At 69.0% G+C, this 57193-nt stretch carries 51 protein-coding genes and 2 pseudogenes (1 of these 53 cut by a window edge); 28 read left to right on the top strand and 25 right to left on the bottom strand.

Annotation, left to right across the window (positions count from 1 at the left end; genetic code table 11):
- The 3 genes in view from QMO76_RS30035 to QMO76_RS30025 are tightly spaced (at most 20 nt apart) and all read right to left on the bottom strand, a layout consistent with a single transcriptional unit that may run on beyond the window.
- Nucleotides 1-54, bottom strand: the 5' portion of a protein-coding gene (locus tag QMO76_RS30035) for a response regulator transcription factor (RefSeq protein WP_306364717.1). 615 nt of this gene lie to the left of the window's left edge; 54 of the gene's 669 nt are visible here — the first part of the coding sequence; its start codon is at nucleotides 52-54; its stop codon lies off the left edge, out of view.
- A gap of 20 nt (nucleotides 55-74) precedes the next feature.
- Entirely contained in the window at nucleotides 75-1250 is a 1176-nt protein-coding gene (gene macS / locus QMO76_RS30030) for a MacS family sensor histidine kinase (protein WP_306364716.1), read from the bottom strand.
- Nucleotides 1234-2490: an AI-2E family transporter gene (locus QMO76_RS30025; protein WP_372342118.1), complete on the bottom strand. Its 1257-nt coding sequence runs from the start codon at nucleotides 2488-2490 to the stop codon at nucleotides 1234-1236. Before QMO76_RS30025 ends, macS begins: the two co-directional genes overlap by 17 nt.
- Before the next feature lie 303 nt (nucleotides 2491-2793).
- Between QMO76_RS30025 and QMO76_RS30020 the strand changes: the two genes are divergently transcribed.
- Genes QMO76_RS30020 through QMO76_RS30010 form a run of 3 tightly spaced genes read left to right on the top strand, consistent with a single transcriptional unit; the run spans nucleotide 2794 to nucleotide 5857 of the window.
- Nucleotides 2794-4311, top strand: coding sequence for an adenylate/guanylate cyclase domain-containing protein (locus QMO76_RS30020; RefSeq protein ID WP_306364767.1), 1518 nt, complete (start codon nucleotides 2794-2796; stop codon nucleotides 4309-4311).
- A gap of 4 nt (nucleotides 4312-4315) precedes the next feature.
- A complete protein-coding gene (locus tag QMO76_RS30015) occupies nucleotides 4316-5413 on the top strand; it encodes a YbhN family protein (RefSeq protein WP_306364715.1) in 1098 nt (365 codons plus the stop codon).
- A gap of 51 nt (nucleotides 5414-5464) precedes the next feature.
- The gene (locus QMO76_RS30010) at nucleotides 5465-5857 is read left to right on the top strand and encodes a DUF3054 domain-containing protein (RefSeq protein ID WP_306364714.1); all 393 of its coding nucleotides are present in this window, start codon (nucleotides 5465-5467) and stop codon (nucleotides 5855-5857) included.
- Nucleotides 5858-5931: 74 nt separating this feature from the next.
- Here the strand turns inward: QMO76_RS30010 and QMO76_RS30005 are convergent, their stop codons facing one another.
- Entirely contained in the window at nucleotides 5932-7611 is a 1680-nt protein-coding gene (locus tag QMO76_RS30005; RefSeq protein WP_306364713.1) for an NTF2-like N-terminal transpeptidase domain-containing protein, read from the bottom strand.
- 349 nt (nucleotides 7612-7960) lie between these two features.
- Between QMO76_RS30005 and QMO76_RS30000 the strand changes: the two are divergent.
- A pseudogene (locus QMO76_RS30000) lies at nucleotides 7961-8140 on the top strand (hypothetical protein); the annotation flags it as partial.
- 327 nt (nucleotides 8141-8467) lie between these two features.
- Nucleotides 8468-8809: pseudogene (locus QMO76_RS29995) on the top strand (hypothetical protein); the annotation flags it as partial.
- A 369-nt stretch (nucleotides 8810-9178) separates the two neighbouring features.
- Here the strand turns inward: QMO76_RS29995 and QMO76_RS29990 are convergent.
- A complete protein-coding gene (locus QMO76_RS29990; protein ID WP_306364712.1) occupies nucleotides 9179-11425 on the bottom strand; it encodes an excinuclease ABC subunit UvrA in 2247 nt (748 codons plus the stop codon).
- 61 nt (nucleotides 11426-11486) lie between these two features.
- On the opposite strand from QMO76_RS29990, the gene QMO76_RS29985 reads away from it, so the two are divergent.
- The 5 genes from QMO76_RS29985 to QMO76_RS29965 all read left to right on the top strand — a co-directional run bounded on the left by QMO76_RS29985 (nucleotide 11487) and on the right by QMO76_RS29965 (nucleotide 15475).
- Nucleotides 11487-12722 (top strand): YafY family protein, encoded by a 1236-nt coding sequence (locus QMO76_RS29985; protein ID WP_306364711.1) that lies wholly within the window; start codon nucleotides 11487-11489, stop codon nucleotides 12720-12722.
- 155 nt (nucleotides 12723-12877) lie between these two features.
- Nucleotides 12878-13318 carry a type II 3-dehydroquinate dehydratase gene (gene aroQ, locus QMO76_RS29980; RefSeq protein WP_306364710.1) on the top strand — a complete coding sequence of 147 codons (441 nt, stop codon included), beginning with the start codon at nucleotides 12878-12880 and terminating at the stop codon, nucleotides 13316-13318.
- Nucleotides 13319-13462: 144 nt separating this feature from the next.
- On the top strand, nucleotides 13463-14392 hold the full coding sequence (locus tag QMO76_RS29975) for an ABC transporter ATP-binding protein (RefSeq protein ID WP_306364709.1): 930 nt from the start codon (nucleotides 13463-13465) through the stop codon (nucleotides 14390-14392).
- On the top strand, nucleotides 14389-15249 hold the full coding sequence (locus QMO76_RS29970; protein ID WP_306364708.1) for an ABC transporter permease: 861 nt from the start codon (nucleotides 14389-14391) through the stop codon (nucleotides 15247-15249). The genes QMO76_RS29975 and QMO76_RS29970 overlap by 4 nt, the downstream gene beginning before the upstream one ends.
- Entirely contained in the window at nucleotides 15239-15475 is a 237-nt protein-coding gene (locus QMO76_RS29965; RefSeq protein WP_306364707.1) for a helix-turn-helix transcriptional regulator, read from the top strand. The genes QMO76_RS29970 and QMO76_RS29965 overlap by 11 nt, the downstream gene beginning before the upstream one ends.
- An 80-nt stretch (nucleotides 15476-15555) precedes the next feature.
- Here QMO76_RS29965 and QMO76_RS29960 read toward each other — a convergent pair whose 3' ends face one another.
- Nucleotides 15556-16431 (bottom strand): NAD(P)-dependent oxidoreductase, encoded by an 876-nt coding sequence (locus QMO76_RS29960; RefSeq protein ID WP_306364706.1) that lies wholly within the window; start codon nucleotides 16429-16431, stop codon nucleotides 15556-15558.
- A gap of 139 nt (nucleotides 16432-16570) precedes the next feature.
- On the opposite strand from QMO76_RS29960, the gene QMO76_RS29955 reads away from it, so the two are divergent.
- Nucleotides 16571-16927, top strand: a complete 357-nt coding sequence (locus QMO76_RS29955; protein ID WP_143983521.1) for a helix-turn-helix domain-containing protein — start codon at nucleotides 16571-16573, stop codon at nucleotides 16925-16927.
- A 10-nt stretch (nucleotides 16928-16937) separates the two neighbouring features.
- Here QMO76_RS29955 and QMO76_RS29950 read toward each other — a convergent pair whose 3' ends face one another.
- Entirely contained in the window at nucleotides 16938-18110 is a 1173-nt protein-coding gene (locus tag QMO76_RS29950; protein ID WP_306364705.1) for a glycerate kinase, read from the bottom strand.
- A gap of 148 nt (nucleotides 18111-18258) precedes the next feature.
- Here QMO76_RS29950 and QMO76_RS29945 point away from each other — a divergent pair, with 148 nt between their 5' ends.
- Complete coding sequence (locus tag QMO76_RS29945) at nucleotides 18259-18591, top strand: GNAT family N-acetyltransferase (RefSeq protein ID WP_306364704.1); 333 nt, start codon at nucleotides 18259-18261, stop codon at nucleotides 18589-18591.
- Between the two features lie 14 nt (nucleotides 18592-18605).
- Here QMO76_RS29945 and QMO76_RS29940 read toward each other — a convergent pair whose 3' ends face one another.
- Nucleotides 18606-19367 (bottom strand): 1-acyl-sn-glycerol-3-phosphate acyltransferase, encoded by a 762-nt coding sequence (locus QMO76_RS29940; protein WP_306364703.1) that lies wholly within the window; start codon nucleotides 19365-19367, stop codon nucleotides 18606-18608.
- 106 nt (nucleotides 19368-19473) lie between these two features.
- Here QMO76_RS29940 and QMO76_RS29935 point away from each other — a divergent pair, with 106 nt between their 5' ends.
- From QMO76_RS29935 to QMO76_RS29915, 5 genes are all read left to right on the top strand, one after another.
- On the top strand, nucleotides 19474-20088 hold the full coding sequence (locus tag QMO76_RS29935; RefSeq protein WP_306364702.1) for a YqgE/AlgH family protein: 615 nt from the start codon (nucleotides 19474-19476) through the stop codon (nucleotides 20086-20088).
- Between the two features lie 85 nt (nucleotides 20089-20173).
- Nucleotides 20174-20494: a helix-turn-helix domain-containing protein gene (locus tag QMO76_RS29930; protein ID WP_306364701.1), complete on the top strand. Its 321-nt coding sequence runs from the start codon at nucleotides 20174-20176 to the stop codon at nucleotides 20492-20494.
- Complete coding sequence (locus QMO76_RS29925; RefSeq protein ID WP_306364700.1) at nucleotides 20442-21491, top strand: RNA-guided endonuclease TnpB family protein; 1050 nt, start codon at nucleotides 20442-20444, stop codon at nucleotides 21489-21491. The genes QMO76_RS29930 and QMO76_RS29925 overlap by 53 nt, the downstream gene beginning before the upstream one ends.
- Before the next feature lie 15 nt (nucleotides 21492-21506).
- A complete protein-coding gene (locus QMO76_RS29920) occupies nucleotides 21507-22013 on the top strand; it encodes a sigma-70 family RNA polymerase sigma factor (RefSeq protein WP_306364699.1) in 507 nt (168 codons plus the stop codon).
- Entirely contained in the window at nucleotides 22010-22738 is a 729-nt protein-coding gene (locus tag QMO76_RS29915) for a zf-HC2 domain-containing protein (RefSeq protein ID WP_306364698.1), read from the top strand. Before QMO76_RS29920 ends, QMO76_RS29915 begins: the two co-directional genes overlap by 4 nt.
- Before the next feature lie 138 nt (nucleotides 22739-22876).
- Here the strand turns inward: QMO76_RS29915 and QMO76_RS29910 are convergent, their stop codons facing one another.
- Nucleotides 22877-23386: an EXLDI protein gene (locus QMO76_RS29910; protein ID WP_306364697.1), complete on the bottom strand. Its 510-nt coding sequence runs from the start codon at nucleotides 23384-23386 to the stop codon at nucleotides 22877-22879.
- Between the two features lie 164 nt (nucleotides 23387-23550).
- Between QMO76_RS29910 and QMO76_RS29905 the strand changes: the two genes are divergently transcribed.
- The 4 genes from QMO76_RS29905 to QMO76_RS29890 are packed head-to-tail and all read left to right on the top strand — an operon-like array spanning nucleotide 23551 to nucleotide 28117.
- A complete protein-coding gene (locus QMO76_RS29905) occupies nucleotides 23551-25281 on the top strand; it encodes a thiamine pyrophosphate-binding protein (RefSeq protein ID WP_306364696.1) in 1731 nt (576 codons plus the stop codon).
- On the top strand, nucleotides 25278-25934 hold the full coding sequence (locus tag QMO76_RS29900) for an SRPBCC family protein (RefSeq protein ID WP_306364695.1): 657 nt from the start codon (nucleotides 25278-25280) through the stop codon (nucleotides 25932-25934). The genes QMO76_RS29905 and QMO76_RS29900 overlap by 4 nt, the downstream gene beginning before the upstream one ends.
- 36 nt (nucleotides 25935-25970) lie before the next feature.
- On the top strand, nucleotides 25971-26984 hold the full coding sequence (locus QMO76_RS29895) for a 3-oxoacyl-ACP synthase III family protein (protein WP_306364766.1): 1014 nt from the start codon (nucleotides 25971-25973) through the stop codon (nucleotides 26982-26984).
- Nucleotides 26981-28117 carry an aminotransferase class I/II-fold pyridoxal phosphate-dependent enzyme gene (locus QMO76_RS29890; RefSeq protein WP_306364694.1) on the top strand — a complete coding sequence of 379 codons (1137 nt, stop codon included), beginning with the start codon at nucleotides 26981-26983 and terminating at the stop codon, nucleotides 28115-28117. Before QMO76_RS29895 ends, QMO76_RS29890 begins: the two co-directional genes overlap by 4 nt.
- Here QMO76_RS29890 and QMO76_RS29885 read toward each other — a convergent pair.
- Nucleotides 28071-29039 (bottom strand): bile acid:sodium symporter family protein, encoded by a 969-nt coding sequence (locus QMO76_RS29885; RefSeq protein ID WP_306364693.1) that lies wholly within the window; start codon nucleotides 29037-29039, stop codon nucleotides 28071-28073. The genes QMO76_RS29890 and QMO76_RS29885 overlap by 47 nt on opposite strands.
- Before the next feature lie 119 nt (nucleotides 29040-29158).
- Between QMO76_RS29885 and QMO76_RS29880 the strand changes: the two genes are divergently transcribed.
- On the top strand, nucleotides 29159-29455 hold the full coding sequence (locus tag QMO76_RS29880) for a hypothetical protein (RefSeq protein WP_306364692.1): 297 nt from the start codon (nucleotides 29159-29161) through the stop codon (nucleotides 29453-29455).
- The gene (locus QMO76_RS29875) at nucleotides 29433-29819 is read left to right on the top strand and encodes a cupin domain-containing protein (RefSeq protein ID WP_306364691.1); all 387 of its coding nucleotides are present in this window, start codon (nucleotides 29433-29435) and stop codon (nucleotides 29817-29819) included. Before QMO76_RS29880 ends, QMO76_RS29875 begins: the two co-directional genes overlap by 23 nt.
- 12 nt (nucleotides 29820-29831) lie before the next feature.
- Here QMO76_RS29875 and QMO76_RS29870 read toward each other — a convergent pair whose 3' ends face one another.
- Nucleotides 29832-30242 carry an SdpI family protein gene (locus QMO76_RS29870; protein ID WP_306364690.1) on the bottom strand — a complete coding sequence of 137 codons (411 nt, stop codon included), beginning with the start codon at nucleotides 30240-30242 and terminating at the stop codon, nucleotides 29832-29834.
- Between the two features lie 277 nt (nucleotides 30243-30519).
- On the opposite strand from QMO76_RS29870, the gene leuS reads away from it, so the two are divergent.
- Complete coding sequence (leuS, locus tag QMO76_RS29865; RefSeq protein WP_306364689.1) at nucleotides 30520-33417, top strand: leucine--tRNA ligase; 2898 nt, start codon at nucleotides 30520-30522, stop codon at nucleotides 33415-33417.
- A gap of 104 nt (nucleotides 33418-33521) precedes the next feature.
- Here leuS and QMO76_RS29860 read toward each other — a convergent pair whose 3' ends face one another.
- From QMO76_RS29860 to QMO76_RS29840, 5 genes are all read right to left on the bottom strand, one after another.
- Nucleotides 33522-34667, bottom strand: a complete 1146-nt coding sequence (locus tag QMO76_RS29860; RefSeq protein ID WP_306364688.1) for an acyl-CoA dehydrogenase family protein — start codon at nucleotides 34665-34667, stop codon at nucleotides 33522-33524.
- 48 nt (nucleotides 34668-34715) lie between these two features.
- The gene (locus QMO76_RS29855; RefSeq protein WP_306364687.1) at nucleotides 34716-35675 is read right to left on the bottom strand and encodes a diiron oxygenase; all 960 of its coding nucleotides are present in this window, start codon (nucleotides 35673-35675) and stop codon (nucleotides 34716-34718) included.
- A 119-nt stretch (nucleotides 35676-35794) separates the two neighbouring features.
- The gene (locus QMO76_RS29850) at nucleotides 35795-36502 is read right to left on the bottom strand and encodes a TetR/AcrR family transcriptional regulator (RefSeq protein ID WP_306364686.1); all 708 of its coding nucleotides are present in this window, start codon (nucleotides 36500-36502) and stop codon (nucleotides 35795-35797) included.
- 34 nt (nucleotides 36503-36536) lie between these two features.
- Nucleotides 36537-37337, bottom strand: a complete 801-nt coding sequence (locus QMO76_RS29845; RefSeq protein ID WP_306364685.1) for a polysaccharide deacetylase family protein — start codon at nucleotides 37335-37337, stop codon at nucleotides 36537-36539.
- Between the two features lie 475 nt (nucleotides 37338-37812).
- The gene (locus tag QMO76_RS29840) at nucleotides 37813-38520 is read right to left on the bottom strand and encodes an SDR family oxidoreductase (RefSeq protein ID WP_306364684.1); all 708 of its coding nucleotides are present in this window, start codon (nucleotides 38518-38520) and stop codon (nucleotides 37813-37815) included.
- Nucleotides 38521-38768: 248 nt separating this feature from the next.
- On the opposite strand from QMO76_RS29840, the gene QMO76_RS29835 reads away from it, so the two are divergent.
- Nucleotides 38769-40106: a glycogen debranching protein gene (locus QMO76_RS29835; protein ID WP_306364683.1), complete on the top strand. Its 1338-nt coding sequence runs from the start codon at nucleotides 38769-38771 to the stop codon at nucleotides 40104-40106.
- An 86-nt stretch (nucleotides 40107-40192) separates the two neighbouring features.
- Nucleotides 40193-40936: a glycoside hydrolase family 25 protein gene (locus QMO76_RS29830; RefSeq protein ID WP_306364682.1), complete on the top strand. Its 744-nt coding sequence runs from the start codon at nucleotides 40193-40195 to the stop codon at nucleotides 40934-40936.
- Nucleotides 40937-40960: 24 nt separating this feature from the next.
- On the opposite strand, the gene QMO76_RS29825 is transcribed toward QMO76_RS29830, so the two are convergent.
- The 4 genes from QMO76_RS29825 to QMO76_RS29810 all read right to left on the bottom strand — a co-directional run bounded on the left by QMO76_RS29825 (nucleotide 40961) and on the right by QMO76_RS29810 (nucleotide 46720).
- Complete coding sequence (locus QMO76_RS29825) at nucleotides 40961-43012, bottom strand: PhoX family phosphatase (RefSeq protein WP_306364765.1); 2052 nt, start codon at nucleotides 43010-43012, stop codon at nucleotides 40961-40963.
- A gap of 138 nt (nucleotides 43013-43150) precedes the next feature.
- Nucleotides 43151-43876, bottom strand: coding sequence for an amino acid ABC transporter ATP-binding protein (locus QMO76_RS29820; RefSeq protein WP_306364681.1), 726 nt, complete (start codon nucleotides 43874-43876; stop codon nucleotides 43151-43153).
- Nucleotides 43877-44027: 151 nt separating this feature from the next.
- The gene (locus QMO76_RS29815; protein ID WP_372342117.1) at nucleotides 44028-45809 is read right to left on the bottom strand and encodes an ABC transporter substrate-binding protein/permease; all 1782 of its coding nucleotides are present in this window, start codon (nucleotides 45807-45809) and stop codon (nucleotides 44028-44030) included.
- 116 nt (nucleotides 45810-45925) lie between these two features.
- On the bottom strand, nucleotides 45926-46720 hold the full coding sequence (locus tag QMO76_RS29810) for an LLM class F420-dependent oxidoreductase (RefSeq protein ID WP_306364680.1): 795 nt from the start codon (nucleotides 46718-46720) through the stop codon (nucleotides 45926-45928).
- Between the two features lie 211 nt (nucleotides 46721-46931).
- On the opposite strand from QMO76_RS29810, the gene QMO76_RS29805 reads away from it, so the two are divergent.
- Nucleotides 46932-48029 (top strand): ABC transporter ATP-binding protein, encoded by a 1098-nt coding sequence (locus QMO76_RS29805; RefSeq protein ID WP_306364679.1) that lies wholly within the window; start codon nucleotides 46932-46934, stop codon nucleotides 48027-48029.
- A 166-nt stretch (nucleotides 48030-48195) separates the two neighbouring features.
- On the opposite strand, the gene QMO76_RS29800 is transcribed toward QMO76_RS29805, so the two are convergent.
- Nucleotides 48196-48717 (bottom strand): helix-turn-helix domain-containing protein, encoded by a 522-nt coding sequence (locus tag QMO76_RS29800; protein WP_306364763.1) that lies wholly within the window; start codon nucleotides 48715-48717, stop codon nucleotides 48196-48198.
- Nucleotides 48718-48826: 109 nt separating this feature from the next.
- On the opposite strand from QMO76_RS29800, the gene QMO76_RS29795 reads away from it, so the two are divergent.
- Complete coding sequence (locus QMO76_RS29795; protein ID WP_306364678.1) at nucleotides 48827-49996, top strand: thiolase family protein; 1170 nt, start codon at nucleotides 48827-48829, stop codon at nucleotides 49994-49996.
- Between the two features lie 150 nt (nucleotides 49997-50146).
- On the opposite strand, the gene atzF is transcribed toward QMO76_RS29795, so the two are convergent.
- The 4 genes from atzF to QMO76_RS29775 form a co-directional block, all read right to left on the bottom strand.
- Complete coding sequence (gene atzF, locus QMO76_RS29790; RefSeq protein ID WP_306364677.1) at nucleotides 50147-51874, bottom strand: allophanate hydrolase; 1728 nt, start codon at nucleotides 51872-51874, stop codon at nucleotides 50147-50149.
- Nucleotides 51875-55492: an urea carboxylase gene (uca, locus tag QMO76_RS29785; RefSeq protein WP_306364676.1), complete on the bottom strand. Its 3618-nt coding sequence runs from the start codon at nucleotides 55490-55492 to the stop codon at nucleotides 51875-51877.
- Between the two features lie 3 nt (nucleotides 55493-55495).
- Nucleotides 55496-56152: a GntR family transcriptional regulator gene (locus QMO76_RS29780; RefSeq protein ID WP_306364762.1), complete on the bottom strand. Its 657-nt coding sequence runs from the start codon at nucleotides 56150-56152 to the stop codon at nucleotides 55496-55498.
- 223 nt (nucleotides 56153-56375) lie between these two features.
- Nucleotides 56376-57161, bottom strand: a complete 786-nt coding sequence (locus tag QMO76_RS29775; protein ID WP_306364675.1) for a hypothetical protein — start codon at nucleotides 57159-57161, stop codon at nucleotides 56376-56378.
- Nucleotides 57162-57193 lie beyond the last annotated feature (32 nt).

Genomic DNA, 57193 nt, shown 5'->3' with positions numbered 1-57193 from the left:
GTGGTCGTCCACCACCATGACCGAAATACGGTTCTCTCCGGCGTTTTCCGCCATGTCGCCTCCCGTGTCGCCTCTCATTGTCGGGCCTCGTGGTCGCGCGGCACCCGGAATTCCCATTCGGTTCCGGTCTCGGCGTCGGTGAACAGCTCCGCCGTACCCCCCAGCGCCGCGATCCGGCCGATGATCGAGCGCGAAACCCCGAGCCGCCCTTCGGCTTCGGCGGCGACCAGGCGGCCCTCGGGGATGCCGGGACCGTCGTCGCGCACGCTCACGATCACTTCGCCGCCGGTGTCCTCCAGCAGCACATAGGCTTTCGCGCCCGGTCCGGCGTGCGCGGCGACATTCGACAGCGCCGCCGCGACGGCGGCCGCCACCTCCCGCGCCATCCGCCGCCCGAGCGGGACGGGATCGCCCGGTGTGGAGACGAAGACCAGCGGAGTCGCCTGCGCGGTGAGCAGCGGCCGCAGATCCTCCTGCCCGCCACCGGTGTCGGCGCGCACCACCTGCTCGGAGATGAGCACTCGCAGCGCCACCTCCTGTTCCCCGGCACGTCGCGCCAGTTCCGCGGTGGGGCCGCCGATTTCGCCGCCGCGCCGCTTGATGTAGCTGAGCACCTGGAGCACTCCGTCGTGCACCTCGCGCGCCAGCCGTTCCCGCTCCTGGGTGGCGGCGTTGAGCCGGACCGCCTCCTGCAACTGCTGCTGCGCCCGGCGCGCGGTATTGGCGGCCAGGCCGATCGCCAGACCGACCGAGACGAGCACCGGGGTGGTGGCGTCCTTCCACACGTCCACATCCCACTGCGCCCGCACGGTGGTGCTGACCAGGGAGATCAGCGCCCCGGAGCCGATACCGCCGAGCGGGCCCCAGCGGATGGCGGCCGACATGACCGCATTGGCGGCCCACAGCGTCGTGGGCAGGGTCTGGTGGCCGTGGTACCAGTCGTAGTCCGCGACCAGCCGGGTGGCGGCCATGAGCGCGATCACCACCACCTGATCGCCGACGACCACCGCCGTCCGCATCCCGGCGGTGCCCCGCACCAGCCATTGCGACAGCAGCACCGAGGAGCCGACCGACCACACCACCATCAGGCCGATGAGCGCCCAGCTCAGGCCCGGCCGCTCGTAGTAGCGCACCGAGGCGACCTGCTGTCCGATCGCGTAGATCAGGGTGACCAGCCGGAACACCTGCGCCGCCCGCCACAGCGGCGCGGCGGCGGCGTAGCCGGGGTCGAGGTCAGTCCGCGGGGTCACCGGTATCGCTCCGCACGGAGTCGGGCCCGGATGGCTTCGGTGCGGGTGGGGACAGTTCGAGCGGACTGGGATCGGTATCGGGTTCGGCGCTGAACATCGGTTTGCGCGGGTTCCCGGTGTGCAGATCCTGGTAGAGCTCCTCGGGGGAATCCGCCAGCAGCGATCGGATGGCGGTGTTCAGCACCGCCACGAACGGCACCGCGAGCAGACCGCCCGCGATACCGGCCAGCACCACTCCGGCCGCGATCGCCAGCACCACCGCCAGCGGGTGGATGCGCACGGCCCGGCCGAGCAGCAGCGGTTGCAGCACATGGCCTTCCAGCTGCATGACCGCGATGGTGATGCCGAGCACGATGAGCGCGGTGACGAGGCCCTTGGTCATGAGCGCGATGAACACCGCCACCGACCCGGCGATGAAGGATCCGATGATGGGGATGAACGCGCCGATGAAGACCAGGGAGGCCAGGGGCAGCGCCAGCGGCACGCTCAGAATGGCCAGGCCCGCCCCGATGCCCACGGCGTCGACGGCCGCCACCAGCACGGTGGCCCGCACGAATCCGGTCAGGGTGCCGAAACCGAGCCGTCCGGCGGTGCGGACGCGTTCGCGCTGCGCGGTCGGGATGACCCGGGTGGCGAACTCCCAGATCTGTTCGCCGCCGTACAGGAAGAAGATGAGGATGAACAGGGTCAGGAAGATTCCGGTGAAGAACTCCCCGATGGCCGTGGCCGTGGTGAGCGCCCCGCTGGTCAGCGTGTCCTGGTTGTTCTCGATGGTTTTGACGAGGGTGTCACCGGCATTGCGGATCTGCTCGGTGCTCAGATGGAACGGCCCGTTGATGAGCCAGTCCTGAATCTCGGTGACGCTGTTCTTGAACTCGTCGGTCAGCTGCGGCACGCCGATGACGAACTGTTCGATCACGAAGGTCATCACCCCGGCGAGCAGTCCGAGCGATCCCGCGAGGGCCACGAACACCCCGATGGACCGCGGCACCCCGAACCGCTGCATCCAGTCCACCAGCGGCGACAGCAGCGCCGCCCCGAGCAGCGCGATGGCAAGCGGAATGGTGATCGCCGAGAGCCGGTGCGCCACCCACGCCACCGCCAGCACCGCCGCGAAGATGATCAGCAGCCGCCACGCCCACTCCGACGCCTGCCGCACGAGCGGGTGCACAGCCTCGGCATCCCGCCGCCGCACCCCGTCCCGGGTCCGGGCGTCCGCCACCTGCTGCCCCTCGCTCACGGCTGCGAGCCTACTGTCCGTTTCGCGCTTCGCGCCGTACCCGCACTGTTCGACGCGCTCGCCACGCCACACCCCTGAGCAGCCGACGTGACAACTGATCTCGAAAGACGCGCGGGTAACTCATCGGGTACGCCCGGAATCGGGTCGGCACTCGACCGACGGCACGCCCGCATCACCGTGAACGGCTCTCGGCCGGGCGCCGAAGTCGCGGGGAGGCGGCCCAGCAGGCACGGGGAGGCGGACCAGCGGGCTGGCGCTAGATTGGTGAGCGTGTCAGCGCCCTTGGAAGCGGTCAAACAGACCATGCGAACCCGCTGGCCGCTGTACCTCGCATCCATGCTGGCGGCCAATGCGTTCGGTGCCGTCCTGGTGTGGGCTTTCATCCAGTACGGGCTGCCGGTGCCGGAGGGCGGGACGGCGGCGACCCGGGAGACGGGGCTGCTGATTCCCGGCGCGGTCTTCGTGGTCGGCGGCATTCTGAGCCTGGCCGCGTCGGCGCTCATGCTGCGGCCGGTCATGCGCTGGCAGATGCGCGGCGGCCCGCCGAGTCGTCAGGAGCAGATGGCGGCGCTGCACGCGCCGCTGCGGCAGTCGATCGTGCATCTGGCGCTGTGGCTGCTCGGCGGCGGCGTGCTGGCCTCGCTGATCATCGTGCGCGCGCCGGAGCTGGCGGCCGCGGTGATCGTGACCGAATGCATGGCCGCCACCATCGTGTTCGGTTTCACCTACATGCTGGGGGAACGGATTCTGCGTCCGGTGGCGGCCGAGGCGCTGTCCACCGGCACCTTCGACCACACGCTCACCGCCGGTGTCGGCACCCGGATGGCCATGACCTGGGGAATGGGCACCTTCGCGCCGGTCATCGCCATTGTGCTGCTGTGCGTCACCCAGATCTCCTCGCGGGTGCAGTTCTCCGCGCAATCGCTGGCGGTGTCGATTCTGCTGCTGTGCGGTGTGGTGATCATGCAGGCGCTGGCGCTGTCCATGCTCACGGCGTCGAGTATTTCCGATCCGATTCGCCAGCTCAGTCAGGCCATCGACCGCGTGCAGGAGGGGGCGCGAGATGTGCAGGTGGAGGTTTTCGACGGTTCGGAAATCGGGCTGCTGCAGGTCGGCTTCAACCGCATGATGGACGAAGCCGCCAAACGCCGCGAACTTCAGGAATTGTTCGGTCAGCACGTCGGTGAGGACGTGGCCCGGCGTGCCCTGGAGTACGGCACCGAACTCGGTGGTGAAACCCGATTCGTGGCGGTGTTGTTCGTGGATATGGTCGGTTCCACCGCGACCGCCGCGGAACGTCCGCCCACCGAGGTCGTCAGCCTGCTCAATGAGTTCTTCCGCATCGTGGTGGACGTCATCGACCGGCACCACGGCCTCATCAACAAATTCGTCGGCGATGCGGCGCTGGCCATCTTCGGCGCGCCGCTGGATCGTCCCGACGCGCCGACCGCCGCCCTGGCCGCGGCCCGTGAGCTGCGCGAAGCCCTGCGGGAAGTGCCGGGTCTGGATATCGGCATCGGAGTTTCGGCGGGTTTGGCGGTGGCCGGGAATATCGGCGCGGCAAATCGTTTCGAGTACACGGTCATCGGTGATCCGGTGAACGAGGCGGCCCGGTTGACGGAACTGGCGAAAGAGCGCCCCGAACGCGTGCTCACCTCCTCGAGCGCCCTGTATTTCGCCGACGATCCCGAACAGCGGCACTGGGAAACGGGCGAGGAGGTGCAGTTGCGCGGCCGTCGCAGAAAAACGCGCCTGGCCTGGCCCAAGCAGAGCAGCGACGACATGAGTGCAGACGCCGCGGCCATCGGTTCGTTAGGCTGACGGCGTGACGGCCCCGAGTAGCACACGCCGCCGGTTCTGGTGGGTGAAATGGGTACTTGGTGCCGCACTTGTCGCTTTGTTGATCGCCGAGGGCATATATCTGTATCCGCGCCTGTCGGAATCGTGGCAGAAGCTCACCGAAATCCATTGGGGCTGGGTCGCCGTCTGCATCTGGTTGCAGGCGGTTTCCATGAGCGGCTACGGACGTGTGCAGAAACAACTGCTGCACGCGGGCGGCGTGCGGGTGAGTCAGCGCAAATCGGTGTCGGTGGTGTACGGCTCCACCGGTATGGCTTTGACGCTGCCCGCCGGGCAGGTGTTCTCGACGGCGTTCACGTATCGGCAGACCCGGCGCTGGGGCGCGAGCCCCATCGTGGCCTCCTGGCAGCTGGTCATGTCCGGAGTGGTGGCGGCGTCCGGGTTGGCGCTGCTGGGCGTGCTGGGCGCGCTGCTGGTGGGCGCCCGGGTCGGGCCGCTGAAGCTGATCGTGTCGCTGGGCGCGGTGGTGCTGCTGGTGTGGGCCGGGAATTACGTGGCCAAGCATCCCGGCACCATCGAGGCGGTGGTGCGGCGCGTGCTGCACGTGATCAATCGGATTCGGCATCGCGCCGGTGACCGCGGCGAGGACAAGCTCGCCGAGATCGTGAGCCAGCTGGAGTCGGTGGACCTGGGCCGCCGGGACGGCGTGTGGGTGGCGTTCTGGGCGGTGCTGCACCGGGCCGCGGATGTGGCCTGTCTGGGCGCGGCCTGCTACGCGGTGGGGGCCGATCCGCGCTTGGCGGGTCTGGTGCTGGCCTTCGCCGCCGGGAAGGCGGTGGGCTCGATTCCGTTCGCGCCGGGCGGCATCGTCTACGTGGACGCCACGCTCATCTACGGTCTCACCGCGTTCGCGGGTCTGCCCGCCGCGCAGGCGGTGGCCGCCGCCTTCGCCTATCGCATGGTCAGCTTCATCCTGGTGGCCGTTGTCGGCTGGATCGTCTTCGCCTTCCTGTTCCGCACCCCGCACGCCGACGACGCCGACTACGAGAAGGAGTTCGAGCAGCGCCGCACGCCGCTGGTGAGCGAGCGCCACCATCCGGACCCCGAGGTCGGCACCGCCTGACCCGGGTGTCCCTGCGCGGGGGCCCGCGCCGGGCGCACTACCCTGTGGCGCGTGAAGAAACCGCTGCCGTTCGTCGTCGATGCCGTTCTGGTGGTCCTGTTCTGCGCGATCGGGCGCAGCAGCCACGACGAGTCGATTCTGACGGGATTGGCGCACACCGCCTGGCCGTTCGAGGCCGGGCTCATTCTGGGCTGGGCCATCGCCTTCGCGGTGTGCGCGTGGCAGTCCGAGCGCGATTTCGATACGGCGGTACGGCGTTTCGACGGGTGGTCGCTGTGGCCGACGGGTGTGATCATCTGGGCGACCACGCTGGTCGGCGGCATGCTGCTGCGCGTGGTCAGCGGCCAGGGCACGGCCTTCAGTTTCATCCTGGTGGCGGCCACCGCCCTCGCGCTGTTCCTGCTCGGCCCGCGCGCCGCCCGGAAGGCGCTGCGCGCCAACTGATCCGCACGCTCTCCGAAACCCGCCGCGGCCCGGAACCATTCGGTTCCGGGCCGCTCGACCGTGCGGCCGATCCGCTAGGCGGTGTCCGGGCTGGCCAGCGACTGGAGCATGCGGGCCGCCATGCGGGCGGTGGCGTCGCCGCTGTCGATATTGTCGATGTGCACGGCGAAGGCCAGATCGCCCATGGTGGCGATGAGCCAGCCGCTGGTGCCCGCGGTGGCGGCGAAGGCGTTCACGTTCTGGTAGCGGTGCAGACTGGCGAGTTCCGGTGCGCCGGTGGCATCGCGGAGCATGCCGCGCAGCCGGTCGGCGACCTCGCCCGAGAACGGGGTCAGCTCGGCCTCGACGGTGGCGGGGGTGCCGATCTCGATCATGGGCTTTGGCGTCTGTCCCTGGGCGATGGCGGCCGCGGCGATGGCCATCCCCCACGGGCTGGCCAGCAGCGCGTCCCCGGCGCCACCCTGTTTGACCTGCTCACCGCGCCCGGCCGCGGGCAGGCGACCGCTCACCTCGTCCAGTCCGGGCACCTGGAAGTCGATGCCGACGCCGAGCAGGCTCGCCGCCTCGGAAACGTCACCGAGCGAAACGTCCTGCGGCGCTTTCTTCTTCACGACGGCGGCCAGATTCTTGAACAGCTCCACCATGCCGCCGACCGGATACAGGCCGGTGAACGCCACCGCACCCTGCGCACTGGCCTGGCTGTTCTGCGCGACCGCGACCACCGCGCCGGTGGACGGCTGGATGGCCACGATGGACGCGGCGCCCCAGTAGCTCACCACGGCGTCCTCGGCGGCCCGCTGCAAACGCTGATCCATGGTGGCGGCGATATCGGGTCCGGGCGGACCCTGTTCCCCGGCGAGCTGGGTGATGAACTCACCGTCGGGGCCGAAGAGCTGCACACCCCATCCGGCCCGCTCGTCGTTGTTGTCCTGCCACACCTTGCGCAGCGAGTCCAGCATGGGCGACCAGACGCGACGGTCGGCCGCGATGAGGCGGGGCTGCTTCTCCATGACGACACCGGGAATGACGGCCATGCGCGGTTCCAGGATGTTGAAATCGCCTTCGCGGAGATTGACCGCCACGATCGGCTTGCCCTGCGAGGACGAGAGGTCCTGCAGCAGCGATTCTCCCGTGATGAGCGGTGCGACGGGTTCGATGGCGGCGGCGAGCGCGTGCGCCGAGCCCGCCGGGTCGCCGGTCTTGGCGGGGTCGAGTTTGATCACGTTGATGACCTGCTCGGTCATCAACGGCGCGCCCGCGATGTCGACGACCTTGGGCGACGGGGTGGCGTAGGTGCGCACCAGCCGGACGGTGCGCTTGCTGTCGAGCTGCGGCATGACGACGGTGGGATCCCATGAGATGCGCCAGCCCAGGCTGAGCTTGCGGATGGTGCCCTGTAGGTCGTACTTCCAGACCTGGTTCTCGCCGAAGGTCCAGGTCGCCGTGAGGCTGAACAGCCCGGTGGTGCCGTCGAGGGTGATGAACTGGGTCTTCTCGTAGTCGGGTGTGCCGGGCTCCAAGCCGCTGAATACTTGCTTCAGGGTTGCCGAAGCTCCGTTCGGATACGAGGTCAGCCGACCGGCGGCCTCGTAGTCCTTCGCGTCGAGCAGTTCGGTGAACTTCTCGACCACGGCCTCGGGGCCGTTGGACCGCTCGCGGACCGCGCACGAGCCCATCCCGATCGCAATGGCGGCCACCGCCGCGAGCGCGATCGCGGCCCGTACCCGGAAGCGGCGGGATCCCCACACATCCATATCGCCCACTCTTCACTCTTGCCACTTCAGCAACAAGACCACGGTACCGCGAACCGATTGCCCGCGGTGCCACCTTCACGTCTGGCGTGCCATGCCGAGCACCACCACCATAGTGCCGATTTCGGCCATGCGGCATCGATTGTCGGATGGGCGGGCCGTCAACGGCTTCCACCTCCGAACGCGTATGACCGACCGATTGGTTCTTGTGCCGAGGTACCCATTCGGCAAGATCACCAACCCTCCGGCCCCAGTTCTATCACGTTCTCCGAGAGCAGAATCCACGACACCACAACCGTTGTAACGTTGTAATCAGCATTACAGCTCCAGGCAGTAAGTGAGTGTGACCGCCATGAAGTACGGACAGCGCGGACGTGGATTCGGACGTCCCGGAGGGTGGCAGCAGGCCGATCTCCCGGACGCCGCGGACGCCCCCGATTGGTTCGCTGGAAGATTGCCCTCCGAGTGGTTCACCGGACCGGCAACCCTCGAGATCGACCGCGACGAGATCGTCGTGATCGGAGAACTACCGCTCCCCCGCGGCGACGCCGCCGACGCGCCGCCGACGGCCCGCGCGGGCGAGGCCACCGCCGCCGACGCCGGCGGTACCGAGTCCAACGCCGCAACCGGCAGCGCCGCCGACCCCGGGAACAAGGACACCCGAGGCAAGGACACCCGGAGCATGGACGCCGGAGGCAAGGACACCGGAAGCAAGGACACCGGAAGCAAGGACACCGGAAGCAAGGACACCGGGGCGCGCGCCACCGATAGCGAGGTCGCAGACAGGGGCTCGACCGCCCCCGGGGCCGACGCGGCGGCCACGTCCGGTGTCGCCGAGGTGCCCCGGGCGACCCGCGAGGGACTCGTCGCCCGCTTCCGGGAGACAACCCGCCCGGCCCGCATGCAGATCGCCGCCGAGGCGCAGCACCGCTACGGGCGCACCGTCTCCTGGGGCGTCCGGGTCGGCGACGAGCGCATTATGTTCACCCACGTGGCGGCCCCGGTCATGACGCGGTTGCGCCAGCCCGAACGCAAGGTGCTCGACACCCTCGTCGACGCCGGTGTGGCGCGCTCCCGGTCGGACGCCCTGGCGTGGACGGTCAAACTCGCGGGCCGGCACGCGGAGACGTGGCTGGCCGAATTGCGCGATGCCATGCGCAAGGTGGACGAACTGCGCGCGGAAGGCCCGCGTGACCTGTAGCGCGGAAGGCCCGCGTGACCTGTAGGCCGTGGCGGACCACCCCGCGCTCCGGCAGTGACCGCTGCCGCGTGACCACGAACGAGAACTCTTGGCCGCAAGCAGGGCAGGTGGTCACGAGACGACACGTGGTCGCCCGAAGAAGACGGCCTCCGCGAGCCACATACCGCGCGATCGGAGACCGGTGGTTACGGCGGTCGTTGGTGGCATTCTGGTGCCGTGGCGGCGGCGCACTGGTGCCGTGGCGGCGGCGCACCATCGCGGCGGCAGCATTCGAGCGGCGCGAGTGCACCCCTCGCGGCGGGAGCGCACGATCCCGGTGGGAGCGCACCCCCGCAGCGGCGGTGCACCGTCGCGCCCGAGCGTATGTGATCAATCGCGCAGGGCGAGACCGGTTTTCGAGTCGGGGTGTCGGCTCAGGTCTTCGGGCGTGCCTTCGAAGACGACGTGTCCGCCGTGGCGGCCGGGGCCGGGGCCCAGGTCGATGACGTGGTCGGCGCGGCGGATGACGTCGAGGTTGTGTTCGATGACGACCACCGTGTTCCCCTGGTCGACGAGGGTGCCGAGGACGGCGAGCAGGGTGTCGATATCGGACAGGTGCAGGCCGGTGGTGGGTTCGTCGAGGACGTAGAGGGTGTGGGCGTCGCGGGTCGCCAATTCCTTGGCGATCTTCAATCGCTGGCATTCGCCGCCCGAGAGGGTGGTGAGGGATTGGCCGAGGCGCAGGTACCCGAGGCCGACCGCCGCCATGTGGCGCAGCGGGCGGGTGATGGCCGCCGTGGGCAGCCGGGCCGCGGCCTCGTCGATGGTGAGGTCGTCGATATCGGCGATGGTGAGGCCGTCGACCGTGTAGGCGAGCACCTCGGGGGTGAAGCGGCGGCCGCCGCAGGTTTCGCACGCGGTCTCCTGGCCGTCCATGAAGGCGAGGTCGGTGTAGACGACGCCGAGTCCCCTGCAGGTCGGGCAGGCTCCTGCCGAGTTGGCGCTGAACAGGGTGGGCCGCACGCCGTTGCGCGCGGCGAACAGTTTGCGCACGGCCGGGGCGATGCCGGTGTAGGTGACCGGGGTGGAGCGGCGGTTGGTGGTGACCGGGCGCTGATCGACCACGGTGGCGGGATGCTGGCGTACCAGTTCGGCGACCAGGCTGGACTTTCCCGACCCGGCCACGCCGGTGAGCACGGTCAGCACGCCGGTCGGAATGTCCACGGACACATCGCGCAGATTGTTGCGGGTGGCGTTCTCGACGCGCAGCTTGCCGGTGGGTACGCGGTGCCCGCGTGGCGCGCGGCGGGTGCGCAGTCCGCGTCCGGTCGGGGTGTCGGCGGCGCGCAGGTCCGCGAACGAGCCCTCGAACACCACCTCTCCCCCGGCGGTGCCCGCCCCCGGCCCGATCTCCACGATGCGATCGGCGATCCGCATGACATCGGGATCGTGTTCCACCACGAGCACGGTATTTCCCTTGTCCCGCAACTGTTTCAGCAGACCGGTCAGCGATTCCACATCGTAGGGGTGCAGTCCGGTGGTGGGTTCGTCGAAGACGTACAGCATTTCGGTGAGACTGCTGCCGAGGTGCCGGACCGTCTTGATGCGCTGCGACTCGCCGCCGGACAGCGTGGTGGTCGGACGGGCCAGGCTGAGGTAGCCGAGGCCGATGGCGGTGAGGGCGCGCAGCCGTTCGGCCAGGGCGGAGACCACCGGCGCGACACTCGGTGCGGTGACGCCCGGAATCAGTTCCGCCAGCTCGGCTATCTCCATGCGGCTCATCTCGACAATGGTGCGGTCGAGCACGCGTGCGGTGCGCGCGGCCGCGCGTAGCCGTTCGCCGTGGCAGTCCGGGCACGGCCGGGTGTCGGTGAACCGTTGCAGCACAGCTTGTTTGCGTTCGGAGAGATTGTCCGCGGTGTGCAGGTAGACGCGTTCGAAGCGCTCGATCACGCCTTCGTAGTCCTGCGGCGGGCGGGTGCCGAGGCGGGCGGCGGCGGCTCCGCCGTACAGCAGCGCGCGGCGCTGGTCGTCGGTCCACTCCCGCAGCGGGGTGGTCGGGTCGAACGAGCCGATGTCCGAGTACTGCCGGTACCAGTACTGCCCGTTTCCGAAGCCCGGCAACAGGATCGCGCCCTGTTCCAGTGACTTGTCCAGGTCGAGCACCCGCTCCACGGCGGTCTGCACGGTATCGCCGAGCCCGGAGCAGGTGGGGCACATTCCGGCCGGATCGTTGAACGAGAAGTGGTTGGACTCACCGACATACGGCTCGCTCACGCGCGAGAACAGCAGTCGCAGATAGCTGTAGGCGTCGGTGATGGTGCCGACGGTGGAGCGGGCGTTGCCGCCGAGCCGCCGCTGGTCGATGACCACCACGGGCGACAGCCCCTCGATGTGGTCGACCTCCGGCCGGGTCCAGCGCGGCAGGCGGTTGCGCACGAACGGCGGATAGGTCTCGTTGACCTGGTATCCGGCCTCGGCGGCGATGGTGTCGAAGACCAGCGAGGACTTGCCCGAACCCGACACCCCGGCGAATACGACCAGGTTGTTGCGCGGCACCTCGAGGTCGACGCTGCGCAGGTTGTTGGTGCGGGCGGCGCGGATGCTGATCACGCGGTGCTGCTCGAATGCGGTCATGACCCCACGCTCGAAGTCATTGCGGCCGGATTCTGACCGCGATCGGGTCCAGAATGGCGGCATGGCCGATGTCACCCGCCGCATGCTCGAATTGCTCGCCCAGCTCCAGACCGGTCGGCGCTTCAGCGGCCACGACCTGGCCGCCCGCCTGGAGATCAGCCCGCGCACGCTGCGCCGCGATGTGGAGCGGCTGCGCGAGTACGGCTATCCGGTGTCCACCCAGCCCGGCCCCAGCGGCTTCTACCGGCTGGCGGCGGGCCGCACCCTGCCGCCGCTGGTCCTCGACGACGACGAGGCGGTGGCGACCCTGGTCGGCCTGGCACTGCTCGGCGCGACGGAACCGCTGGAGCCGTCGGCACCGTTGCGTGAGAAGGGGACCGGACCGACCCGGCGTGGTGCCGGACACACCGGCGTCGCCGACCCCGCCGGAGGTCATAACAGCGCGACCACCGACCACACCGGCTCCGCCGACCACACCGCGACAACCGACCACACCGGTGCCACCGACCGCGGCTCGACCACCGACCACACCGGCGCTACCGACCACAGCGCGGCCACCGATCCACGGGAAGCCACCGATCGGCGCGCGGCCACCGATCCCGGCACGACCACCGATCGCGGCGCGACCATCGGCGCGGCGGCGGATCGCGCGTTCGGCAAGATCGACCAGTTTCTGCCGAAGCGGTTGCGGCCCAGGGTTTCCGCGCTGCGCGCCACCGTGGAGACGGCACCGCAGTCCGCGCCCGCGGTCGATCCGGAGGTACTGGCGACCGTGGGCGCCGCGGCGGCCGGGCACGAGTACCTGACCTTCGGCTACACCGGCCGCGACGGCACCGCGTCGCATCGCCGCGTCGAGCCGTACCGGGTGGTGCACCTGCGATTGCGCTGGTACCTGGTGGCGTGGGATGTCGAGCGTGGCGACTGGCGTGCCTTCCGCATCGACCGCATGGCCGAGGTGACCGGCACCGCACGGCAGTTCGCGCCGCGCCCGCTGCCCGCCCGCTCGGCCACCGAGTACGTGCGCGCGGGGATGAGCACGCCCCGGCATCGGGCGGTGGTCACGGTGGCCGCGCCCGCCGCCCAGCTCGCCGACGCACTCAAATATCTGGACTGGGATATCGAGGCACTGGGCCCGGACCGCTGCCGCGTCACCACTCGGGTGGACTCCTTCGAATGGCTGATCCTGCGGGTCGGCCTGCTCGGCGCGGAGTTCACCATCGAGGAACCGGCCGAATTCCGCGACCGTGCGCTCGTACTCGCCGATCGGCTGCGCCGCGCCGCAGCACCCGCCCGCTGAGCGCACCGACTCGACCGACCCCCGACGATCGCCCGCGCGCCGCAGCGGTCACCGTGTTCCGTCCGCAGGCTCGCCGACCTGCCCGCCGATTCGAATGCCACGCGTCTGCGCGGCTGATGGACGGGCTCGGCGAAGACTCCAATACAGTGTCGAACATGGCTGAATCCCGCGGCCCGATACTCGTGCTCAACGGCCCGAACCTCAATATGCTCGGCACCCGCCAGCCCGAGGTGTACGGCGCCGACACCCTGGACGACGTGGTGGCGCTCTGTCGCGCGACGGCGGCCCGCTTCGACCGCGAGGTCGTGGCCTTCCAGTCCAATCACGAGGGTGCGCTGATCGACCGCGTGCACGCCGCCCGCGGGGTCGAGTCGGGCATCGTCGTCAATCCCGGCGGTCTCACCCACACCTCGGTGGCGCTGCGCGATGCCCTGGTCATCCCGGAGGTCCCGATCGTCGAGGTGCACATCAGCAATGTGCACGCCCGCGAGGAGTTCCGGCACCACTCCTACGTCTCCCCCATCGCCACCGCCGTCATCGCGGGCATGGGCATTCGCGGCTACGCCGCCGCGATCGAATACCTCTGTACCCGCTGAACCGCCAAACATCGAACGCGGCCCCGTGACCGGACGGTCACGGGGCCGCTGCCGTTCCCACGGATCGAAAAGCGGTAGCTTTCGCACGGCGGGATGTAGTAGATATGCTACATACTATCCGGCTTCTACTACTGAGAAGGTCTTATGGTTGTCGCCGACGGCGTCGCGATCGACGTCGAGAACTTGCGCATGCGCTACGGCACCCGGGATGTGCTCCAAGACGTCACATTCCAGGCACGACGAGGGGAGGTGCTGGTACTGCTCGGACCGAACGGGGCGGGCAAGACCACCACCATCGAGATATTGGAAGGCTTTCGCATGCGGTCGGCGGGCCGTGCCGAGGTACTCGGCACCGACCCCGCGCACGGCGACGAAGCCTGGCGGGCACGGCTCGGGGTGGTGCTGCAATCCTGGCGCGACCACGGCAAGTGGCGGGTGCGGGAACTACTCGACCACCTGGGCATGTTCTATGCCCCCTACGCCACCCCCGACATCCGAAAACCCTGGGACACCGACGAACTCATCGCCGCGGTGGGCCTCACCGCACACGCCGACGCCAAGATCATGGCCTTGTCCGGCGGCCAGCGGCGCCGCCTGGACGTTGCCATCGGCATTGTCGGCCGCCCGGAACTGCTGTTCCTGGACGAGCCGACGGCGGGCTTCGACCCGCAGGCCCGGCGCGAATTCCACGACCTGGTGCACCGTCTCGCCGATGACGACCGCACCACCATCCTGCTCACCACCCACGATCTGGACGAGGCGGAGAAGCTGGCCGACCGCATCCTGATCCTGGCGGGCGGGCGCATCATCGCCGACGGCTCGGCCGACCAGCTCTCCCGCCGCATCGCCGGCGAGGCCGAAATCCGTTGGACCCGTGACGGTCAGCGCTTCGTCCACACCACCACCGAGTCGACGAAGTTCGTCTACGAGCTGTTCCAGCAGTACGGCGAGGCCATCGGGGAACTCGAGGTGCGCCGCGCCTCCCTCGAAGACACCTATATGACCCTGGTGCGACGCGTCGAATCCGGGCGGGGCGAAGCGGACGTGCACAGCTTGGAGGAGGTCACCCGATGAACCGGACCGAACCCGTCAACGCGGCGGTGCGCGCGGGCGTCCAGCGCGGCTGGATCGAACTGCGCCAGTCCCTCACCAACGGCATGGACCTGTTCTCCACGTTCTTCTGGCCGGTGCTGACCCTGGCGGCGCTGTACTTCATGCGCGACGGCAGCTACGAGGCGACCGGCCTGGGCCTGGGCTCGCTGGCCCTGCCCGGCGTCCTCGGCATGCTGCTGGCGTTCACCGGCCTGTTCGGGATCGCGCAGTATCTGGCGCTGGAGCGCGAGGACGGAACGCTGTTGCGCGCCAAGGCCACTCCCAACGGCATGGTCGGCTACCTGATCGGCAAGATCCTCACCACCTCCGGCCAGGTGGTCGTCCAGGTGGCGGTGATCCTGGTGTTCGGCGCCATCCTGGTGGGCGGGGTGGAACTCAACTCCGCGGGGCGCTGGCTCACCCTGCTCTGGGTGATGGCCCTCGGCCTGCTGGCCACGCTGCCGCTGGGCGCCATCATCGGTTCGGCGTTCGAGAGCCCGCGTTCGATGGGTTTCCTCTCACTGCCCATCATGGGTCTCGTGGCGATCTCCGGTGTCTTCTATCCGATCACCGCCCTGCCCGGCTGGGTACAGGGGGCGGCGCAGGTGTTCCCCATCTACTGGCTGGGTCTGGGCATGCGTTCGGCCATGCTGCCGGACGATGCGGTGGCCGTCGAGATCGCGGGCTCGTGGCGGCACTGGGAGACCGCCGCCGTCCTGGGCGCGTGGACCGTGGCCGGGCTGCTCATCGCCCCGATCGTGCTGCGCCGCATGGCCCGCCGGGAATCGGGCGCGAATCTGGCCGCTCGCCGGGAGAAAGCGCTGCAGCGTGCCTACTGAGGTCATCTACAACCGGATCGCCATGCTGCGCGCCGAGCGCGGCATCTCCCGCCGGGAACTGGCCGAGGCGCTGGGCGTGCACTACCAGACGGTCGGCTACCTGGAGCGTGGCGAGTACAGCCCGAGCCTGCACCTGGCGCTGCGGCTCGCGCGGTACTTCGAGGTGCCGGTGGAGGTCATCTTCTCCACCGCCCCATTCCCCCGCCTCGGCTCCGAGACCGCCTGAGCGACGACCGGCCCGCCGTCCGAATCCGCGCCCGGACGGCGGGCATCCCACTGTGACCGGCCGTGGCCCGCCGACCGCGGTCAGTCGTTCTCGCCCTTCATGATGCGGAACACCGGTACGGCGTGCCCGGCTCGCTCCGACACCTCGATGGCCTTGCGCCACATGCCCTGCGAGACGTGCGAGAGGGTGGCGTCGACGCCGACCTCCTCGCTGGCGTCGATGATGTGCTGGGCTCCGGCGTCCATCATGCGGTAGGCGGCGAGGTCGCCCACACCACCCTGCTGGGCAGCGTGCGTGAATTCCTCCATGAAGAACGGGTAGGCACCGGCGGCGCGCACCGCGTAGGGCAGGAACTGGGCGATGTCGTGGCCGGAGCGGTCGATCATGGCCAGCGCCTGGTCGTAGGCCAGCATCCAGGGGTGGAACACGGTGAGCAGGGCCTGGTAGTAGATCTGCGACAGGCCGTCGTCCTCGCCCAGGTACTCCGGCGGGCTCAGCGGCGTGAGCAGTTCGACGTGCGCCTCGAACACGTCGCGGGGACCGCTGTAGAAGATGTAGGACGAGGGGTGCTCGATATTGTCGCCCGCCGACATGACACCGCCCGCGATGAACTGCGCACCGTGTGAGCGCACCCACTTGCCGCCCGCGCGGGCCTGCTCCGGGGAATCGGAGGACAGGTTGGCGATGACCTTGCCCGGCAGGTGGTCGGTGGCCTGGCCGAGCACGTCGTACATGGCGGCGTAGTGGGTGAGGCTGAGGACGGCGACCTCATTGGCGGCCAGCGCCTCGGCGACGGTGGCCGCCCGCTTGGCCCCGAGCTCCACCATGGCGTCGACCTTGGCGGTATTGCGGTTCCACACCGTCACCTCGAACCCGGCCTTCAGGAAGGCCCGGACCATGGCCTGGCCCATCGGGCCCAGCCCGAGGACGGAGACGGAATGCTGCTGCTGAGACATGTTTTGTCCCCTTCGGAATCGTGACGTGGTTGCTGTCGGCGCCGACTCCGATACTGGTCGCGACGGATAGGCTGGGGAAGACCGCACATTCGAGTGGGGTTGCTTACCTCGAGGTTCGAAATCTGGTCAGGAGGACATGATGTCGCAGGCGAGTGACGCGGATCACGATGTGTGCGGTATGTCCGTGGCCATCGATGTGGTCGGTGGCAAGTGGAAGCTGCACCTGATGTGGGTGCTGGGCGAGGGTCCGCAGCGTTTCGGTGAGATCCGCCGCCTGTTGGACGGAGTCAGCGAGAAGGTGCTCGCGGAGAATCTCCGGCACCTGGAGGCCAGCGGTGTGGTGCACCGCGAGATCTATCCCGAGATCCCGCCTCGGGTGGAGTACTCCCTGACGCCGCTGGGGCAGGAGCTCAACGAGGCGCTGGGGCCCCTGGAACGCTGGGGCGAGCGCAATCGCGACCGGGTGCTCGGCCGCCCGCTCACCGCCGCGAGCTAGCCGCTCCGCGTCAGCGGCCGGAGGTGCGGTGCGCGGTGCGGGTGGTCCGCCCGTCACCGGACGTCGGCGGCTTGGTGCCGATGTGCTGGCCGATGCGCTCCAGGATGGCGGCGGCGTCGGCCATGCAGCGCTCCGGACTCGGCTCCAGATCCGACAGGGCGAGGTGGGCGGCGAATCCGGCCGCGCGGAGCTGATCTGCGCTGAGCTGGATGCGCCCCGCGACCGCCATGACCGGCACACCGGCCGCGCGGGCGGCGTCGCGGACGCCCATGGGCGCTTTGCCGTGCAGGCTCTGGGTGTCCAGCGACCCTTCCCCGGTGACGACCAGGTCGGCCCCGGCGAGGTGACTGCGGAAGTCGAGGAGATCGAGGACCAGTTCGATACCCGGGCGCATGGTCGCGCCGAGGAGGGCGAGCGCGCCGAAACCGGTACCGCCCGCCGCACCCGCCCCGGGCGCATCGGCCAGATCCGGTGCCACGATCCGGGCCCAATTCGCCAGTGCGGCTTCGAGCAGCGCCTGATCCTTCGGCTTCGCCCCCTTCTGCCGGGCGTAGACCGCCACCGCACCGTTGGGTCCGAGCAACGGGTTGTCCACATCGCTGGCGAGGATGACGCGGGCGTCGGTCAGCGCGGGGTGCATACCGCTGCGATCGATCCGGTCGGCGGACCGGAGAGCCGCGCCGCCGGACGGCAATTCGCTGCCGTCGGCGGCGAGCACGCGCAGTCCGAGGGCCTGCAGCAGGCCCGCGCCGCCGTCGGTGGAGGCGCTGCCGCCGAGCCCGAGCACGATCTCCCGCGCGCCGTGTTCGAGGGCGTGCGCGACGACGACCCCGAGCCCGTAGGTGCTGGCCCCCAGCGGATCCTGCTGCCCGCCCGGCAGTTTCGACAGTCCCACCACGGCTGCGAGTTCGATGGCGGCGGTCCGGCCGCGACGCGCGTAGGAGCAGGGTGCAGGATCACCGGTGGGTCCGGGCGCGTGCAGGTGCACCCGCGTCCAGCCCGCGGCGAGGAAGGCGTCCACGGTGCCGTCGCCGCCGTCGGCCACGGGCAACCGCAACACGTCCGTGCCGGGTGCGGTGCGCCGAATACCCCGGGCGAGTGCGTCCGCGACCTCGACCGCCGTGAGCGAACCCTTGAACTTGTCGGGTGCCAGCACCACCCGACGCGGCCCCTTCTGCGTCATCACCACAGTCTGCACGCTGCGGCGGACGACCGCTGCCCCCGCCCGCGCCACGCCCGGCCGCCACGCGAGCGGATCTCCGACACGCCCGGAGCGCGAGTAATGGCAATCGGCGCAAATCGACCACGGGCCACCCGATAGCGTCGTGCCCATGTCGAGTGAGTCGAATGAGTCGATCGAAGTGCGCCGCAACCCCGCCTTGGATCGCTTCGAACTGCTGGTCGACGGCCTGGTGGCGGGGGTGACCGCCTATCAGGACACCGCGAACGAGCGGGCCTTCGTGCACACCGAGGTCTACCCGCGGTACGAGGGCCGGGGCTACGGCCGCAAACTCGTCCAGAGCGCACTGGACGCCACCCGCGACGAAGGTCTGGGCATCCTGCCGCTCTGCCCGATGGTGCACCACTTCGTGGAGTCGCGGCCGGAGTACCTGACGCTGGTCCCGCACTGGTCCAGGGAGCGGCTGGGGCTGCCCCGGAACTGAAACCGGCCCGGCGCTCAGTACGCCGCGACGGCTCCGTCGAGCGCCGTCTGCAGTTCGCTCCGCACCAGCCGCGCGATCTCCGCGGGTCGGGTGGGCAGGTCGAGGACCGGCACACCGAAGTAGAAGCTGGCCGATTCGACCTGCTCTTTGGTCGGTTCGACGGTCGGATCGGGCCGGGGGCCGTAGCTCAGGCCGATGCTCACCAGGGCGGGCCGCGCGCCCAGCTTCATCGACTTGAAGGCGATGTGGCCGATTCCGCTGCCCACCGACTGGACCCGGGTGGGGTCCACGTCGTTGCAGGTGCCCTCGGGGAACACCGCTATGCCGTCACCGCGGAACAGCCGCTCGGCGCAGATCTCGATCATCCGCTGGCCCGCGGCGTTCACCGCGCGAATCCCGTGGTCCTTCCCGCGGAAGACCGGGATCCCGCCCATCATGTCGATCCGGCGGCGCTGCTTGGCCTCGGCGAACAGCTCGTCCTTGGCCAGCACCCGGGTCCGGCCGATCACCGGCCGCAGCCCGCTGCGCCAGGCCGCCGCGGCAACGGTGTAGGGATCGAGCTGGGACAGGTGGTTGATCGAGATGAGCAGCGGTCGACGCTCGGAAATCAACTCCCGCAGGCGCTCTCGCGCCCCTGGCGCATATGCGACCCGTGGGCGGTAGCGACGCCCGAGCAACGCGTAGGCGCCCCACGCCTGCAACCGATTCTGCTGATGCTCCCGGTAGAAGTCGTAGACCGCATCACTGTTCTCGAGGACGACCTCGGGACGTTCCATGGGGAAACCCTAACTCGGTTCGTTTGCCCCCGCCGCACTCCCCGATATGGGCCCTTGACCAAAACAAACCGAGCCAATCGGGGTATCGCGGTGCGATGATGTCGAGGTGGCACGCGCAGAGGAACACGGCGATCGTTCTCGACGCGAATCCCGGCACGAGGATCAGGTGGTTCGGCCGGGCACACTTCTGGTGTCCGCGACCGACCTGGTGGAACCGTCGTTCCGGCGCACCGTCGTGTACATCATCGAGCACAACGACGCGGGCAGTCTGGGCGTGGTGCTCAACCGGCCCAGCGACACCGCGGTGCACGACGTGCTGCCGAACTGGGCCGAATTGGCGGCGTCACCGCGCGCGCTGTACATCGGCGGCCCGGTGAAACGCGATGCCGCCCTGTGCCTGGCCCTGGTGAAGGTCGGCACCCCGGTCACCGAGGTGCCGGGGCTGCGCAGGGTGGACGGGCGCGTGGCCCTGGTGGATCTGGATTCCGATCCCGAGGTGATCGCGCCGCTGGTGGAGGGCCTGAGAGTGTTCGCCGGCTATGCGGGCTGGACCTTCGGCCAGCTGGAGGGCGAATTGGACCGCGGGGACTGGATCGTGCTGTCGGCGCTGCCGAGCGATCCCATCGCGGGCCGCGGCGATCTGTGGGCGCAGGTGCTGCGCCGCCAGCCGCTGCCGCTCTCCCTGTTGGCGACCCATCCGATCGAGGTGGAGCGCAATTGATCTGAACCCGCGGCCGGGCTGCGCCGTGGGAGGGTTCGCGATAGTTGCGGCGGGTATGTGAATCCAGGCGTTCATCAGTGTTTGTGTGGACCCGAACACGACGGCCACCGCCGCCCTGTTCGGGCACTGCGGCGCGGCACGATTCGCCTACAACCACATGCTCGCGAGAGTGAAAGCCGTCCTCGACCAACGCACCGCCGAAACCAGCTACGGCCTGACCGGCGACGAATTGACGCCCGCGCTGAACTGGTCGGCCTACGGACTGCGCAAGGACTGGAACCAACGCAAGAACACCGTCGCGGTCGATCGCGACACCGGGATGCCGTGGTGGAGCGAGTATTCGAAGGAAGCGTATGCGTCGGCGGGCGGGGAAGCCGATGGGTTTCACGCGGTTCAAGCGCCGTAGGGGGGATGCGGTGGGGTCGGTGCGGTTCACCACCGGCACCATCCGGCTCGAGGGCCGCACGCGGGTGGTGCTGCCGGTGATCGGCCCGGTCGAAACCCACGAATCCACCCGCAAGCTGGCACGGCGAATCGAGGCCGGGACCGCGCGGATCTTGGCCGCGACCATCAAGCGGGAACGCCGCCGCTGGTGGGTGGTGTTCACCTGCGAGGTCGACCGCCACGACCCGCCACCCCGCCTGTCCAGCGCGGCGGTCGGGGTCGCTCTGGGTGTCACGACCCTCGCCGTCACCAGTGACGGTGTCGCGCACCCGAACCCGAAACACCTCAACAGGCACCTGGCCCGGCTTCGGCGCGAGTCGCGGCGGGTGTCGCGGCGGCGCGGTCCGGACCGGTGTAGCGGGTTCACCGGGTCGGCGCGCTGGCATCGCGCCAACCGCACCCGTAACCGGGTCCAGTATCGGGTGGCCGACGCCCGCCGCGACAGTCTCCACAAGCTCACCAGCCACCTCACCGGTGCTTATGGTGCGATCGGGGTGGAGGACCCGCACGTTGCCGGGATGCTGCGCAACCGGCGGCTCTCCCGCGCGATCGCCGATGCCGGGTTCGCGACCCTGCGCCATCAACTCGGCTACAAGACCGCCTGGCGGGGCAGCGTGTTCGCCGTCGCGCAGCGTTGGTATCCGTCGAGCAAGACCTGTTCCGGTTGCAAGGCAGTGAAAACCAAACTGCCTCTGCAAGTGCGGGTGTTCGAATGCGAGTCCTGTGGGCTGGTCCTGGATCGGGATGTCAATGCCGCCCGCAATCTCGCTGATCAGGTGTATACCCTCTTCCCGGAGTGGCCGGGTGAGATGAAACGTGGACGTGGAGGCGGTGTCAGACCCACCCGGTGGGCAGTCGCCAGTGAAGCGTCTACCCGACGACCGCCCCTGGCGGTACAGGGACCTCCGGGCGGAAACGCCCGGATCACTGAGCATCACCGATACTCGAGTGAACGGTAGCGGGAGGTGCATCCGATGCCCGAGGAACAGGCCGAACTGCTGCGGGTGCTCTATGACGAGCACGCCACGGCGCTGTGGCGCTACACCTACGGACTCGTCGGCGATCCGGGCCGCGCCGAGGACATCGTGCAGGAAACCCTGCTGCGCGCTTGGCAGCGGCCCGCGGTGCTGGATCAGTCCACGCATTCGGCCCGCGCGTGGCTGTTCACGGTCGCCCGGCATCTGGCGGTGGACGAGTACCGCAGTGCCCGCAATCGACGGGAGTTCCGGATGGACCATCCGCCGGAGCAATCGGTGGCGGATCAGGCGGACCGCACGCTGGACGGCTGGCTGGTGGCCGACGCCCTGGCGCGGTTGAGTCCGGACCACCGGGCGGTGATCGTGCGCGCCTACTACCGCGGGCTGTCGACGCATCAGATCGCCGCCGAACTGGATATCCCGGAGGGAACGGTGAAGTCCCGCATGCACTACGGGATGCGGGCGCTACGACTGGCGCTACAGGAGATGGGGGTGACCAAGTGACGGAAACAGTGGCGGGACGGGAGCCCTGCGCTGCCTACGAAACCTGGGACGGTCCGTATGTCCTGGGCGCGCTCACCCGTGACGAACGCCGCGACTACGAGGAACACCTGGCCGGATGCGACCACTGCCGCGCGGCGGTGACCGAACTGGCGGGGCTGCCCGGCCTGCTCGCCCTGGTGACCGACGAGACCGCCGAGGCCATCGCCACCGCGGACACACCCGCGGACGCCGTGCCGCCGCCACCGGATCGGCTGCTGCCCGGCCTGGCCGCGCGGGCGCGCGGGGAGCAGCGCCGCGCGCGGCTGCGGTCCATCGGCGGCGCGCTCGTGGCCGCCGCCGCGGCGGTGCTGATCGCGGTGCCGGTGACGGCCGCGGTCACCGACCGCGCGGCCGCGCCCGTCCAGCAGGTGGTGGCGCAGGGGCCGCTGGAGTCACCGGACCCGATCCCGATCACCGCGACCTTCGAACTGCTCGCGGTGAACGGGGAATCGCGCGTGGACATGTGGTGCGCCTACGCGGCCAGCGATTACGCCTATCGGTGGCAGCTGTCGCTGTGGGTGGTGCGCACGGACGGCACCGAGTCCAAGCTGGCGGAGTGGACCGCCGCGCCGGGCCGGGAATTCACCCCGGACGGAACGACTTCCGTCCCCCCGGACCGGTTACGGACCATCGAGGTGCGCGACGACGCGGGCCGGGTACTGCTGTCGGCGACGCTGGGACGGTAGCCACACAGCACGGAACCCCCGTGCCGACAGGGGGTTCCGCGTTGTCGGTCAGTTCGCTCGCCTGCGATACAGCGAGTCGGACCAGAAGTATGGGCTGTTCAGTTGGGGCGGAGGTGTTGGGGCGGAGGAGTTCTCGACTCAGATGTCGAGGTCTTCCACCGGCGGCCGATCTGCGATGTCGGCGACGCGCCGATAGAGCTGCGCCGGGAGCAGTTCCTTCAGCTCCCCGACGGTGTCCACGATGGTCAGGGTGTAATCGCCCCAGTCCGGGTCGCCGACGCCGAACATGCGCCGCCAGCTCTTCATGTCCTTCAGCGATCCGGTGACCATGTCGTCCCAGTTGGCGACGTGGTCGTGGGCGACGAATTTGCCTTTGCGGCTGCGGTATACCCGCACGTGCCGCTGCGCGGTGTCGTCCATATCGCGCCATTCACCCAGCAGTGCACCGGAGAAGCGGACCTGGCGCACACCGTTGTGCCCCACGGGGAGCACGGTCTCCTCGAAGCCCTCGAGCCGCCCCTCCTCCAGTTCGATGTAGCGACGCAGTGCCGTCACGATCGCACCGGACAGATTGCCGCCGACCAGTTCCTGAGCGCGGCTGAACAGCGTCAGGTCGCCATCGGATACGTAGATCGTCTTGTTCGGCATGGCTTCACTATACGTAGACGTATATGTACACACAAGACCTGGCGTATTCGCCCCGGTCGAAGCGCTCATAGTGCAGTGTTGAACCACCCGGTGATCGGCTTCGTATCTCCGTACACGCGGCGGGCACCGGCTCTCGACAGCCCGCCGGCATCGAGAGGACGTGTATGGACAGCGGGGCCCGGGTCGCCGACTACCTGGTTCGAGCCGTTTCGCGACTGGGGATCCGGCATCTGTTCGGTGTGGACGGCGCGAATATCGAAGACCTCTACGATGCCGTGTTCGACCACAACGCCGCCCTGGACCACGATGCCGCAGACCGCCGCGCACCGCTCACCGCCGTGGTCGCCAAACACGAATTCTCCGCCGCCACCATGGCCGACGGCTATGCCCGCTCCACCGCCGGACTCGGCGTGGTCGTCGCGACCTCCGGGGGCGGCGCGGTGAATCTGGTTGCCGGGCTGGCCGAATCCTTCGCCTCCCGGGTCCCCGTCCTCGCACTCGTCGGGCAGCCCCCGACGGTCCTGGAAGGCAAGGGCGCCTTCCAGGACTCCAGCGGTCGCGCGGGGGCATTCGACGCCGTGCGGTTGTTCTCACCCCTCACCCGCTACTGCGCGCGCGTCGAATCCCCCGCCGACCTCCCGGCGCAGCTGCACGACGCGGTGGCGGCGGCCCGGTCCGGCGGGCCCGCGGTGCTGTTGCTGCCCAAGGACATTCAGCAGGCCCGGCTGTCGACGCCACCCGAGTTCCAGCCGCCCGCACGGACGCACCGCCGCGATCGCGACGCACTGGAGCGGGTGCGACGGGCACTGCGCACCGCCCGCGCCACCGGCAAGGTGGTGATCGTCGCCGGTGACCAGGTCGCCCGCGACGACGCACGAGACGAATTGGCCCGGCTCGCACGCCTGCTCGACGCCTCGGTCGGCGTCGCGCCCGACGCCAAGGACGTCTACGACCACCACGAGCCCGGCTACTGCGGGGTGGCGGGCAGCATGGGGCATCCCGAACTGCTCGACGCCGTCCACCGGGCGGAACTGTGCCTGCTCGTCGGCACCCGGATGCCGATCACGGCACGGGCCGGAATGGAGGACGCGCTGGGCGCGCTCACCGTGGCCAGCATCGGCGCGGAGGCCCCGTTCCTGACCAGCCTGCACGCACACAGCACGGAACTGGCGTCCACGCTCGCGGACCTGTGTGACGACTTCGCCCACCCCACGGGCGATCTCGGCTCCGGTGGCGCGCAGCCGCGGGTGAACGCGCTCACCGCGCTCGACGTACCCCCTTCCGACGGACCGGGCCTGCGGTATCGCGCCATCGTCGAGACCCTCAACGACGCGCTGCCGGACGGCACCGACGTCTTCGCCGACGCCGGCAATACCGGCGCGTCGGTGGTCCACCATCTGCGCATGCCGCGCGGCGGCCGCTTCACCGTCGCGCTGGGTATGGGCGGTATGGGCTACGCGTTCGGAGCCGGAATCGGTTCCGCCTTCGCCCGGTGCCGCCGCGCCGACGGCGGGGTGCGGCACACCGTCGTCATCGCCGGCGACGGCGCGTTCTTCATGCACGGCATGGAGATTCACACCGCCGTCGAACACCGGCTGCCCATCACCTTCGTGGTGCTCAACAACAACGCGCACGCCATGTGCATCACTCGCGAACAGCTCTTCTACGGAGACCGCTACAGCTACAACCGCTTTCAGCCCGCCGATATCGGGGCGGGGGTGGCCGCCATGTTCCCCGGGCTGCGCACCCACCGACCCACCACCCTCGACGACCTGGGCGCGACGCTGCGCCGGTGCGTCGACACGCCGGGGCCCTCGTTCGTGGCCGTGGACTGCGATCCGGACGAGATTCCCCCGTTCACCCCCTTCCTGACCGATTCGAGGAGGCTCCCGTGACCACCGCCCTGCCCGCTCTCAGCGACATTCCGGAGGAGGTGGTGCCCGGAGTGCTGCGGATCGAGAACTCCGACCGGGAGGCCACCACGCCGATCATCATGGACATGCTGCGGTCGGTGTATCCGCACGATCAGATCTTCGGGCAGTACTGTCCGGTACAGGACTACATCGCCGCGCCGCCCCGCGAGGTCTACGAATACCTCGCTGACACCAGGAGTCTGGAGGAGTGGACCTACAGCCTGCGCGGCTTCACCGAGACCGATGAGCCGGGGCTGTGGCTGGCCGCCGACCGGTTGGGACCGAATACCAGGATCTACACCCGCACCGTCGCCAACCCGGACGCCATGACGGTGGACTACCACTGCGCCTGGGATCAGGGCGAACACCTGTGGATGATCTATCTGATGCGGGTGGTCGACGCCCAGGTGGTGTTGAACAAGCCGGGATCGGTGGTGCTGTGGACGAACTGCCGCCACCCGTTCTACGACGAGAACCCCTATCCGGAGGCCGCGCCCGCGGGACGCACGGTCTGGGTGGGCGACTTCTGGGAGATGTTCTCCGCCGGGCACAAGCTCGAACTCGACAACCTCAAGGCGATCTGCGAATACCGTGCCGCGCACGGCCTGCCGATCAAGCCCGACTGGATGATGTGAGGCACCACGATGGATTTCACCGATCCCGCACTCGCCATGCCGCCGGTCAGCCTGGTGGACGTGTCCAGCTATCTGCCCGGCGACCCGGTCGGCACCGAGTACTTCACCCGGTTCTCCCGTTCGGAGCGGATGGCGAAGAACGTCATGTTCCGCGCGCCGCGCGCCCGCCATCACGTCGACCGTGACGAGACGGCGGTGGACATGGTGGAGCGGGCCGTGTCGCCGCTCATCGAACGCCATGGGCGCGAATACATCTCGTCCGTCGACATCCTGCTCACCCACACCCAGCTGCCGGACAATCCCGTACTGGGGGCCGGTCCCGAGGTCGCGCGGCGGCTGGGCATGCGGCCCAAGCATGTGATCGACGTGCACAACGGCGGCTGCGCGGCCTTCGTGCACATGATGTCGCTGGCGCGAGACCTCATGCGCGCCACCGACTCCCGCACCGCGCTCATCGCCGCCACCCAGAACTGTGCGGGGCCGGTGTTCACCCAGACCGAGATTCGTGGCAAGGCGCAGGCCCCGGTGCCCGGGGACGGCTGCGGCGTGGGCCTGCTGGTGCAGGACAACAGCGCGCCGATTCTGGACATCGAGTGCCGCACCTATCCCGAATTCGCCGGGGACATGGACTTCTCCACCGGTTCGGAGCGCAAGTACTGGGAGCCGGGCGAGGGGCAGGGCTGTGTGGCCTTCAGCGAATCCAAGATCACCAAGGTGTTCGCGCGCGGCAACCGGCTGGTGCCCGAGGTGGCGCTGGCCGTCTGCGACCGCATCGGGGTGAAGGGCCGCGATATCGACACCTTCGTCACCAATCAGCCCAACCGGCTGTTCCTGCGCAACTGGCACGACGCGTTGGAACTGCCCGCCGAGCGCCATCCCGACACCTTCGACGAATGCGGAAACCTGTTCGCCGCGGCCATTCCCGTCACCCTCGACGTGGAGCAGCGGGCGGGGCGGCTGCGGCCCGGATCGGTGGTGCTCATGTCGGCCTTCGCCCATGCCGGTGACTTCGCGGGCGCGGCCGCCGTGCGCTGGGGCGCGGTCGGATGACCGCCCTGCCGGTGTCCGGCACCCCGGAACGCCCGGGTGGCGCACCGGTCCGCTACGACCTGAGTCTGAGCGAGAATCCCTTTCCCCCACTGCCTTCGGTACTGCGGGCGCTGAGCGAGGAGCTGCCGCGGACGAATCTGTACCCGGAGTTCGAGCCGCGGCGGCTGCCGCGGCTCGTCGCCGAGCACGTGGGGGTGACGCCGGAACAGGTGGTGGTCGGTACCGGAGCCACCGGGGTGACCATGCAGATCATGCAGACCCTGGCCGCTCCCGGGCGTCGCATCGTGTTCGCGACGCCCACCTTCGACGGCTACCCGATCATGGCCGCCATGACCGGGCTGGAATCGGTGGGCATACCGCTGGATTCGTCCGGTCGGCAGCGCCTGTGGGAGCTGGTCGCGGCGATCGACGACCGGACCGCGCTGGTGGCGGTGTGCCGTCCGCACAATCCGACCGGCACCGTGGTCTCCGCCAGTGAGCTGAAGGCGTTCCTGCACGCGGTGCCCGCCCGGATACCGGTGATCCTGGACGAGGCGTACGTCGAATTCCTCGGGGCGGCCGAAGTTCTCGACGTGGTCGAGCTGGTCCGGCGACATCCGAACCTGCTCGTGCTGCGCACCTTCTCCAAGGCGTACGGACTGGCCGGGCTGCGCATCGGCTACGCCTTCGGGTCCGAGGAACTCGTGCGCCGGGTGCGGCGGCTGCAATTGCCGTTCGGGATGCCGAGCAGTGCGGTGGCGGCGGTGGCGGCCTCCTATGCCGCGGCCGACGAACTCGCCGTGCGCGTCCTGCGCATCACCACCGAGCGGGAACTGCTGCGTACCCGGCTGCGCCGCAGCGGTATCCGGGTTCCGCGCGGCAGCGGCAACTTCCTGTACCTGCCCGGCGACGGCGTCGCGGCCGCGCTGGCGCGGGCCGGGATCGTGGCAAAACGCTATCCGGACGGCAGCGCGCGCATAGCGGTCGGCGAGCCCGCGGCCGGACGGGCGGTGCTGCGGGCGCTCACCCGGGGCCCGGGCGCGCCGCGCCGACCGCTCTCGCCCGAGGACAGCATCCGCGCCCGCACCGTACACGCGACCGACGAACTCAGTCGGCGGTCCGCGCCCACCGTTGCGCCAGGGCCGCGCAGGTGATCAGCTGCACCTGGTGGAAGATCATGAGCGGCAGCACGATCAGGCCGACCGGCGCGCCCGCGAAGAGCACCGTGGCCATGGGCAGCCCCGTGGCCAGGCTCTTCTTCGAACCGCAGAACACCACCACGATGCGGTCGGCCCGATCGAACTTCGCGAGATCGGCCACGAAGGCCGTGGCCACCAGCACGATGGCCAGCAGCACGCAGCACACCGCGATGAGTCCCACGATCCGCCACGGCGACATGGACTGCCAGATGCCCTCCACCATGCCCGCGCTGAACGCGCTGTAGACCACCAGCAGGATCGAGCCGCGGTCCACCAGTTTGGTGGACTCGGCGTGGCGCGCCAGCCATCCGGAGATCCGGGGCCGCAGCAGTTGCCCGAGCAGGAACGGCGCCAGCAGTTGCAGCACGATGTCCACGATCGCGCCGAGATCCACCTCGGCCTGGCCGGTGGTGTTCATGAGCAGGATCACCAGCGCCGGGGTCAGGAAGACACCCAGCAGATTCGACAGGGTGGCACTGACGATGGCACCGGCCAGATTCCCCTTGGCGATGGCGGTGAACGCGATCGAGGACTGCACCGTGGACGGCACCAGCGTCAGGAACAGCAACCCCGTGTACAGGTCCTCGGTGAGCACGGTGGGCACCAGCACGTGGGCCGCCAAACCGAGCAGTGGGAACAGCACGAAGGTACAGGCGAGCACGGTGAGGTGCAGCCGCCAGTGGGTGAGACCGGCCAGCGCCTCGGGCGGGTGCAGGCGAGCGCCGTACAGCAGGAACAGCAATGCGATGGCAATCTTGGTCAGCCAGCCCACCACCTCCGCGCCGTCACCCCGGGCCGGAAAGACGCTGGCCAGGACGACTACCGCGAATATCGACAGGATGAACCCGTCGATGTAGAACTTGCTGAGAAATCGCACCGGTCGAGATTAGTCCCGGATGTCGGGCCACTCGGCCGCGGAGGTTGGAAATGATGCGTGAGTGCTAATGTCAATATGAGTTAGCTGACAGGAACCGACTGCTTCAGAGAGGAACACCGATGACGACAGCTCACGCGGTTCACGAAGTACACGACCATCAGCACGGCCCCGATTGCGGGCACGTCGCAGTTCCGCACGGCGACCACACCGACTACGCCCACGACGGCCATCTGCACCGCGCCCACGACGGACACTACGACGAATGCGAGCCCGCCGGGCACACCGCGCACGACGCCCACGACCACACCCACGGCGAGGGCTGCGGCCACGTGGCCGTGCCGCACGGCGACCATGTGGACTACGTTCACGACGGCCACCGCCACGCCGCGCACGATGGGCACTACGACGAGCACTGAGTACCGACCGAATCCCGCGCCCGCGACGGGGACGGCCAGTCGCGAACTGGTCCGCTTCACCCTCGCCGGGCGCGATTTCGTATTGCGCCGCACGATCGTCCAACCCGGTGGCCACAGCGGCTGGCACTATCACGACGGAACGCTGTTCGTGCTGGTCACCGGGGGCGACCTCGATCACCCGTGGACCGACTGCGTCCCGCTGACGCACCGGCGCGGACGCATCTTCAAGGAACCGGGCGGCCCGGAGAACGCGCATCTGGCACGCAATCTCGGCACCAGGCCGCTGACCCTGACCGTCCTCTACGTCAATCCGGCGGGCAGTCCGCTGTCGCGGAGCATCCCGCCGCCGCCCTGCGCGCGCTGAGCGGCGGGACAATCAGCGCGCGGCGGGCTCGCAGGCGTCGCGCAGCGAGCAGGAGCCGCAGGCGCTGCCGCAGCCGCCGATCTCCTCGGCCGGGGCGAGCCCCTCGATGGCCTGGGCGGCGGCATTGGCGCCCGCGCCCAGGGTGAGGAAGGCGATCGCCACCGTGCCGACCGGCACCAGAAGCCCGGCGAGACCACCGGTGACCAGCGCCACCACCCCGCCCGCGGCGAGCAGGATCCCGGCCCCGACGGACGTGGGTCCGGCCACCCGATTGGCCAGCCGGAAGGCTTCCTCCGAGGCCAGCGCCTCGTCGGTGTGCACACCGAAGTAACGGTTCCCGGGCAGTTTGCCGGTCAGACCGAGCACCCCGGTGACGACGGCTACCGCCGCCAACACGAACAGGATCAATGCCACCACGAACACCCGAGCAGGCTATCAGCGCCACCGGCCACCCCAGCGCCCGCCGCGTGTGAGGCACACCTCCCGCCCCCGGCGGTCACGCCCTCGACAGCGTTGAAACACCGTCCCACCAGCAGCCTCGTCATCGGCCGCAGTGCAACCCCGCTGGTTCGCGGCGCGTCTCGGTTCTGGATCGACCGGAGCGGCGGAGCGAAGCGGAGGGCGAATTGGACACAGCAGGGCCACGCTTTACCCTGGTGAACGACCTTATCGGGGATCGGCTAGAGCAGAGGGCAGGACCGTGCAGGACACTCGTGCGACCGACAGCACCGGCACCATCGAAGCCGGGAACGGAGACGTGCCCGCACACCGCTACAACGCCGACCTCGCGGGACGGATCGAACGCAAGTGGCAGGGCAACTGGCAGGAGCGCGGGACCTTCCACGCGCCCAATCCGGTCGGTCCGCTGGCGGGCGACACCCCGGCCGACAAGCTGTTCATCCAGGACATGTTCCCCTACCCGTCGGGCGCGGGCCTGCATGTCGGCCACCCGCTGGGCTATATCGCCACCGACGTCTTCGCCCGCTACCACCGCATGCACGGCCGGAATGTGCTGCACGCCCTGGGCTACGACGCCTTCGGCCTGCCCGCCGAGCAGTACGCGGTGCAGACGGGCGCGCATCCGCGCGTGACCACCGAATCGAATATCGCCACCATGCAGCGGCAGCTGGACCGGTTGGGCCTGGGCCACGACCGCCGCCGCTCCTTCGCCACCACCGATCCCGAGTACTACAAGTGGACGCAGTGGATCTTCCTGCGCATCTACAACGCCTGGTACGACGAGCGGCTGGGCAAGGCCCGCCCGATCGACGAGCTGATCGCGGAATTCGAGGCCGGTTCGCGCACCGCCGAGGGCCGCGCGTGGGCCGAGCTGACCGCCGCCGAGCGCGATGCCGTGATCGACTCGTATCGGCTGGTCTACCAGACGGATTCGGTGGTCAACTGGTGTCCGGGCCTGGGCACGGTGCTGTCCAACGAGGAGGTCACCGCCGACGGCCGCTCCGAGCGCGGCAACTTCCCGGTGTTCCGCAAGCGCCTGTGGCAGTGGATGATGCGCATCACCGCGTACTCCGACCGCCTGGTCGACGATCTGGACGAGCTGGACTGGCCGGAGAACGTGAAGGCCATGCAGCGCAACTGGATCGGGCGGTCCCGGGGCGCGCAGGTCAAGTTCGAGGCGAACACCGCGTCCGGCGCGGCCGACACCATCGAGGTGTTCACCACCCGGCCCGACACCCTGTACGGCGCGACCTATGTGGTGCTGGCCCCCGAACACGAACTGGTGGACCGGCTGACCGCCGCCGAGTACGACGCGGGCACCGACCCGCGCTGGACCTTCGACTCCGCCAACCCCGCCGAAGCCGTCGCGGCCTACCGCAAGTCGATCGCCGCCAAATCGGATCTGGAGCGGCAGGAGAACAAGGAGAAGACCGGCGTCTTCCTGGGCTCGTACGCCACCAACCCGGTGAACGGCGCGCACGTGCCCGTCTTCATCGCCGACTACGTGCTGAGCGGCTACGGCACCGGCGCGATCATGGCGGTGCCCGGTCACGATCAGCGCGACTGGGAGTTCGCCACCGCCTTCGGCCTGCCCATCGTGGAGGTGATCGCGGGCGGCGACATCGCCCAGGGCGCGTACGCCGGCGACGGACCGCTGGTGAACTCCGGTCCGCTGGACGGTATGGACGTGGAGGCCGCCAAGGCCGCCGTCGTCGAGCGGCTGGAGGCCGACGGGCACGGGCACGGCAAGATCCAGTACAAGCTGCGCGACTGGCTGTTCGCCCGGCAGCGCTACTGGGGTGAGCCCTTCCCCATCGTGTACGACGAGGACGGCCGGCCGCACGCACTGCCGGAATCCATGCTGCCGGTGACCCTGCCGGATATCGAGGACTTCGCGCCGGTCACCTTCGACCCCGACGACGCCGACTCGGAGCCGTCGCCGCCGCTGGCCAAGGCCACCGACTGGGTGCATGTGGAGCTGGATCTGGGCGACGGCCCGAAGCGCTACCGCCGCGACACCAATGTCATGCCCAACTGGGCGGGCAGCTCCTGGTACCAGCTGCGCTACGCCGACCCCACCAACGCCGAGGCGTTCTGTGCGCCGGAGAACGAGAAGTACTGGCTGGGGCCGCGCACCGCCGAACACGGCCCGAAGGATCCGGGCGGCGTGGACCTGTACGTGGGCGGTGTGGAGCACGCGGTGCTGCACCTGCTGTACGCGCGGTTCTGGCAGAAGGTGCTGTTCGATCTGGGTGACGTGTCCGGTTCCGAGCCGTACCGCCGCCTGTTCAACCAGGGCTACATCCAGGCGTACGCCTACACCGACGAGCGCGGGGCCTACATCCCGGCCGCCGAGGTGGTGGAACGGGACGGGAAGTTCTTCTGGACGCCGCCCGCGGCGGACGGAGAGTCCGGCGTCGAGGTCGAGGTGTTCCAGGAGTACGGCAAGATCGGCAAGTCGCTGAAGAACGCCATCTCCCCCGACGAGATGTGCGACCTGTACGGCGCCGACACCTTCCGCTTCTACGAGATGTCCATGGGACCGCTGGACACCTCGCGCCCCTGGGCCACCAAGGACGTCGTCGGCGCGCACCGCTTCTTGCAGCGGGTGTGGCGACTGGTGGTGGACGAGGAGACCGGCGCGGCCAAGGTCACCGATGCCGAACCGTCGGGCGAGACGCTGCGGCTGCTGCACAAGACCATCGCCGGGGTGGACGACGACTACGCCAACCTGCGCGACAACACCGCGGGCGCGAAGCTGATCGAGCTGACCAACCATCTGACCAAGCACTACCCGAACGGTGCGCCGCGCGCCGTGGCGGAACCGCTGGTGCTGATGCTGGCCCCGATGGCCCCGCATATCGCCGAGGAACTGTGGGAGCGCCTGGGGCACACCACCGCCCTGGCGCACGGACCGTTCCCGGTCGCGGATCCCGCACTGCTGGTGGCGGATTCGGTCGAGTACCCGATCCAGGTCAACGGCAAGGTCCGCTCCCGCGTCTCGGTCCCCGCCGACGCCGACAATGCCGCCGTGCAAGCGGCCGCGCTGGCGGACGAGAAGATCGCGGAACTGCTGGGCGGCAAGCAGCCCCGCAAGGTGATCGTGGTGCCGGGCCGCCTGGTGAACGTGGTCGCGTGATCGTTCGGGAGGGCCGCGACGCGGCTCCGTGCCTACGCGTCGCCGACCCGTGCCGGTGACTCCGGCGGTCAGGGCCGCTGTGCTGACCGAACCTGCCGCCGGTGTCACAGGGTGCGAGCGATGATCTCCTTCATGATCTCGTTGGTTCCGGCGTAGATCTTCTGCACCCGATTGTCCACCCACATCCGGGCAATGGGATATTCGGTCATGTAACCGTAGCCACCGTGCAGTTGCAGGCATTCGTCGATATTGGCCATGGCGCGATCCGACGTCCACCATTTGGCCATGGCGACCGTGGCGATATCGAGTTCGCCGCGGATATGCCGAGCGACGCAGTCGTCGGTGAACACCCGCATGATGCGAGCTTCGGTGGCGACTTCCGCCAGCGTGAATCTGGTGTTCTGGAACGAGAACAGCGGTTTACCGAACGCCTGGCGCTGCTTGGTGTAGGCCACCGTCCGAGTCAGCGCGCTCTCCACAGCGGCGGTGGAGCCGACGGCGAGGATGAGGCGCTCCTGTGGCAGCTGTTGCATGAGCTGCACGAACCCTTGCCCCTCGGATTCGCCGAGCAGATTGGTGACGGGAACGCGCACGGCGTCGAAGAACAGCTCGGAGGTGTCCTGGCCGCGCTGGCCGATCTTGTCCAGCACGCGGCCGCGCCGGAAGCCGGGGCGATCACCCTCGACGAGTATCAGGGAGATCCCCGCGGCGCCGTCACCACCGGTCTTGGCCACCACGATGATCAGGTCGGCCTGACTTCCATTGGTGATGAACGTCTTCGAGCCGTCGAGCACGTACTCGTCGCCTTCGCGGACCGCACGGGTCTTCACGTTCTGCAGGTCCGAGCCGGTACCGGGTTCGGTCATCGCGATGGCCCCGACCACCTCGCCGCTGGCCATCCGGGGCAGCCAGTGCCGCTTCTGCCCCTCGGTGCCGTAGGCGAGCAGGTAGTGCGCGACGATCCCACTGTGCAGCGGCGCGCCCCACGAGGAATCGCCGATGCGGGCCTGCTCCTCGATCAGCACCGCCTCATGTGCGAAAGTTCCACCGCCGCCGCCGTATTCCTCGGGGATGGACATGCACAGCAGACCGAGGCTCCCCGCTCGCGACCAGAGGTCGCGGTCGACGTGGTGCTGCTCGATGAACCGCTCCATACGCGGCTCGAGTTCCTTCTCGCAGAACGATCGAGCCAGCTCACGCAGGCTGTCCAGGTCTTCGTCCAGCCAACTGGATCGGTAGGTAGTCGTCATGCCGGGTAGTGGTTCCTCACTGTGTCAACGGGGTTCGGTGGAGCGTGCTCACCGGGCGGGTTCGCTGCGGTATCGCGACGGTTTGCCATCAATGCGGCACAGCTTCCAGAGCAACCGGGCTACTGGGTTCATGAGGTTCAGTTCCTCGGCCAGCATGCGCACGTCGGCGAAGGAGTCACGCAGCGTCCTCCGCCCCTGCGGGCTGCGCCAGAAGACGTCACGGACCACCGCGCGCGGCACATCGCAGTCGGTGCGGAATTTGCGCGTGGGCACCGCGATGAGATCGCAGATGATGCGCATGGTGGGCGCGAAAACCAGTGACAGCACGAATCGTTTGACCCGTCCGGCACGCGGCACGTGGTGTTCGAGATACTGATGCGCGAAGCTGATGTGGCGGGCCTCCTCGGCCACGTGGATAGTCATGACCCGCTCCAGCATCGGATGGGTGCGGTCACCGCCCCGCAGCACGTTCTTCTGCGCGTGGTCGATCGGCTCCTCGCCCGCGAGCACCATGACGAAGAACCACTCCGGGAAGATCGAGGCCAGAAAGGGCACCAGCGGTCCGACCACCCGAACCCAGGGCCGCATACCCGGCACGTCGAGGCCGATCCGGTTCACCACCTCCTGAAACATCATGGTGTGGTTGCATTCCTCGATGGCTTCGTGCGTGCAATAGCGGAACTCGGGTGACCCATTGGGCACGGAGAACACGTACTGCATGAGCCCGCGTATGAGGATGTTCTCGAACTGCAGGCCGACCTTGGCGACATTGGCCTGCCGCCACATGCCGATACGGATCCGACGTTCCCGCGACTGCGCCCGATACCAGGGGTGGCCGCCGAAGGGATCGGTGGGCGGCAGGATCCAGCGGTCGTCGTCGGCACGAACCACGAAGTCCTGGACGTCCCAGTCGATATCGAGATAGGGATCGAACCGCTTGTGTACCGATCCGTGGGACAGAGTACTCAGCGCGTCGTTGTAACCGTCCAGTGTCGTGCTGTCCTGCATCGCGTTCTCCCTGACTCAGCGATTGCGACATGATGTCGCGATCATTCGACGGTACAGCTCCGCCCGCCTCCGAAACAAGAGTGATCGCGACACGATGTCGCAATAAGGTTGGCGCGCGGTCAGCCTTCGACCCGCGCGGGCGGGTCGGCCAGCAGTTCGGCGATCGGGCGGTCCGGATCGATCACGAACCCTCGGCTGCGGGCATGTCCGTCGAACAGGTACCAGATCGAATCGGCGAGCAGGCGTGTCACGTCGGCCGCCTCCAGGCCCGCCGGGCGCGTCTCCAGCCACCGGGTCACCGCACCGTCCACCAGGGACAGCACACCGTAGGATGCCGTATCGATCCCCGGGTGATCCAGGCCCACCACACCCGCCGCCAACGTAAACAGCTCCGAGACACGTTGGGCGACAGCTGCTTTCGTACCACCAACCAGCGCTCTACCGGTGGGATCGCCGCTGCCGGGTCCGCGCTCGATCCATGCGTGCAGCCGCTCGTGCCGCGACACCCAGCCGACATAGGTGTCGATGATCCGAAAGACCGTGCCGCGCAGACTCTCGGCCGGGTCGAAATCCGGCATCACCAGTTCGACGACGCCGTGCACCGCGAATTCGCGTATCTTCGCGTCGAGTTCGCGGCGGTCGCTGAAATGCCGATAGATCACCGACCGTTTGACCCCGGCCCGATCGGCGATGAGCTGGAGCGGGATCTCCTCGCCGGGCTCTGACTCCTCGATGAGCGCGATGGCGGCGTCGATGATGGCACGACGGCGCTCGGCATTGTGGCCGCCCCAGCGACCGCCCGTGACCTCCGCCGCGTCCACCACCATCGGTCCAGCATCGCACCCGAACCCGACACCGCGATCAGGAGGGAGGCAGCAGTACGTCGTTCAGGGTGACCATGGACAGGTTGCGTTCGCGGATGATGTCGGTGAGCTGGCCGTAGCAGCGGGTGACCGGGGGGAAGTTGGCGTGGCCGATGACTATCGACTGCGGTTGGAAGTACTTGTGGGCGCATTCGATCAGGTATTGCTCGGTGATCAGGCCGGAGTCGGAGAGGGAGCCGTACCACATGACGGGGACGGTGTAGCCGAGGTCGGCGGCGATGCGGTCGACGGCGGCATTGTGGCGGCCGAAGGGCGGACGGTAGTACGGGGTGCCGTCGACGCCGAAATTGTCGCGGAGGAAGGTTTTCGCGCGCTGGAGCTGGGTGACGGCCGCCGAGGCGGAGACGGCGGTGAGGTCGGCGTGGTCCCAGGTGTGGTTGCCGAGCTGAATCTGGCCGGATTCGACCAGGGGGCGCAGGGTGTTGCGGTGTTGCATCCAGGAGTCGTAGTACGCGGTCACGAAGAAGGTGAAACGTGCTCCGGTGTCCTGTGCGAACTTGATGTACGCACCGACCACCTCGGGGCTCGCGCCGTCGTCGACGGTGAGCGCCATACTGCTGCCAGGGCCGGGCAGGGCGGTGATGACGCCCGCCGGGATCGGGGTCTTGGGTCCGGGCGGCGGCGGTGGCAGCGTACGCGGGGCGGCCGGGGGCGGCGCGGCTGCCGCCGGGATGTCGCCGACCCCGAGCTCCGGCGTGCCGCTGTGCGCCCGCGTGCAGCCGGCCAGGGCGTATGCGGTCCCCGCGGCGAGCAGTCCGAGCAGGTTACGTCGGTCCATACGCGTGATCACTCCGAAGTATCGAGCCAGCCCCAGCAATCCCACAGTTATAGCTCTGAACGGCACCCGACCGCGAGTAACGCGCGGCACGGTCGGCAAGCCGCGCCGGTCGCGCGACCCGCGCGGCACCCACCGCGGCGAACGGGCCAGCGATCAGGCCCCGGCGCACAGCCGAGCCCGCGCACGACAGCCGGGGCACGGCGCGGGCCCGGCACGCGTCAACCCTCCACGCACACCTGAGCCCGGCGCCGGTCGGACGCCAGCGCACAACTCGATCCGACGCCCGGCAAGGCTCGACGCGCAGTCGCGCCCGCACACGACGCAGGCAGCAAGGCGCACCGGCACGGGGTCAGCCCTCGACGCATAACCCCCTCTACGCATAACCTAGTCCGGAAGCGGTCAGATGCCGGTGCACGATTCGATCCGAGGCCCGCTCGGGCACGGCGGGGCTGGCGTGCGACGGCCGCAGGATGCCTCAGCGCGGGATCGGGCGCAGCACGATTTCGGTGGGGTGGGCGTCGCGCGGGGTTTCGATGGCGTTGCGCACCGCGCGCGCCACGGTCGACGGTTCCAGGAATTCGCGCGGCTGGTAGTCGCGGCCCTCCCCCGCCACGATCTCGCGCTGCATATCGGTGTCGATGCGGCCGGGGTGCACGGAGGTGACGCGCAGTGCGGTCTCCTCCAGCCGCAGTGCGTCGGCGAAGGCGCGCAGCCCGAACTTGCTGGCCGCGTACACGCCCCACCCGGCGTTGGCGCGCAGCCCGGCCCCCGAATTGATCAGCACCACATGCCCGTTGGCGGCGCGCAGGGCGGGCAGCAACACCCTGGTCAACTCGGCGACCGCGATCAGGTTGGCCTCCAACGTATTCCGCCACTGCGCCACCGAGGAATCGGCTAAGGTGCCGAGGTCGGCGATCCCGGCATTGTGGACCAACACCGCCAGCCGCTCGATCGGTTCCGCCGCACGGGCAACAGCCTCGTAGTCGGTGAGTTCCACGGGAAACCCGGTAGCGCCGGGCAATTCGCTCAGGATGGGGGCGAGCGACCGCTCGGTGCGCGCACCCAGCAGCAACCGATGCGTGGGCGCGAGTTCGCGCGCGACGGCTGCCCCGAGTCCCCGGCTCGCACCCGTGATGAGCGCCGTCGGACGGTTGTCGCTGCTGCTCGCGTCGGAGGTGGCCATGCGACCACCGTAACGGGGATGGACAGCGGGCGATGATCCCGGTCGACGGCACCGACGGCCCGCGGCGGATGAACGCGGGGGCCGCGGCGACCGCCGTGAACAACGAGCTCCGCCGCGTGTGCATGTCCATTCGCTCCAGACGAAGGCCGACAAGGGTGAACGCTGCCGAACCCGAACCATCCCCGGATCACACCCCCGAACACCGCGTCCACCGCGCATACCTGCCGGTGCCGTCGCAGAATAGGGCGATGACACATCCCGGGTTCACGCCCACCCAGCTCGCGGCCCGCGCCGCCTATCTGCTGCGCGGCAACGATCTGGGCACCATGACCACCGCCGCGCCGAAGCTGTATCCGCACATGTGGAGCTGGGACGCCGCCTTCGTGGCGGTCGGCCTGGCCCCGCTCAGCGTGGAGCGGGCCGTGGTCGAGCTCGACACGCTGCTGTCGGCGCAATGGCGCAACGGGATGATCCCGCACATCGTGTTCGCCAACGGCGTGGACGGGTACTTCCCCGGGCCTGCCCGCTGGGAGTGCCGACGGCTGGCCGCCGACGCCCCCGACGGGCCGGACACCTCGGGCATCACCCAGCCGCCCGTGCACGCCATCGCGGTGCAGCGGATTCTCGACCACTCGCGCCGCCACGGCCGCAGCACCCGCGCGGTCGCCGAGGACTTCCTGCACCGGCGCTGGCCCGACCTCATGCGCTGGCACCGCTGGCTGGCCTACGCGCGCGACCCCAAGCAGCACGGCCGCATCACCATCTACCACGGCTGGGAATCCGGGATGGACAACTCGCCCCGCTGGGACCGCGCCTACGCGAATGTGGTGCCGGGCGATCTGCCGCCCTACCAGCGCGAGGACCTGCACGTGGTGGACGATCCGACGCAGCGGCCCTCCGACCGCGAATACGACCGCTACATGTGGCTGGTCGAGCAGATGCGCCGGGCGGGCTACGACGACTACCAGCTGGCCTCCACCATGAGCTTCGCGGTGGAGGACGTGTTCGTCACCGCCGTCTTCTCGCTGGCCTGCGAGGTGCTGGCCACCATCGGCGACGACTACCGGCTGCCCAACGCCGACGTGCGGGAGCTCTACGAATGGGCCGACTACTTCCGCGCGGGCGTCATCGCCACCACGGACGCGCGCAGCGGGGTGGCCAGGGATTTCGATCTGCGGGCCGGCCGGTGGATCGAGACCGAGACCCTGGCCGTCTTCGCGCCGCTGTTGTGCGGCGGCCTCTCGCGCGACGCCGAGCGGCGGCTGCTGCGGCTGTTCGAGGGTCCGCGCTACTGCGGCCACCCCGATCTGCGCTACGCGCTGCCGCCCTCCACCTCACCGGTGTCCAAGGACTTCCGGCCGCGCGAGTACTGGCGCGGCCCGGTGTGGCCGGTGATGAGCTGGCTGTTCTCCTGGGTGTTCGCGCGCCGCGGCTGGGCCGAGCGGTCCTTCATGCTGCGCGCGGAGGGGCTGCGCCAGGCCGGTGACGGCACCTTCTCCGAGTACTACGAACCGTTCACGGGCGAGGCGCTGGGCAGTATGCAGCAGTCCTGGACGGCGGCCTCGGTGCTGGACTGGCTCGGCTGAGGGCGGCGCTTTGTAGCGAATTCGTAGCGAACACCACGGCGGTGATTCGCACGAGACGCGTCACAGGCGCTCTACTGTCGAGCGGCATGGACCGGAACCACCCGCTCGTGGCCCGTACCCAGCTCGCCGCCGCCCTCGCGCTGGCCGCCCTGCTACCGCTGGGCGGCGCGGCGGCCGCCGCGCCGCACGGCCCCGACGTCTCCTCCTGGCAGCATCCGGGCGGCAGCGGAATCAACTGGTTCGCGGTCCGGGCCGCCGGACACCCTTTCGCCATGGTGAAGGCCACCGAGGGGCTGAGCTATGTGAACCCGTACTTCGTGCCGGACAGTCTCATCATGCGGGCGGCCGGAGTAGCCCGGGGCACATACCATTTCGCGCGCCCCGCGCTGCCGCCCGAACCGCAGGCCGTCTTCTACTCGACGGTTGTGCTGGGGCAGAACGGCCCGCTGGATCTGCCCGCGGTGCTGGACCTGGAGGACTCCGGCGGATTGCCGCCCGCCGCGCTGATCGACTGGACCCGTCGCTACCTGAACACCGTCGAGGCGCTGACCGGTCGGCCGCCGATCATCTATACGGGCGTGCACTTCTGGAAGACGGCCATGGCGAATACCACCGAGTTCACCCGCTATCCGCTGTGGATCGCGGACTACCGCGGCAATGCCGCGCCCGAGGTGCCCGGCGGCTGGCCCACCTGGACCTTCTGGCAGTACACCGATTCGGGCAGTATCTCGGGCATTCCGGGCCCCACCGATATCAATGTGTACAGCGGAGCCCAAGGCGATCTCGGTGCTTTCGCGCGGATGCCGGGCAGCGGCAGCGCGGGCGGATAGCGAGCCCGCGCCGCCGCTGTAGTTTCAGACGCCGATATTGCCGCCGCCCTGCTTCCACACCGCCACGACGGCGGGCCGGGGCTGGGCGGTGCCGCCGTCGGGCCAGTGCGAGGCGGGGTTCTCGACGGAGGCGTCGTCGACCTCGCCCGGATGCTGGACGCTGACCAGCACGCGCTGGTCGGTCACGATCGGACCGCAGGTCTCCGCGCCCACCGGCACGGTGAGGAACTGCTTGGTCTCGCCGCGGCGCTCCCCCTCGAGGGTGACGGCGAAGAGTCCGTCATTGGACTTCAGGGCATTGCCGTCGGTGGAGATCCACAGGTTGCCGTGCGGGTCGAAGGCCAGATTGTCCGGGCAGGAGATGGGGCTGACCTTGGACTTGTCGAAGCCCGCGAAATAGGTGTCGGCGGCCTCGGGATCACCGCAGACCAGCAGCAGCGACCAGGTGAACGCGGTGCCGGTGTGGTCGTCGACGATTTCGAGGACCTGCCCGTTCTTGTTCTGATTGCGCGGGTTGGCCTCGTCGGCTCCGGGCTTGCCGTCGGTGCCGCGCTTGCTGTTGTTGGTCAGCGCCACGTACACCTTGCCGGTCGCGGGGTTCGGCTCGAAGTCCTCGGGGCGGTCCATCTTGGTGGCGCCGACCTTGTCACCGGCGAGCCGGGTGAAGACCGCGACCTCCTCGGCGCTCATACCCTCGACCAGCGACCTGCCCTTGCCGTCCGCGCCGGTCTCCAGCAGCGCAATCCACTGGCCGGAACCGGTGAAGCCGTTGTCCGAGGGCACCTTTCCGCTGCCGTCGATCTGATCCGGGTGGTCGCCGGTCAGTTTCGCGACGTACAGCGTGCCCTCGTCCAGAATGGTCATATTGTGCTTGCGCGCCGCCGCGGTGTTGCCCTGCTGAATCTTCTTGGCGGAGACGAACTTGTACATGTAGTCGAAGCGCTCGTCGTCACCCGAGTACGAGACGACGGTGCCGTCCGGCGTGACGTAGACGGTCGCGGCCTCGTGCTTGAACCGGCCCATGGCGGTGTGCTTGACCGGGGTGGAGGCGGGGTCCCACGGGTCGACCTCGACCACCCAGCCGAAACGGTTGGGCTCGTTGGGTTCCGCGGCCAGGTCGAAGCGCTTGTCGTAGCGCTCCCAGCCGCGCGACTTGTCGTCGTCGCCGCCGATGCCGTAGCGCTTGCCGCGCTCCGCGGCGATCGGGTCGGCGAACTCGCCGGCGAAGTACTGGTTGAAGTTCTCCTCGCCGGAAAGGATGGTGCCCCACGGGGTCACGCCGCCGGCACAGTTGTTGAGGGTCCCCGCGACCTTCAACCCGAAGGCGTCGGCGGAGGTCTTCACCAGATCGCTGCCCGCGGCCGGGCCGGTGAGCTGGAATTCGGAGGTGGCCGTGATGCGGCGGTTGTACTTGCCCATCACGGGGGTGAGCTTGCCGGAACCGGACTCGCCCTCGACTTCGATCACGGTGAGACCGTGTGCGGCCCATTCGATCTCGACCTGCTCGCGGGTCGCGTTCTTGTTGTCGTAGCCCGCGAACATGAACGGGCCGGTGGTGTACTCGTGGCTGGCCACCAGCAGGTAGCTGTTCTCCTGGCCTTCGATGGGCAGCAGCGCCGAGAAGTCGTTGTTGTAACCGAACTGCTTGGCCTGGGCCGCGGCGGTCTGGTTGGCGAAATCGAACTGGGGTGCGTCGGGCAGCACCGGATCGCCCCAGCGGATCACCACGCCCTGCTCGTAGCCCTCGGGCACGGTCACCGCGTCGGCCCTGTTGGGCGCGACCGGGGTGAAGCCGGTGCCGTTCCCGGTGCCGGGGTTGGTCTCGGCGGCATTCTGCACGTCGTCGCCGTCACCGCAGGCTGCCAGCAAACCGGCCGTGCCGGTCGCCAGCACCACGGCCGCACTGCCCTGGAGCATGCGGCGGCGCGACATGGCGGCCACGATGTCGCCGAAGTACTCTCCGGCCGAGGAGTTGGGAACCTCGTGGGCGCAGGCATTGCCGCACTTGTAGCGGCAGGTGACGGCGGCGCGCGACGATGCGCCATCATGCTTCACGAAGAGGGCGAGGGGTTTCAACACTGCATGCTCCCGGGATCGACTTGTCGGGCGCACCGTAACCAGACGAGAAGAGTCGGAGGAGACGAGCAGATGAACAGCCGACCAATTAGGTAGCCCTAAGTTTGCCGGAAGGATGCGGCGCATCCTCCCGGATCGCTAGAGCACCTGGGAGAGGAACTGACGCAGCCGCGGCGTCTCCGCGCTGTCGAAAAGCTGGTCCGGCGTGCCGGTTTCCACCACCTGCCCATGGTCCATGAAGACCACGCGATCGGAAACCGAACGAGCGAAACCCATTTCGTGCGTGACCACCACCATGGACATGCCGTCCCGCGCCAGATCGGCCATCAGGGCGAGCACACCCTTCACCAGCTCCGGATCCAACGCCGAGGTGGCCTCGTCGAAGAACATGAGCTGCGGCTTCATGGCCAGCGCACGGGCGATGGCCACCCGCTGCTGCTGCCCGCCGGACAGATTGGCCGGGCGCACATCGGCTTTGCCGGACAGGCCGACCTTCTCCAGCTGCTCCAGCGCCAGCGTGCGCGCCTGCTCCTTGGACAGCCCGTGCAGCTTGCGCGGACCCAGCTCGATATTCTCCGCGACCGTCTTGTGCGGGAACAGATTGAAGTGCTGGAACACCATGCCGATCTGCTGACGCAGCTTGTCCGGATTCTCGGTGAGCACCGACTTGCAGTCCAGCAGAATGTCGCCCGCGTCCGGCTCGTGCAGCCGGTTGAGCACCCGCAGCAGCGTGGACTTACCCGAACCCGAGGGACCGATCACCGTGGTGGCCTTACCCGCGTCCACGTGGATGTCCACCCCGCGCAGAATATGCGTGCGCCCCAACGTCAGATGCAACCCACTACCCGTCAAAGAGGCACTCATGCCACCGTGTCCTTTCGAGCATGAGCGGGGCGCTCCGTGGTTACGCTCCGCTGCCGCCTCCGCGCCTGACCGCTCATGCTGCTGTGTCCCTTTCGAGCATGAGCGGGGCGCTCCGTGGTTACGCTCCGCTGCCGCCTCCGCGCCTGACCGCTCATGCTCCGCGCCCTTCCGTGATCACGGCCTGTTCGACCGGGTCGATCGGCTCTTCCTTGCGGCCGGTGCGCAACCGGCTGTCGATGTAGTTCACCAGGTGCGTGAGCGGCACCGTCAGCAGCAGGTAGACCAGGCCCGCGGCCACCAGTGGCGACAGATTTCCGGTCTGCGCGTTGAGATCACGGCCCACCGCGAACAGTTCCCGCTGCGAGGCCAGCAGACCCAGGAAGTAGATCAGCGAGGAGTCCTTGATGAGCGCGATGAACTGGTTCATGAGCGCGGGCAGCACCCGCCGCACGCCCTGCGGAATCACCACCAGGGTCATGGCCTGTCGATAGCCGAAGCCGATGGCGCGGGCCGCCTCCAACTGCCCCGGCTCCACCGACTGGATGCCGGAGCGGAAGATCTCGCCGATGTACGCCGACGACAGCAGCGCCAGCGCGACCGCGCCCAGCCAGTACGGGTTGTTGCCGGTGATCTCCTTGACCACCGGCCCCACCCCGAGACCGATGAGCAGGATGATCACCACCGCGGGCAGACCGCGGAAGATGTCGGTGTAGACGCGGGCGGGCCAGCGCAGCCAGCGGGTGCGCGAGATGCCCGCCACCGCGAGCAGCATGCCGATGACGGTGCCGAGCACGCCCGCCACCACCGCCAGGATCAGGGTGTTCGGCAGACCCGTCTTGATCAGGTCGGGGAACGCCTGCTTGTACAGCTCCCAGTCGAAGAAGGTGTCCTTCAGCTGTCGCAGCGTCGACTTCTGCTGCACCGCACCGCTATCGGCCTGGTTGTCCGCGTTCTGCGCGGCGATGGCGGCGAAGTCGGGCAGCTCCGGCAGCGGCGCGGCCTTGGAGCCCGGCTTCCAGCCCGGCGGCAGTTCGCGCGGCACCCAGTCCTCGTAGAGCCGCGCGTAGGTGCCGTCCGCGATCACCGCGTCCAGCCCGGCATTGAGGGCGTCGATCAGCGGCTGGTTGTCCTTGCGCACCGCCCACGCCGCGAAGTTGTTGAGACTGAAGGTGTTCTGCGCGATGGTCGTGGCGTCGTCCGGCTTGATCGCGCCCACCGCCTGCGCGGAGGGGGCCACCCAGGCGTCGATCTGACCGGCCTTCAGATTCGCGTACGCGGTGTTGTAGTCCGGGAACTTCACCGGATCCAGGTGCAGCTCGTTGACGACGTACTCGTCCTGCACGGTGCCCTGCACCACGCCGACGCGGGTGCCGCTGTTCAGGTCGGTGAACGAGCCGATGGCACTGTTGCTCGGCACCACCAGCGAGAAGTAGCCGAAGTCGTAGCCGTTGGTGAAGCCCACCAGCTGACGGCGCGCGTCGGTGGTGGTGATATTCGAGGAGCCGACATCGAAGCGGCCATTGGCCACCTGCGCCAGCAGACCCGCGAATTCGGTTCCGGTGAACTCGATCTGCAGGCCCAGCTTGGCGGCGACGGCCCGCAGCAGCTCGTTGTCGAAGCCGGTGAACGCGCCCTGGGAGTTGACGCAGATGCTCGGCGGCGCGTCCGACAGGGTGCCGACGCTCAGCTTGCCCGGGGTGATGAGCCCCAGCCGCCCGAGGTCGATGCTGTCGAGCGGTTGCACGTTCGGCGTGGTGTACCGGTCCGAGGACGCGCCCTGCTGAGCCGTCGACAGCTTGGGTGGCAGCGCGGTGGCGGCGGCGGGCCCCGGGGGCGAACACAGGTCGTTCCCGGGTGCGGCGGCGCTGGGCCCGGTGCCCAGCGCCAGCATTCCGGCGAGTGTGACCAGCAACACTCCTGCGACCGCCGTCATGCGAGGTCGCCGACCTGTGGGCCGGGACCTGACCGTGCGCAAGCAAACCATGACGAAACACCCTAGTCGGGACGATTCGCCACACCTGAGTTGCGGTCAGCCCGCGCCCAACGGTGTCAGGCGATACCCGCCACCGACTCCGGGTTGAACTGATCGCGCCAGCGGATGGCCTGCTCGACGGTGCTCAGGTCGTAGCCGGGGCCGCCGGTGCCCACGGTGAACAGGGTCGCGCCCGCCGCGGCGAAGGCGGGCGCGGCCTCCACACCCGGCCACTCCACCGACTTCTCGACCTTGCCCGCGTCGGTGCCGACCTCGGCGCAGTGGTCGGCCAGAATGCCGGTCTTGCGCTTCAGCGCCTCGAGGTCGGCGAAGCTGTGCCAGATATCGGCGTACTCGGCGACCAGGCGCAGCGTCTTCTTCTCACCGCCGCCGCCGATGAGGATGGGGATATCGCGCACCGGCTGCGGATTCAGCTTGGCGAGCCGGTCGGCGATGCGGGCCATCGACTCCTTGAGCAGCGCCAGACGGCTTCCGGCCGTGCCGAATTCGTACCCGTACTGCTCGTAGTCCTTCTCGAACCAGCCCGCGCCGATGCCGAGGATGAGGCGGCCGCCGCTGATGTGGTCCACGGTGCGGGCCATATCGGCGAGCAGATCGGGATTGCGGTAGCCACCGCCGGTGACCAGCGCACCGAGCTCCACCCGCTCGGTCTGTTCGGCGATCGCGCCGAGCATGGTCCAGCACTCGAAGTGCGCGCCCTCCGGATCGCCGTAGAGGGGATAGAAGTGATCCCAGTTGAAGACCACGTCCACGCCCAGATCCTCGGCGCGTCGGACCGCGTCGCGGATCAGCCCGTAATCGGGCGCGTGCTGTGGTTGCAGTTGGACTCCGATACGAACCGGTCGGCTCACGTGGCACTCCCTAGTCGCGGCATGGACTATCCGTTTCGCTGATCGAGGCTACCGATGCGGAGGTAGGTCCGCCGTTTGAACGCGGTGACGTTCACTCACAGGAGAACTCCCGCCCGTGCCTGCCCGGCGCGATCCGGACGCCTAGGATGTCGCGGACCCTCTACTTCGGATCGTCCGGCACGTTCCTGCCGGTGAAGGGATGTAATTCCATATGGCTACGGTCACCTTCGATCGCGCCTCCCGGGTGTACCCCGGTGCGGTCAAACCCGCTGTCGACGCCCTGGACCTGGAGATCGCCGACGGCGAGTTCCTGGTTCTGGTCGGCCCCTCCGGCTGCGGGAAATCCACCTCGCTGCGCATGCTCGCCGGGCTGGAAGAGGTGAGCACGGGGCGGATTCTCATCGGCGCGAAGGATGTCACGCACGCCGAGCCCAAGGAACGCGATATCGCCATGGTGTTCCAGAACTACGCCCTCTACCCGCATATGAGCGTGGCGGAGAACATGGGCTTCGCGCTCAAGATGGCGAAGGTGTCCAAGGAGGAGCGCGCGCAGCGGGTGCTGGAGGCGGCCAAGCTGCTCGACCTCGAGCCGTACCTGAACCGCAAGCCGAAGGCGCTCTCCGGCGGGCAGCGCCAGCGCGTCGCCATGGGGCGCGCCATCGTGCGGCAGCCGCAGGTGTTCCTGATGGACGAACCGCTGTCCAATCTCGACGCCAAGCTGCGGGTGCAGACCCGCACCCAGATCGCCCAGTTGCAGCGCCGCCTCGGCACCACCACCGTCTACGTCACGCACGACCAGGTCGAGGCCATGACCATGGGCGACCGGGTGGCGGTGCTCGCGGACGGGCTGCTCCAGCAGTGCGCCTCGCCGCGCGATCTGTACCGCGACCCGGCCAATCTGTTCGTCGCCGGATTCATGGGCTCCCCCGCCATGAACCTGTTCACGCTGGCCGTCGAGGGCGGCGCGGTGAATCTGGGCGGGCACCGGCTGCCGCTGCCCCGTACGGTCGCCGATGCCGGCAACGGCAGCGTCGTGGTGGGCATTCGGCCCGAGCACTTCGAGATCGCCGGTTCCTCGAACGGGCTGAGCAAGGAGGCGCACGGGATCACCATGGAGGTGGATGTGGTCGAGGAGCTCGGCTCCGACGCCTACGTCTACGGCCGCGCCCTGGACAAGAGCGGCAATGAGACCATCGTGGCGCGGGCGGATTGGCGCAACCCGCCCGCCAAGGGCACCCGGCTGGTGCTCCAGGCCGACCCCGAGCACACCTACTTCTTCGCGCCCGAAGACGGGCGACGACTGGGCTGAGCACCGATCCGCCCGTCCGCGGATACACGGGCGGGCGGGTCGCCCGTGTCGGCCACCGCCCCGATATCGCGCGGCATCGACCGAGTTTCGGCGGAGGGGGCGGCACGCTCGCACACGGCGCATCGTCGCGGCAGGACGGGTGACCGTCGGCCGCCCGCACCATCGATCAGGAGGCGGGTGGGAGCCGTCCGTGGCGGCGCAGCCAGTCCTTGTTGACGCGCACGCGCAGGTGCTCCGGGGCGACCTCGTTGCCGGAGGCGCTGACCAGCTCGACTCGGACCGGCTCGCCCGTCGCGTCCTCCAGACGCTCCAGCGGCGGGGTGCCGTCCTGGAGGTACGTGTCGCCCCACTGCCAGAGGGCGACCACCGCCGGGAGGAGGTCCCAGCCCATCGGGGTGGGGACGTACTCGTGCCGGGTGCGTTTGCCCTCCTCCTGATAGGGGCGTTTCTCCAGCAGCCCCGCGGCGGTGAGCTTGCGTAGCGCGTTGGCGGCCGCGGCATCGGTGATGCCCACGCGCGCGGCGAATCCGTCGAAGCGGCGGGTGCCGTAGTACGCCTCGCGCAGGATCAGGATCGCCGAGCGGGTGCCGACGATATCGAGGGCCTTGGCGATCGAGCAGCCCTCGGGTTTCCATGCGCTCAGGTCCCTGAGCGGTCCTTCCAAGACGAACGACATGACGCTCATCATACTCCCGCTGACTTGCCTCAACTATTGCCAGCTCCTAATCTGACTTTAGAGCGGTTGAGCCAGCCGCCGAAGGCAGGCCGCGACGCAGCGGCCCTCGGAAGGAATCGCCATGAGAGACGCAGTGATCGTCGAAGCCGTCCGCACCCCCGTCGGCAAGGGCAAGCCCACCGGAGCCCTGCACGGCGTGCATCCGGTCGACCTGCTCGCACACAGCCTGCGAGAAGTGGTGGCGCGCAGCGGTATCGACCCCGAACTCATCGACGACGTGATCGGCGGCGTGGTCACCGCCGTGGGCGAACAGGGTTCCAACCTCACCCGCCGCGCCGCCCTCGCCGCCGGATATCCCGAATCGGTGCCCGCCACCACGGTCGACCGCCAGTGCGGCAGCAGCCAGCAGGCCATTCACTTCGCCGCCCAGGGCGTCATCGCGGGTGCCTACGACATCGTGGTGGCCGCGGGAGTGGAGTCGATGAGCCGGGTCCCCATGGGCGCCAACCTGATCGGCGCGGAGGACATCACCGGCGTGGGCTTCGCCGAACGCTACCCCGAGGGCTTGGTCCCCCAGGGCATCAGCGCCGAACTCATCGCCGCCCGCTGGAACCTCGGCCGCACCCGGCTCGACGAGTTCGCCCTGTCCAGCCACGAAAAAGCCGCCCGCGCAACCAAAGACGGATCCTTCGAAGCCCAGCTGGCCCCACTGGCCGGACTGAGCGCCGACGAGGGCATCCGGGTGGGCAGCACCCTCGACACCCTCGCCGCCCTGCGCCCCGCCTACCACAGCGACGCCATGGCGGCCCGCTTCCCCGAGATCACCTGGAACATCACCGCCGCCAACGCCAGCCAGATCAACGACGGCAGCTCCGCCCTCCTCATCATGACCAGCGAACGAGCCGCCCAACTCGGCCTGCGCCCCCTCGCCCGCGTGCACAGCTTCGCCGTTGCGGGCGACGACCCACTGCTCATGCTGACCGCGGTCATCCCCGCCACCCGAAAAGTCCTGCGGCGAGCCGGACTCCAGCTCTCCGACATCGACCTCTTCGAGGTCAATGAGGCGTTCTCCTCGGTGGTCCTGGCCTGGGCCCATGACACCGGAGCCGACCTCGCCAAGGTCAACGTGAACGGCGGCGCGATAGCCATCGGCCACCCCCTCGGCGCCTCCGGCGGCCGCCTCGCCACCACCCTGGTGCACGCCATGCACGACCGCGGCGCCCGCTGGGGACTGCAAACCATGTGCGAGGCCGGAGGTTTGGCCAACGCCACCGTCTACGAACGGCTCTAGCGGTCGCCTACCGACCGTCACCACCGGACGGCAGGCGTTCGCGGGACGCCGACGCACCGCGCCGACCGGTCATTCGACCGATGCGGATACCGACAGGCCCGCTCATACCGTCTCCCTCGTGATGACAACGACCGCATCCGCCGGACCCTCTCACGACGCGCCGAGATACGCCTTCCAGCCGCCGAACTCGGTGATGTCGGTGGCCGTGGCGGTGGCGTCGTGGGTGGCGGTGAATCCGACCACGGTGCGGCCGTCCTCGAGTTCGATCGCGGTCAGCGCCATCGGTGCGGGCAGGCCAGCCAGGAAGCGGCCGAGTGCGCCTTCGGACAGCCGGAACAGTTCGCCGAGGATGGGGGCCCCGAGTCCGGGGCCGGTGCGCACCAGTCCCGGTTTGAGAGGCGTGGTGTCGAGGGCGGTCAGGCGGTAGGCGTCCGTGGTGCGAACGGTGCCGCTGAAACGAGCGCCCAGTTCCTCGAGTTGCCAGTGCAGTGGCTGGTCGCGCAGATGGGCTCCGAAGACCGCCAGTTCCACCCCGGCGTCGAGGAGAAGCGGTGCGGGAGAGGTGTTCTGGAGCCGTGCGGCGATATCCACGGCCACCTGGTCCGCGAAGGCGGGTACGACGACCATCACACCGAACGGATCGCCGTCCGTCGTGGCCGCGCCCGGGATCGCCACCGCCGCCAGATCGAGCAGATTGCAGAAGTTCGTATAGGTACCGAGCCTGCGATTGATGGTGAACGGGTCGGCTTCCACAGCGGCCAGCGTGGGATGCTCGGTCGTGGTGGGAAGGAGCAGGCCGTCGAAGGGCGCGAGCAAGGTCGCGGCCACCGAGCGGGCCCGGGCGAGCGTATCCAGGTCCGCGGCGAAGGCGGGGCCGGTCGTATTGGCGGCCGCCGAGATGATCGCCGCCACCGTGGGGTCGGCTCCGGCGGGCCGGGCTTCGAGGAAATCGCCTACCGCCGCGTGCCTTTCGGCGACGATCGCGCCGTCGTAGAGCAGCAGGGCCGCGTCGAGCAGCGGTGCGATATCGACGGCGTCGATCTTGCATCCGGCCGCCGACGCCGCGTGGACGGTCCGGTCGAACGCGTCCCGGTAGGCGGGGTCGAGAGCTGCCAGGTTCGCGGGGTCGGGTACCGCGAGCCGGGGGACGTGTGCGGTCGCGAATCGCACGTCGGCGGGCCAGGTCCGGCTGCGTGGATCCCGGGCGTCCGGCCCGGCCATGACCGAGGCGGCGCGGACGGCGAGGTCCAGGGTCGCGGCGAAGACGGTCACCGCGTCGAAATCGGCGCAGGCCGGGACCACTCCGTGCGCGGGGATGACGCCGAGGGTGGCCTTGATGCCGACGAGACCGTTGAATGCTGCCGGCACCCGGCCGGAACCCGCTGTGTCGGTGCCGATTCCGATGTCGGCAATACCCAGCGCGACGGCGACGGCGGATCCGGAGCTGGAGCCGCCCGCGATCCGCTCCGGATCGTGGGCGTTGCGGACCGCGCCGTAGGGGCTGCGGGTGCCGACGAGCCCGGTGGCGAACTGGTCCATGTTCGTCTTGCCGAGCACGATCGCGCCGGCCTCCGCCAAACGCTGTACGGCGGAGGCCGATTCGGTCGGCGTGTAGGCGAATTCGGGGCATGCGGCCGTGGTGGCGAGACCGGCCACGTCGACATTGTCCTTCACCGCGACGAGCAGACCGGCCAGCGGCAGCACGGCACCCGTGGCGAGGCGCTCCTCGACCTCGGCGGCCTCGGCGCGCACCGCCGCTTCGTCCCGAAGCGTGATCCACACCTCGGGTCGATCGACTTCGGCGATCCGTGCGAAGGCGGCGGCGACGCGGGCGGAGGGGGAGAGCCGCGCCCGGGCTTCAGGCTGGGGGCTGGTCATTCAGTCGACTCCGATCACGGCGAGAGGGGTTCCGGGTTCCACGGCCGCACCGGGTGCGGCGAGCACCTTCAGCACGGTGCCGGTGGCCGGACTGGGCACGGGCAGTTCCAGTTTCATGGCTTCGAGCACGGCGACCGGGTCACCGGCGTTCAGCTTGGTTCCGGGCGTGATATCGACCCGCCACACATTGCCGACCATGGGCGCGGTCACCACGGTGGCATCGGGCGGCAGATCCGCGAGCAGGGCGGCACGCCGGTCGACGACCGGTGGCGCGGTGACGGTCCGGTCGAATTCACCGGCCGCGCGCCACGCGGCCTTCTCCTTCTCGAATGCGGCGCTCTGGCGGGATTCGAAAGCGGCGATGGCATCCGCGTTGTCGCGCAGCATGCGCTGGTGGTCGGCCAGGGCGAAGGTGCCCTCGCCGACTTCGGCGTCGAAACGTCCCGCCTGCGCGGCCGCACGGTACTCGAGCAGCTGTTCGGCGGTCACCGGCTCCCAGACGATGCGGTCGAAGAACCGGAACAGCCAGGGTGTCCCGGATTCGAACGGCGGATGCTGCCGGTAGCTGGACCAGATCGGCACGGTGCGCCCGATGAGCTGGTATCCGCCGGGCGACTCCATGCCGTACACGCACAGGTACTTGCCGCCGATGCCCACCGCGTCCGAGGGCGTCCAGGTGCGGGCCGGGTTGTACTTGGTGGTGACGAGCCGATGCCGGGGATCGAGCGGTACGGCCAGGGGCGCGCCGAGGTACACATCGCCGAGTCCGAGCACCAGATACTCGGCGTCGAATACCGTGCGACGCACGTCCTCGACACCGTCGAGTCCGTTGATGCGCCGGATGAATTCGACATTGGACGGCAGCCACGGCGCGGTATCGCGAATCCCGTTGCGGTAGCGGTCGATCGCCGCCGTAATGGACGGATCGTCGAAGGACAGCGGCAGCCGGATGGTGCGGCTGGGCACCACCAGATCACCGGTGGCGGGCAACTGCTCCTCCAGCTCCGCGAGCAATCCCAGCAGCCGGTACTGCGGCAGCACATCGGGATCGACGTGGATGTGCAGCGAACGCACGCCCGGTGTCACATCGATGATGCCGGGGACGGCCACGGCCGCCAGCGCCCGACCGAGCGCGTGCACCCGCATCCGCAGGCCGAGATCGAGCATCTGCTCGCCGTATTCGACGAGAATATTGTCGTCGCCGCCGCGCAGATAGGTCACCCGTGGCCGATCCGCTCCGGCCGCCACGGTGCCGAGGATTCCGCGATCACGAAGTGCCGCCTGCTCGTCCGCGATCACGCCGGTGGCGCGGGTGGCGACCGAGCCGCGCAGTGCGGTGGCGGTCGCGTCGCCGATGGGCGCGAAGCGGACCGTATCCCCGGGCCGGAGCTGACCCAGCTTCCAGCGGTGCGCCGACATCACGGTCAGCGGGCAGGCGAAACCACCCAGGCTGGGGCCGTCCGGACCGAGCAGGATGGGCGTATCTCCCGAAACATTCAGCGCCCCCACGCTGTACGGATTGTCATGGAGATTCGAAGGATGCAGTCCCGCGTCGCCGCCGTCGGTGCGCGACCACTCGGGCTTGGGACCCTCCAGTCGGATGCCGGTGCGGTTGGCGTGACTGCCCACCCGCCACGAATGCCGGTAGAACTGCGTCATATCCGCGTCGGTGAAGTACACGGGCGCGGTCTGCGGACCCTCGCCCACGGCCAGCTCCCAGTCGTGGGTGAACAGCGGTCGTAGCGCGACCGGCACTACGGCTGGATCGCTCAGCGTATGCTCCTGCGCAGCAACGAATCCGAGCACATCGCCATCGGCCACGGCTTTGCCGGTGACGCCACCGAAACCACCGAGGGTGAAGGTCGAGGCGCTGCCGTGGTAGAGCGGCGCGTCGATGCCGCCTCGGATGGCCAGGTAGGTGCGCAGTCCGGCATCCGACGGCGTGCCGATATCGAGTACCGACCCCGCGCCGAGGGTGACGGGCTCCCACATCGGCACCGGCTCACCGTCGACGGTGATCAGCGTCGGTGCGCCGGTGACGCAGACGACCGCCGGCCCCGAGAAGCGGATACGCGGCCCCTGCAGCGTGCACTCCAGCGCGGGTGCACCGGCCGGATTGCCCACGGCGGTGTTCGCCAGGGTGAACGACAGGTCGTCCATCGGCCCCGAGGGCGGGATTCCCACTTCCCACAGGCCGATTCGGCCGGGATGGTCCTGCACGGTGGTCATGGTCCCCGCCCGCAGGACGTCCACGCGGCGGCTGGACCAAGCCAGGTCGGCGAGGCTGCCGGTGATGTGCGACGCGGTGCGTACCACCGGTGCGGTGGCGGCGGCGCGCAGCTGCGGGAGGTTGGTCTGCACGCCGTATATCCGGGTCTCGCCCAGGGCCTCGGTCAACCGGTCGAATGCTTCGTCGCGGGTCGCGCCGTGGGTGATGACCTTGGCCAGCAGCGGATCGTAGAACGCGCTGACCTCGGTGCCGGTCGAGATCCAGGTATCGACGCGGGCGTTCTCGGCGGGGAACGCCGCGGCGGTGACCATGCCCGCGCTGGGCCGATGATCGTGGCCGGGATCCTCGGCGTAGACGCGTGCCTCGACAGCGCATCCGTCGCGTACCGGTCCACCGTCGGGGACGGAGTCGAGCACGGTGGTGTCCCCGCCCGCCAGCCGCAGCATCCACTCGACCAGGTCCACACCTGTCACGGCCTCGGTCACCGGATGTTCCACCTGGAGACGGGTATTCATCTCCAGGAACGACGCCTGCTCACGATCGGTGTCGTAGACGAACTCGACGGTCCCGGCCGAGCGGTACCCGACGGACCGCGCCAGCGCGCGCGAGGTGGAGAGCAGCTGCTCGGTGACCTGCTCGGAAAGTCCGGGCGCGGGGGCCTCTTCGATGACCTTCTGATTGCGCCGCTGCAGCGAACAATCACGGGTGCCGAGACTGACCACGCGGCCGAGACCGTCGCCGAAGATCTGCACCTCGATGTGGCGGGCCCGCGCCACGAACCGTTCCAGGAAGACCCCGGCGGACGAGAAGTTGGCGACAGCCAGTCGCCGCACCCGGTCGTAGGCGGCCCGCAGCTCGTCGGCGTCGAAGCACGCCTGCATGCCGATTCCCCCGCCGCCGCCAACGGCTTTCACCATGACGGGGTAGCCGACGCGCTCCGCCTCGGCGACCGCGTGCTCGACCGATTCCAGAATCCCGCTGCCGGGCACCAGTGGTACCCCCACCGCGCGAGCGGCCGCACGGGCGGTGTGCTTGTCGCCGAAGATACGCAGTTGCTCCGGGGCCGGACCGACGAACGCCAGCCCGGACGCTGCCACCGAGGTAGCGAAATCGGCGTTCTCGGACAGGAATCCGTACCCGGGATGCACTGCGCCTGCACCGGAGGCCAATGCCGCCTCGATCACGCGGTCAGCGCGCAGATACGACTGCGCGGCCGGCCCCGGACCCAACCGCACCGCGGCGTCGGCCATCCGGACATGTGCCGCACCGAGATCCGCGTCGGAGTACACCGCGACGGACTTCAGACCGAGCGCGCGAGCGCTGCGGATGATGCGACAGGCGATCTCACCGCGATTGGCTATCAGCACGGTGTCGAAGTTCAAGCTCACCAGCTACTCCTGTTCGGCGGCCATGGACATGGCGACGACGGCGCGCGTCACGCGCTCGAGTACGACGTCCAGAGATTCGCCGATGTGCACGCGCAGCAGTTCGTGGGCGAGCGAAAGATCCTCTGCCAGAACGGCATCCAAAATCGCGAGGTGTTCGGCGATGGTCACCTCGATACGATTGTTGACCATGAAGTCGTACATCCGGACGTGCCGGATGCGGGCATTGACCGCCACCAGCTCGCGTACCAACTCGGCGTTGCCGGCGGCTGCGAGCAGAGCGACATGGAATTCCTCGTCCACCACCACGAACCCGGGTTCCTGCGCGGGCGGATCGTCGCGCAGCGCCAACCAGCGTTCGCGTTCCAGCCGCAGCAGTTCGTGATCGTGCACAATGCCCGGATTGGCGATGGCGCGTTGAATCCCCGCCAGCTCCAGCATGATTCGCAGCTCGTAGAGGTCGCGGACCTTCGGGATGCTCGGCCGGACCGGACTGTATCCGACATCCTCGCGCTGCAGCAGCCCGTCGGCGCACAGCATGGCCAGCGCCTCGCGCGCCGGGGTCCGCGAAATCCCGAAGCGCGCGGAGAGTTTCGGCTCGGTGAGCCGTTGACCGAATTTGACCCGCCCGTTCATCAATTCGTCCCGCAGGGTGGCGTACACCCTGTCCCGTAAGGGCGCGGTTACGAGGTTGGGACGTGTACCCGTTGGCGTCGACACGCCTGTATACGCTATGGACCGGCGGTTTCCTGATCGTCACGCCGAGTTACCGCCTGGTTAGCAACTCTGCGACTCGCGTAACCACCGGGTTAGCAACACCTCACCGCTGTCAGCACCGGCACCGCCTTCACCCGAGCCGAGAGCATCGAAGACCGCAGTGCCGCTATCAGCGGACCAGCAGTTCCGCGATGGACAGCGGGCGGCCGCAGTCGGGACAGTCGAAACTGCCGAACAGGTAGGTGAGTTTGGTGGCGATGGAGCGGTGTCCGGCGTCCAGGGCGCTCTGGTACAGGTGGGTGAGCACCGGGTCGAACGCGGCGGGGTCGATCGGGGTCAGCGCGGGATCGTTCGGCACGAGGGCGGGGTCGTCGTCGGGGAGATCGTCGGTCTGCCAATAGCTTTGGCCCCAGTCGAAGGACCACTCGCGCCACTGCCCGTTGGGTGCCTTGATCTCGCAGTGCGTGCACACCGGGAGGCTGAAATTGAACTCCTCCAGCACGAGTTCGTCCAGGTGCAGGAAGTCCAGCACCACGTGCCAGTCGGAGGCGCCCTCGAAGGCCGCCACCGCTTGCAGGACGTAGGCGAAGTCGTACCGGTTGAGCCCGGCACGCAGGGTTTCCGAGGTCAGCCGGGCCAGCGCGGCGACCTCGGCGGCGTGCGCGGCCATGACGTCGATGCCGTGTGGTTCCGCCGCGGCGACGATGTTTCCACTCAGCACCAGCAGATCGATCCGGCCCGGATCGCCGGGCGGCAGCCCGGCAGCGATCTCCGCCATCGGCTCCAGGGCGGCGAAGCTGGCGGAATACACGGATCCCTGGTGGTAGATCCGGGACTGCAGGCGCCCGGTCACCGCCTTACCGTCGCCGGTGGTGTAGCGCGCGAGCATGCCTGGGATGTCGTCGGCAGGGCCGTAGGCGTGGTGCAGGCTGGACCAGTCGATCATGCGGAACATCAAACCACCTTGTGCACCGCGCCTAGGCGACC

Source organism: Nocardia sp. CC227C (assembly GCF_030767025.1).
Lineage (GTDB): Bacteria > Actinomycetota > Actinomycetes > Mycobacteriales > Mycobacteriaceae > Nocardia.
Note: the sequence above shows the minus strand (reverse complement) of the source record. Positions and strands in the feature narration are given on the sequence as shown.

Excerpts from the sequence above, each read along its gene's own strand:
- QMO76_RS30020 (WP_306364767.1), top strand. The coding sequence starts at position 2,794 with ATGCGAACCCGCTGGCCGCTGTACCTCGCATCCATGCTGGCGGCCAAT.
- QMO76_RS30005 (WP_306364713.1), bottom strand. The coding sequence starts at position 7,611 with ATGGATGTGTGGGGATCCCGCCGCTTCCGGGTACGGGCCGCGATCGCG.
- QMO76_RS29990 (WP_306364712.1), bottom strand. The coding sequence starts at position 11,425 with ATGACCGCATTCGAGCAGCACCGCGTGATCAGCATCCGCGCCGCCCGC.
- QMO76_RS29985 (WP_306364711.1), top strand. The coding sequence starts at position 11,487 with ATGGCCGATGTCACCCGCCGCATGCTCGAATTGCTCGCCCAGCTCCAG.
- aroQ (WP_306364710.1), top strand. The coding sequence starts at position 12,878 with ATGGCTGAATCCCGCGGCCCGATACTCGTGCTCAACGGCCCGAACCTC.
- QMO76_RS29975 (WP_306364709.1), top strand. The coding sequence starts at position 13,463 with ATGGTTGTCGCCGACGGCGTCGCGATCGACGTCGAGAACTTGCGCATG.
- QMO76_RS29970 (WP_306364708.1), top strand. The coding sequence starts at position 14,389 with ATGAACCGGACCGAACCCGTCAACGCGGCGGTGCGCGCGGGCGTCCAG.
- QMO76_RS29960 (WP_306364706.1), bottom strand. The coding sequence starts at position 16,431 with ATGTCTCAGCAGCAGCATTCCGTCTCCGTCCTCGGGCTGGGCCCGATG.
- QMO76_RS29955 (WP_143983521.1), top strand. The coding sequence starts at position 16,571 with ATGTCGCAGGCGAGTGACGCGGATCACGATGTGTGCGGTATGTCCGTG.
- QMO76_RS29950 (WP_306364705.1), bottom strand. The coding sequence starts at position 18,110 with ATGACGCAGAAGGGGCCGCGTCGGGTGGTGCTGGCACCCGACAAGTTC.
- QMO76_RS29945 (WP_306364704.1), top strand. The coding sequence starts at position 18,259 with ATGTCGAGTGAGTCGAATGAGTCGATCGAAGTGCGCCGCAACCCCGCC.
- QMO76_RS29940 (WP_306364703.1), bottom strand. The coding sequence starts at position 19,367 with ATGGAACGTCCCGAGGTCGTCCTCGAGAACAGTGATGCGGTCTACGAC.
- QMO76_RS29925 (WP_306364700.1), top strand. The coding sequence starts at position 20,442 with ATGCGTCGGCGGGCGGGGAAGCCGATGGGTTTCACGCGGTTCAAGCGC.
- QMO76_RS29920 (WP_306364699.1), top strand. The coding sequence starts at position 21,507 with ATGCCCGAGGAACAGGCCGAACTGCTGCGGGTGCTCTATGACGAGCAC.
- QMO76_RS29910 (WP_306364697.1), bottom strand. The coding sequence starts at position 23,386 with ATGCCGAACAAGACGATCTACGTATCCGATGGCGACCTGACGCTGTTC.
- QMO76_RS29905 (WP_306364696.1), top strand. The coding sequence starts at position 23,551 with ATGGACAGCGGGGCCCGGGTCGCCGACTACCTGGTTCGAGCCGTTTCG.
- QMO76_RS29895 (WP_306364766.1), top strand. The coding sequence starts at position 25,971 with ATGCCGCCGGTCAGCCTGGTGGACGTGTCCAGCTATCTGCCCGGCGAC.
- QMO76_RS29890 (WP_306364694.1), top strand. The coding sequence starts at position 26,981 with ATGACCGCCCTGCCGGTGTCCGGCACCCCGGAACGCCCGGGTGGCGCA.
- QMO76_RS29880 (WP_306364692.1), top strand. The coding sequence starts at position 29,159 with ATGACGACAGCTCACGCGGTTCACGAAGTACACGACCATCAGCACGGC.
- QMO76_RS29875 (WP_306364691.1), top strand. The coding sequence starts at position 29,433 with ATGGGCACTACGACGAGCACTGAGTACCGACCGAATCCCGCGCCCGCG.
- QMO76_RS29860 (WP_306364688.1), bottom strand. The coding sequence starts at position 34,667 with ATGACGACTACCTACCGATCCAGTTGGCTGGACGAAGACCTGGACAGC.
- QMO76_RS29855 (WP_306364687.1), bottom strand. The coding sequence starts at position 35,675 with ATGCAGGACAGCACGACACTGGACGGTTACAACGACGCGCTGAGTACT.
- QMO76_RS29850 (WP_306364686.1), bottom strand. The coding sequence starts at position 36,502 with ATGGTGGTGGACGCGGCGGAGGTCACGGGCGGTCGCTGGGGCGGCCAC.
- QMO76_RS29845 (WP_306364685.1), bottom strand. The coding sequence starts at position 37,337 with ATGGACCGACGTAACCTGCTCGGACTGCTCGCCGCGGGGACCGCATAC.
- QMO76_RS29840 (WP_306364684.1), bottom strand. The coding sequence starts at position 38,520 with ATGGCCACCTCCGACGCGAGCAGCAGCGACAACCGTCCGACGGCGCTC.
- QMO76_RS29835 (WP_306364683.1), top strand. The coding sequence starts at position 38,769 with ATGACACATCCCGGGTTCACGCCCACCCAGCTCGCGGCCCGCGCCGCC.
- QMO76_RS29830 (WP_306364682.1), top strand. The coding sequence starts at position 40,193 with ATGGACCGGAACCACCCGCTCGTGGCCCGTACCCAGCTCGCCGCCGCC.
- QMO76_RS29820 (WP_306364681.1), bottom strand. The coding sequence starts at position 43,876 with ATGAGTGCCTCTTTGACGGGTAGTGGGTTGCATCTGACGTTGGGGCGC.
- QMO76_RS29815 (WP_372342117.1), bottom strand. The coding sequence starts at position 45,809 with ATGACGGCGGTCGCAGGAGTGTTGCTGGTCACACTCGCCGGAATGCTG.
- QMO76_RS29805 (WP_306364679.1), top strand. The coding sequence starts at position 46,932 with ATGGCTACGGTCACCTTCGATCGCGCCTCCCGGGTGTACCCCGGTGCG.
- QMO76_RS29800 (WP_306364763.1), bottom strand. The coding sequence starts at position 48,717 with ATGATGAGCGTCATGTCGTTCGTCTTGGAAGGACCGCTCAGGGACCTG.
- QMO76_RS29795 (WP_306364678.1), top strand. The coding sequence starts at position 48,827 with ATGAGAGACGCAGTGATCGTCGAAGCCGTCCGCACCCCCGTCGGCAAG.
- atzF (WP_306364677.1), bottom strand. The coding sequence starts at position 51,874 with ATGACCAGCCCCCAGCCTGAAGCCCGGGCGCGGCTCTCCCCCTCCGCC.
- QMO76_RS29775 (WP_306364675.1), bottom strand. The coding sequence starts at position 57,161 with ATGTTCCGCATGATCGACTGGTCCAGCCTGCACCACGCCTACGGCCCT.